The following is a 55,066-nucleotide window of genomic DNA, read 5'->3' on the forward strand; positions in this document are numbered from 1 at the left end:
AAAACGTGAATTTCCTGGTCACTGGGAAGGCGACCTGATCAAGGGCAAGAGCAATGCATCGGCTGTCGGCACCCTCGTCGAACTCAAAAGCGGTTACCTGATTCTGGCGAAGATGAATGATGCGACTGCCACCTCGGCTGTAGAAGGCTTCAGCGCTGCGCTGAACCGAATGCCGCTGGCCGCACGGAAGAGCATGACGTATGACCAGGGACGTGAGATGACGCAGCATGCCCGGATCACCCAAAATACCGGTGTTGCTATCTATTTCTGTGACCCGCATAGCCCGTGGCAGAGAGGTGCCAACGAAAACATTAATGGGCTCATACGGCAGTACTTGCCCAGGGGAACGGATCTATCGGTCTACAGCCAGCAAGAACTGGATGAGATCGCACTTGAACTCAACATGTGCCCGCGGAAGCGCTTCGACATTCAAATGTCCCATTGAAATGATGAGCGAACTGATGGTGCAGTACCATGAGGCTCCGTCATCAACGCATTGACGGTGTTGCATTCAGAAGCTGCATCCGCCCCGTATTCTGTACATAACATGCTAAGCACCAAGGACTCACAATGCAGTCACAAGCCGACCAAAAATACTTCGATATATTTCTTGCCCCCATTTTAACTTGTAAAAACTATAAGCCAAAGCTTGGGGCTGGTGGGGCAGAAGGTGTCAATCTACAAAAATTCCACGAAATATACGGAGAAGATCCTTTCTATTCGTGGATAGGTGTTAATAGTGATTTAATGTATGCAGCTCACAAGGCCGCAGGCGGAATGACTTCTGTTTATAGGCAAATTGGCATTGGGTGTGAACGCTTATTTAGGGAAATTATTTTTGACCAAGCTGAGTATACAGACCGAGCCTTAGCTACTTGGTCTTATACTGCTCAAACAAGGTCAGGGAAGGCTAAAACACTTTCATTAGATGGGCGCTTAGAGCTTAATGAAATTGTTAACCAAGAAGTAAAAAACTCAACTGAAGAATGGTTGCGTAACTATTGTTCTGAGCTTGAAGTTCAATACCCTCAGAATGGTATAGTTTTTGAAGTAAGGCAAGGTTATAAAAGCAAGGATAGCAAACGCCAAAATGGCGACATAGATAATGCTACTGTAGCTTGGTCTAAAGGATATCTGCCTGTTTTTTCGGTATTTTCATCACAGATCGATAATGACATTGTGATGAGGTATCGAAACAATAGCTGTGGTATACTTATGGGCCTGAATAATGAAAACCCGAACATTTCTTTATTTGCTTTTTGTAGACAGGTTCTTGGATACGATATGGCAGCGTTTTTTGAGCGAAATTCCGCTGAATTACGAGAGCAAATAGAGGCCGTTTTAGAGAAATTGCTGAGAGCGGAATAATGCTATCTGTTAAGCAAAGGTCTGATTATACTTTCCGTTTCAACAAAAAAATGGGAAGGCATGGGTGGTTAAGGCTAACGCCTGCATACTCTGTAAAGCTTGTTCAAGAGCTTGTAGAAGAAACTCTAAAGGATGCTAGGATATTAGAACCCTTTTCTGGCACGGCGACTACGGGGCTTTGTGCTACGGAAAGCGGTATGATTTCTGATTCACTTGATATTAACCCTTTTCTAGTTTGGTTTGGTAATGTCAAGTGTGCTCATTTCGAAGAGAATGAGCTTAAAAAATTAGAACAGCGAATTGAAAAAGTTAACGAGCAACTTCCAAGCTTCTTGGAAGCAGACAACTGGGCACCAAAAATACACAACATTGAAAGGTGGTGGTGTGGGCATACATTGCCTTTGTTGTGTGCTTTAAGAGCATCTATTGTCGAAGAATTTGGCGAGCCTAGTGACGACCAATATAGCTCATTAGCATGGGTTGCTTTTTGTCGCTTAATGATTGAAACGTCCTCTGCTGATTTTAATCACGTTTCAATGTCTTTTAAAGAAGATGTGACGCGCTACGAAGTAAATCAAATAAAGTTGCTTTTCAAAGATATTGTTGAGGCTGTCGTTGATAGCACTAAAGAGAATCTTCTTGGAAATGCTGAAATTTTCCTTGGCGACTCAAGAACGCTTGATACTTTGAATGGTAAAAAATATGATCATGTTATAACCTCTCCACCTTATCCAAACCGGATGAGCTATATTCGTGAGCTTCGTCCATATATGTATTGGACTAAGTTTCTGAATGAGAAAAAAGAGGCGGGAGAGCTTGATTGGAAAGCGATAGGCGGAACGTGGGGGACAGCCACCAGTAAGCTTAAAGAGTGGGCTCCTGACGGTGTAGAACTTCCTGAAAGCCTATTAGTTGTGTGTGAGAAAATACTTCATGCAGAAAGCAAAAATGCTGACCTAATGGCTAGGTATGTTCATAAATATTTTTATGATATGCACAGCCATTTTGCAAGCCTTAGAAGTTTGCTTAATGCAGGGGCCAAGATTGATTATATAGTTGGCAACTCGTCTTTCTATGGAAATTTAGTTAATTCAGAAAAAATATTTGAGTCTTCGCTCGTTTCCCTTGGCTATAAGAATGTATCATCAAGAATAGTCAGGAAAAGGAACAGTAAAAAAGAGCTATTTGAGTTCTGTGTTACTGCCAAATGGAATGGATGATAATAAGCCAGCTTCATTGCTGGCTTTTTTGTTTGCCCCGCGAAGCCGGCAAACCCGGACACCTGAAAGAAGGTGTTGTCACCCCGACTGGGGGGAAGACAATCCGACTGGCAAGGGCGTCACTGGCCAACCGGAGCATGTCAACATAGTTGTCACATGAAATGACTTCGGCTCTTTAAAATTCTGCGGCTTGTGGCACCGGGTCCCACTCGGGGTTCAGGTGCACCACATCCGGCAGGCCGAGCTTGCGGATGTCGCCCGACCAGCGCTCCGGGTGATGCTCCTTTGCCGCCTCGAAGACCTCACGACGCTGCGCCAGGATGCCTTTGGCCTCGCCGTTATGGCGCTGGCTCGGTGTGACGTAGTGAAGCGCGCTGTACCGGTACTCGTGGTTGTACCACCGGGTAAATTGCTGAACCCACTCCTGAGCCTCGGCCAGAGTGGCGAAGCTGTCTGCGGGAAAGCCCGGCCGGTACTTCAGCGTCGGTGCAGGACGCCCGGCGTGACGGCGCTCGGCTGGCTAGGGCCGTAAGCGATCCACAAACCCATCTACCTAATCCAGTGAGGGCTGATCACACTGGTGATCTATTTGGTTTTGGAGATTGTCATGACCTGCGAACTCAACCCCACTCGCGCCTTTTGGCTGGGCTATCTTTACTGTGCCTCGACACTCAACATGCCGCTAAGTGATTACGCCGACTCACAGGCGTTACTCCTCACCGACCTGCTGACATGGGAGAAGCGCTTGAACGTGCAGGGCTTGCCGGTACCACCACGCTGCCGACCCTCGGCAAGGATGACGAACTCAATACGCTGCTCCCCTGGTGCTGGAAAGACACTCTACCGGTCGAACTCAGGTCGCAAAAGGTGGGGTTCGTGGACCGCTTACCCTTCGTCTACGAGAAGACGGTTATATGGATTTCGATACCTGGATGCTGGAATCAACCTCCATCAGAGCGACCCGGTCGGCCAGCGGTGCCGGCAAAAAGGGGGGCGATAGAACCATCCGACCACGCGCTCGGCCGCAGTCGGGGCGGGCTGACCACGAAAATACACCTGCTGTGCGATCGCCATGGGTTTCCAATCACCTTCTCTTTATCAGCAGGTCAGCGCGCCGACTCGACGCAATTGACCGGGCTATTGGAAAAGGTTCGATCGCCGGGGCGTTTGGGCTGTCCTCGCAAACGTAGCCGCTATATCGTGGCGGACAAGGGCTACGACAGCGATGCACTGCGACACTACTGCACTCGTTATGGCATGCGTCCGATCATTCCCCGACGCCGCATGTATCGATGCCCACGTCCGGGTCTGCCACATCAGTTTGATCGACCGAAATACCGTCAACGCAATGTGGTGGAACGACTTTTGGGCTGGCTGAAGGAAAAGCGGCGGTTAAATACACGTTACGACAAGCTGGCCAGCAGCTTCAAAGCCATGATGACGCTGGCCTGCATTGAGCGATGCATGAGAGCCGACTTTTCAGACAGAACCTAATAAAGCCGCGCCAGTAGCGCCACTACCGCTGTCTCGACGCGCAGAATGCGCGGGCCGAGATGAACCTGTTCGAAACCCGCCTGCCTGAGCTGTGCTATCTCGTAATCGACGAAACCGCCCTCCGGGCCGATCGCCAGTGTCAGCAGCGTGGCCATATCGAGTCCGCGCGGACATTCGCGCTCGCCGCCGGGGTGCGCGACCAGCGCACGGTGGCCTTCCAACAGTGCCGGTAGCTCGTCCTCGACGAAGGGGCGAAAACGCCGGCGCTGCTGGATAACCGGCAGCCGGGTGTCGCGCGCCTGTTCAAGGCCGAGGCGCAGGTGGGCGTCGATGCGCTCGTCGGCAAGCTCCGGCGACTGCCAGTAGCTCTTCTCGACCCGGGCGGTGTGCAGCAGGGTCAGCCGTTTGACCCCCAGCGCGGCAATGTTCTCCAGCGTGCGCGCCAGCATTCGCGGTCTGGGCAGGGCAAGTATCAGGTGTAGCGGCAGCGGGGGAGGCGGTGTTTCATCGAGCGGCCCCAGGTGAAACTCGGCGTGCTCGCCATCGAGCCGAACGAGGCGTGCGCGGCCGATGCCGCCGTTTTCCATGCCCACCGTCAACTCGTCGCCGGGCGCGGCGCGATGAACATCGACAAGGTGGCGCAGGCGCCGGCTGTCATGAATGCGGGCACGGCCGCTATCGAGCAGATCATGGGGAGTGAGCAGCAACAGGTTCATGGGGCCTCCGTCGGCAGCGGGGTGGCGATGATAGCGCAGCGCGTGCAGGCGGACGACCCGGCGCCTTTCTGACATAATGAGCGGCCCGGACAAGACTGTCCGGTGTGCGCCCGCACGCCGGATGCTGATGACAATCCTGAAACAGGACGGCGCATGAAGGTATTGATAATCGGCGGCGGCGGCCGCGAACATGCCCTGGCGTGGAAACTGATACAGTCGCCGCGCGTGGACGAGGTGCTGGTGGCGCCGGGCAACGCCGGAACGGCGCGCGAGCCGGGAGTGCGCAATCTCGATGTGGCGGTCGGCGATATCGAGGGGCTGGTGGCCGTGGCCCGCAACGAGGCGGTGGGGCTGACCCTGGTCGGTTCCGAGGCGCCGCTGGTTGCCGGCGTGGTGGATCGCTTCCAGCGCGAGGGGCTGGCGATTTTCGGTCCCACGGCGGCAGCAGCGCGGCTGGAGGGGTCGAAATCCTTCAGCAAGGATTTTCTCGCCCGTCACGCGATTCCTACCGCCCGCTATCAGAGCTTTACCGAGGTGGCGCCAGCGCTTGACTATCTCGATCGCTATCTCGAAGAGAGCGGGCTGCCGGTGGTGATCAAGGCCGACGGTCTGGCTTCCGGCAAGGGCGTGATCGTCGCCACCGAGGCCGATCAGGCGCGCGCCGCGGTGCGTGACATGCTGGAAGACAACGCCTTCGGCGATGCCGGGGCGCGAGTGGTGATCGAGGAGTATCTTGACGGCGAGGAGGCCAGCTTCATCGTCATGGCCGACGGCCGTCATGTGGTGGAGATGGCCACCAGCCAGGACCACAAGCGCGTTGGCGACGGCGACAGTGGCCCCAATACCGGCGGCATGGGAGCCTACTCGCCCGCGCCGGTAGTGACCGAGGCGGTGCGTCAGCGGGTCATGAACGACATCATTTATCCCACCATCGCCGGCATGGCGGCCGACGATCATCCTTATGTCGGCTTTCTTTATGCCGGCCTGATGATCGATAAAGAGGGCGCGCCGAAGGTGATCGAGTTCAACTGTCGACTCGGCGACCCCGAAACCCAACCGATTATGCTGCGTCTCGAGTCGGACCTGCTTGAGTTGTGCGAGGCGGCTATCGACGGCCGTCTCGACAGGCAGTCGTGTCGCTGGGACGCGCGCCCCGCGGTGGGCGTGGTGATGGCCGCCGACGGCTATCCCGGCAGCTACCGCAAGGGGGATGCGATCCGTGGTCTGGATAGTGCCGAGCGGCTGGGCTGCCGGGTATTTCACGCCGGTACGGCGGAGAGCGAGCAGGGCAATGTGGTGACCGCCGGCGGCCGTGTACTCTGCGTGACCGCGCCGGGCGAGGACGTGCGCCAGGCGCGCGATCTCGCCTATGCCGGGGTCGAGGCGATACAGTTCGAGGGCGGCTTCTATCGTCGCGATATCGCTGCCCGCGCTATCGACCGCCGTTCATAGCGCGCCGGGTATGGTTCGGTAGATAGAGCCCGGTATTCTCTACCGGACCATGGCCCGCGACGCGGCCGTGGTGTCGATCATTTCAGGCGGAGTGCGAGGAGCGCCATGTCACGCGAATATCCCGTGATTGCCATAACCGGTTCCTCGGGGGCGGGCACCACCACGGTGCGCCGCGCCTTCGAGCGGATGTTTGCGCGCAAGAACGTTCACGCCGCTTTCGTCGACGGCGACGCCTTTCACCGCTACAGCCGCGAGGATCTGGCGCGTATTTTTCGCGACGAGCCGGAGCGCAAGCATGAGCTGTCGCACTTTGCCGTCGAGGCCAATCTTCTCGATCGTCTGGAGCGGCTGTTCGCCGATTACGGCGAAGATGGCAGTGGCACCTGCCGCCACTATATCCACGCCGAGGACAAGCGCATGCTGGAGGCGGGCTACCGGGTCGGCACCTTCACCGAGTGGCAGCCGTTGCCGCGCGGCACCGACCTTTTGTTCTACGAGGGGCTGCACGGCGGGCTGGTCTCCGAGCAGCACGATCTGGCCCGTCACGTCGATCTGCTGATCGGCGTGACGCCCACGGTCAATCTGGAGTGGATTCAGAAGATCGACCGCGACATCAACATGCGCGGCCACTCCCACGAGGCGGTGGTGGACACCATCCTGGGGCGCATGCAGGACTATGTGCGCTACATCGTGCCGCAGTTCTCCCGCACCCATATCAACTTCCAGCGTGTGCCCACCGTCGATACCTCCAACCCCTTCGAGCCGCAGGCGATCCCCTCCGACGCCGAGTCCTTCGTGGTGATCCGCTTTCGCGACCGCGACAGCGCCGATTTCCCCTATCTGTTGACCATGCTGTCGGACGCTTTCATGACGCGCCCCAACACCCTGGTGGTGCCGGGTTCGCGCATGCCGCTGGCGATCGAGCTGATTCTGGAGCCCAAGATCGAGGCGCTGCTGGCACAGCGGCGCTTTCGCTGATTCAATTTCACTGTTGCCGCGCCGGCGTATCAGCCGTCGGCGCGATCCGAGCTACCGGGAGGCGCCATGTCCACGCTGTTTTCGAAAATCATCAATCGCGAGATCAAGGCCGATATCGTCTACGAGGACGACGAGCTGCTGGCCTTCAACGACATCAACCCTCAGGCGCCGGTGCATATCCTGATCATTCCCAAACGCGAGATCGCCACGCTCAACGATCTCGGCGAGGGTGACGCCGAGATCGTCGGCAGGCTGCACCTTGCCGCCGCGAAGCTGGCGAAGGAGAAGGGCATTGCCGAAGAGGGCTATCGGGTAGTGATGAACTGCAACGACATGGGGGGGCAGAGCGTTTACCACATTCACCTGCACCTGATGGGCGGGCGGCAGATGGGCTGGCCGGCGGGTTGAGTGCCGGCCAGCAGTGGCATTCTTCGCCACTATCTTCGCGACTATCCCGCCTCATACGTTTCAGGGCGTGAAGATGGCGTCGTCGAGAAAGCGGTCCGGCAGCATCCCGAGCGGGCCATGCGCCCCCTCGGTGTGCCAGGGCGCGCCGTGCCCACCTTCGCAGCGCCAGTCGGCAATGGGAGCATCAAGGCCCATTGAGTGTGCCGCGCGGCGATAAAGGTCGGGTCGTAGCGTATCCTCGATCTCCGCTTTCACTCTGTCCGGGTCCATTGCCAGATGGCCCCAGCGGCGCATCTGGGCGGCGTACCAGGCGGTCTGCGAACGCCACGGAAAGTTGGCCACGCCGTCAAAGAAGATGATGTCGCCACGCTGGCGATCAAGACTCGCCTCGATATCTTCCGGCGCGACGTTCAGGTAGCCCCCGTCGCTCAACCAGCGCGCTGTCTGCTGGCGATGGTTATTGTCCTCATCGAGCCAGCGGCAGGCGGCCAGCAGCGCGCGCAGCAGGGCGTGATAAGCCTCGCGGTGGGCCTCCTGCCAGTCGCGGCACACGCCGAATACCTTCTCCTGCGCCCCCTCCCAGATCGCCGCACCCTGTGCCACGATCTCGCCGATACCGCGCCGTGCGGCGATATCGTTCCAGGGGGCGCCTACGCAGTAGCCGTCGATACGCCCCTCGGCGAGCTGTTCGACCATCGCCGGTGGCGGTACCACGCGCAGCGACAGGTCGCGATCGGGGTCGAGACCGGCGCTCGCCAGCCAGTAGCGCAGCTGGTAGCGGTGCGATGAGAAAGGATAGACATTGGCCAGCCGCAGCGGCGGCAGGCCATCGGCACGTCGCGCCGCGATCAGCCGGGCAAGTGCTCTGGCGGCATCCAGGGCCTGTTCGCGAGCGCCGGCCCCGGCATCGCAACGGCGATAGTCGGCCATGGCGTCGGCCACCTCGCGGGAGAGCGTAATGGCGTTGCCGTTGCGACTCAGGGTCAGTGCCGAGAGCATGGGTGTGGTGCGGCCATCAAGCCCCAGCGAGCTCGCCAGCGGCATCAGCGGCAACAGCTGGGCGCCCTGAATGGCGCCGACCTGAAGTTTGTCGCGCAGACTGGCCCAGGAGCCCTCTACCTTCAGCCGGACGGCAAGCCCCTCGCGTTCGAAAAAGCCACCGTGCAGTGCCGCCACCAGCGGTGCGGCGTCGATCAGCGGCAGTATGCCCAGCGTCAGCGGCGCGAAGTTACCACCTGTCTTGTCAGCGCTCATGATTTTGTCTCCCGATCCAGCACCGTCAATACCTCGCCGGCCAGTTCGTGCATGCTCAGGCGGCGGTCCATGGCCAGCTTGCGCAGATACTGATAGGCCTCCTGCTCGTTCATGCCGCGTCGCTCCATGATCAGGGTCTTGGCGCGGTCGACGCGACGCCGCTGGTTGATGCTCTCGCGGGTGCGGGTGAGCTCATGGCGCAGGGCGCTGTGCTGCTCGAAACTGGCGATCGCCACGTTGATCATCGAGCGCACCAGCGCCGGCTGTAGCGAGGCGACCGCGTAGGTGGAAACGCCTGCCTCGGCGGCGCTGCGCGTCAGTTCCGGGGCATCCTGGTCGGCGAGCATGATCATCGGGCGCGGATAGCGCCGCCCTACATGGCCCAGGTACTCCAGCGTATCGCGACCCGGCAGCTCGGCATCGATGATGACGGCGTCGGGCTGCAGACGGTCGAGTTGATCGTGCAGATCGTCATCGCGGTGCACCGTCATGATCACCTCGAAGCCGGCCTCGATGAGCGCCTGTTCCAGGTGATGCGAGCGCGCCGGGCGATCATCGACGATCAATACGCGAACGCTCATGGGCGCCTCTCCGATGCTCCCGTCATAGAGGGTACTCCTGCCTTGGTGCTCGATCGAAGAGAGCCATTCTGCCGCTCTCGAAGGGCGCTGACCAGCCGTCTGTGCCAGCGCGCCAGCACTGTGCGACAGCCGTGTGAGTTGCACCGCTTGTGCGCGCCATGTGCCGCTTGCAGCCTCGCCTCTGATAGCTCAAATCGCGATGGCGCAATGATTTACGCCAAAATGGCACGGCCCTTGCTTGACGAAAAGCGACAATTGAGCAGAAGGCCGCAGCGCCTCTGCATCGACGTGGACCAGGCCCTGTGGGTACGAGTGCGTCGCCAGGCGATTCCGGTGCGCGTTCAGCGATACCGGAAGATTCGATAATGCTATGCCAGGGCGACGTCATGGAAATCAAAAACAAGGCTTCACGTATACGGCTTTTCAGCCTCAAAACGCCGCAGATGCGTGCGTTTCACCTCTCGTGGTTTGCTTTTCACGTCTGTTTTTTCGGCTGGTTCGGTATCGCCCCCATGATGGCGGTGGTGCGTGACGATCTGAACCTGACCAAAACCCAGATCGGTAACACCATCATCGCCTCGGTGGCGGTTACCGTGGTGGTGCGCCTGTTTATTGGTCTGCTTTGCGACCGCATCGGGCCGCGACGCACCTATACCTGGCTTTTGTGCCTCGGCGCACTGCCGGTAATGCTGATCGGTCTCGCCGACAGCTTCGAAACCTTTTTGCTCGCGCGGCTGGCGATCGGTGCGATCGGTGCCTCCTTTGTGATCACCCAGTACCACACCTCGGTCATGTTTGCGCCCAACGTGGTGGGTACTGCCAACGCCACTACCGCGGGCTGGGGCAACCTCGGTGGAGGGACCACCCAGATTCTGATGCCGCTGGTGCTCTCCGGGATTCTGATGCTGGGCGTCAGCGAAACCCTGGGCTGGCGGCTGGCCATGGTGGTGCCGGGGGTAGTGCTGTTTCTGACCGGGCTGGCCTATTGGCAATTCACTCAGGACGCCCCCAACGGCAACTTCGATGAGTTGCGTGAAAGCGGTGAGCTGGTGAAGGCCGAAAAGGAGTACGGCGCCGGTGCCAGCTTCGGCGCGGCGATCCGCGACGTACGAGTGTGGGCGCTGTTCGTGGTGTATGCCGCCTGCTTCGGCGTGGAGCTGACGATCAACAATATCGCCGCGCTCTACTATTTCGACAATTTCGAGCTGTCGCTTGAAGCGGCAGGCCTGATCGCCGGTCTGTTCGGCCTGATGAATCTGTTTGCCCGCGCGCTGGGCGGTTTTTTCTCCGACTTTTTCGCCCGTGTCAGCGGTCTCAATGGTCGCGTGCGCTGGCTCTTTCTGGCCCTGCTGCTGGAGGGCATCGCATTGATGCTTTTTTCTCGAATGGCGGTACTGGGCGTGGCGATCGCGTCCATGGTGGTTTTCAGCCTGTTTGTACAGATGGCCGAGGGCGCCACCTATGGCGTGGTGCCCTTCATCAATAAAAAGGCGCTGGGCGCGGTGGCCGGTATTGTCGGTGCCGGCGGCAATGTGGGCGCAGTGGCGGCCGGTTTTCTGTTCCGCTCGGAGTCGCTCAGCTATCAGCAGGGGCTCCTTTTTCTGGGCGTTGCGGTCACTGCGATCTCCTTTCTGGCGCTGACCGTGCGTTTCTCGAAAGAGACGCTGGACGAGGAGAATGCTGTGCTGAACGAGTCGGAGGAGCAAATCGATTCAGCAGTGGCGCTGCGCTGATGTGACAGGCAAGCCGACGAGCTGACCGAGCGCCGCACTCATTGCCGAGTGCGGCGCTTTTGCGTGGTGGCGATGGCGACTATAGTCAAGGCGGATGCCGACTACCCGGAGCGTCGCCATGACCCGCCGATTCACCGCCAGCGATCGCGTCGTCGATCAATTCGATACCCTGCTCAGAACCCTGGTGCCCGGCGCCAGCCGTGCCAGTCGCGCCTGTCCGGGAAGCGCTCGGGAAGATACGCCGATGAGCAGCGATGAGCGTCATCGCAGCGTCGAGGTGCTGCGCTATTACCACCGTGCCCGCATAGTCGGGCAGGGTATTTATCAGGGCCAGCGGCTTGCCAGCGCACCGGTCAGCCACTACCAGCCGATAGATGCACTGTCGGTGCGGGGGGTGGATCAACTGGCATGGTGTGAATTGCGCCTGGCAAGCCTTGATAGCGGGCCACCGCGGCTGGCACCGCTCTACTATCTGGGCGGGCTGGGGGTCGGCTTTGCCAGTGGCCGCCGCGGCGTTGCCAGCGGTCTGGGGCTGGTTCATCACAGCGAGCAGCAACTGGCCGACCTGCTGGCGCGTCAGATCGGCGAGGTGGCGTCGGCCGACCGCTCCAGCGCCGAGCTGTCGCGCCGGATGCTGGAGGACGACACGCGTCATGCACGCTGTGCGCTGGAGGGCGGTGGCAGGCAGTGGCCGCAGCCGCTGGGCTGGGCGCTATCGCTGGCTGGCCGCCTGCATCAGCGCATCAGGCTGCGACAGGGCGGCTCGCCGGTGGGGTGATTCACTCCTTGCCGCTGCGGGTAGTACCGGCCTTGCGCTCGCGCTGCTTGTCGACCTCGATCATTTCGCCCAGGCCGACATCGTCGCGCTCCTGGCAGAACAGGTCCCAGGCGGCGACGAACAGCGCGGCGATCAACGGGCCGATCACGAAGCCGTTAATACCAAAAAGCGCCAGACCGCCCAGCGTCGAGATCAGCACCACATAGTCGGGTAATTTGGTGTCCTTGCCGACCAGAATCGGGCGCAGAAAGTTGTCGGTCAGGCCGATGATCACGATGCCGACAAAGAACAGCACGCCGCTCTCGAAATAATTGCCGGTCACCATGTAGTAGATCGCCACCGGCGCCCAGATCAGCGCCGAGCCGATGGCCGGCAGCAGCGACAGGAAAGCCATGATCACGCCCCACAGGAGCGATGCTTCGATGCCGAGCGCCCAGAAGGTGAGGCCGCCGATGGTGCCCTGGGTGGCGGCGACGATGATATTGCCCTTCACCGTGGCACGAATGACGGCGATGAACTTGTTGAGCAGCTGATACTTGTAGTGCGGGCCCAGCGGTATCGCCTGGCGAATACGCCGCCCCAGCACCACCCCGTCGCGGAACAGAAAGAACAGCAGATAGAGCATGATGCCCAGACTGATGAAAAACTGCAGGGTGTTCTGGCCGATGCTCAGGGCCCGCGAGGCGATCAGCTGACTGCCCTGCATGGCGCCTTCGGAGAGTCGCTCGCGCAGCGCGGAAAGATCCCCCAGGCCGGCGTTTTGCAGCCACTGATCGGCGAAGGGCGGCAGGGCCTGACGTATCTGCTCAACGTAGCCGCCGATATTCAGTTGGCCGCTGCTGATACGTTGGTAGGCAACGCTGCCCTCCTGTACCAGCGAGCCGGCGATCAGCGTGACCGGAATGATGACGATGAAGATACAGATCAGGGTGTTGCACAGCGCAGCGATATTGCGCCGGCCACCGAAAAGCTTCAGTAACCGCCGCTGCAGCGGCATGAACAGCAGAGCCAGAATGACGCCCCAGAAAATGGCGCTGAAAAAGGGCAGCAGCAGCCATACGAAGGCGCACGACACTGCCACAAGCAGCAGCAGAAAGGCCCATTTGTCGATTTGACGTTCCATGATCTCTCCCGGTTGACGGCAGTCCGTCCCGTCACTATTTAAACCCCGGTTGACCGGGCGCTGAGTCGGTCTGCGATCCGCCGACCCGGCATGAACGAACGGCGACAGGCGTCGCTTCAGGCGTCGTCGCCGGCCTCCACGATCTCCCACGAGTGGGTAATCTCGACGCCGCCGGCGGCCAGCATGATGGAGGCGCTGCAGTACTTTTCGGCAGACAGCTCCACGGCGCGCTTGACCTGCGCCTCCTTGAGGGCCACGCCGGTTACCACGAAGTGCAGGTGAATACGGGTGAAAACCGCCGGGGTGGCGTCGGCGCGATCCGCCTCCAGCCGGGCCACGCAGTCGGTGACTCTGGCGCGACTCTTGTCGAGGATATTGAGCACATCATAGGCACTGCAGCCCCCCATGCCCATCAGCAGCATCTCCATCGGCCGCGGGCCGGTGTTGCGGCCGCCGTTGTCCGGGTTGCCGTCAATGATGGTGGCGTGGCCGCTGCCGGATTCAGCGACGAATTGACGGCCGTCGGTCCATTTGATGGTAGCCTGCATCGGAAATCTCTCCTGCAACCGGGGCCGCTCTGGCCCGTGTCAATGATCAATATAGTGCAGCGCCGGGGCGGCAATTGGTCAGCGCTTGCCGTGGCCCGTCTCGGACCGTGCCGCCAGAGCCGCCTCGAGCGCTGCCAGCCGTTCGGGCGTGCCGATATCCGACCACTCGCCGCGGTGGTGATAGCCGCCCAGCCGCTTGTCGGTTATGGCCCTTGAAAGGCAGGGGCTGAGTCTCATCGGCATGTTATCGGGCAGCGCGGCGACCAGTGCCGGGTCGATCAACGCCATGCCGGCATAGACCAGCTTCGGCGCGCCGTCGGCATGAAGACGTCCGGCGGCGTCGAGGTGAAAATCGCCGTCCGGATGGTGATCGGGTGGATCGACCATTACCAATCGCGCCAGATCGCCGTCGAGTTGCCGGCCGAGGCGAGCGGGGCAGAGGTCACACCAGATGTCGGCGTTGACCAGCCAGAAGGGCGCGCTGCCCAGCAGCGCCAGAGCGTGGCGGATGCCGCCGGCGGTCTCCAGCCGCGACGCTTCGCGACTGAAGGTCAAGGGGACGCCATAGCGTCGCTCCCCCAGTGCTGCGACGATCTGCTCGCCCAGATAGCTGACGTTGATCGCTATTTCATCGACGCCGGCATGAGCAAGGCGTTCGATGTGATAGTCGATCAGTGCTCGGCCGCCGACCTCGAGCAGCGGTTTGGGACGCTGCGCGGTCAGTTCCCCCATGCGCGAACCGCGTCCGGCGGCAAGAATCATCGCTTTCACGGTGTCATGGGCTCCTGCCGAGCAAGAGACTCGTGCCACGCCAGCAGCCGGGCGTTGAGCGCCGGCATCAGCTCACTGTCGAACCACTGCATGAAGTCCACGAAAGCCGGGTGGCCCGATAGCCCCTGGCGTACGTGTTCGGCAAAAAGCGGCAGCATGGCGAGATAGCGTGGCTTGTCATCGCGCAGGGCAAGGCGGCAGAACAGCCCCAGCACCTTGAGGCTACGCTGGGCGCCGGCAAGGTCGACCATGCGACGTAGCGCCTCGGACTCGAGCGGCTCACCCGGTTCGAGGCGGTCGATGGTACCGCGCTCGATCGCCAGTAGACGCCACTGCTCGATCCAGCGCTGCTGCTCGTCTTCCGACCAGGGGTGGTTGCGATCACGCAGCAGAGAGGCAAGGTCGTAGCCGAGCGGGCCACGCATGGCGCCCTGAAAATCGATCACCCACAGCTCGCCGTCATGAAGCATCAGATTCTGCGCGTGCAGGTCGCGGTGCACACAGACCTGCGGCTGAGCGGTCAGCGCCTCGATCAGGTGCTCGCGCACCTGCTGCCAGCTCGCGGGGCCTGCCATACCAAGCCAGCGCCCCAGACACCACTGTGGAAACAGATCCAGCTCGCTTCCCAGCCAGTCCCTGTCCATCACCGGTAGCCGGTCGCTGCACTGCCCGGCAATCTCCACCGACAGCGCCAGCGCCTGCGCCATCAGGGGCTCGCGGTCACTGCTGCTGCCCTGCATCAGCCGCTCCCTGAGCATGTCGTTACCCAGGTCCTGCAGCTCGATAAAGCCGGCGTCGAGGTCGCTGTGGTGAAGTTCAGGCACCCGCACACCATTGTCGCGCCAGCGTTGTGCGATCTCTACAAAGGAACGGCTATTTTCCTGCTCGGGGGGCGCATCCATCAGAATACGGGAGTCGCCATTATCAAAACGCAGGCGAAAATAGCGGCGAAAACTGGCATCATCGGCCACCACCTCGAGTTCGGGCAGGGGGTGGTCGGGATGATGGGCCGCAGCCCAGTGGCGCAGGGCCTCCAGCCGTGCTGTCATGGCAACTCCTGGTTGACGGTCCGTTTCCGGCACCGCATGCTGAGCGCTTGCGGGCGGCGCAGGCAAGCGCCGTCGACGCGCTATCCCCGAATGCCGCGTACCATACCGACTTTTATCGATAAGCACATCGCTTTTGCACTTCAGGGAAGCTTTTGCACTGTAGGGAAGTAAGGGAATCATGGGCCAGCGTTTCCTGTTGACGGTCGCTTCGATGACCGGTCTGCTGTCGAGCACCGCCTGGGCGGCGCCGCAACCGCTACCGGCCGATCGGCTCGACTGGCAGGCCTGGGGCAGTAACCGACCCGCCGGTTCGCTCTGTCGTGGGCGCTATGTCGTGCCGAACTACGAGATCGAGGCCGGCGACACGCCCGAGACGATCCGCAGCGAGTCCGATCGCGCGGGTTACGCCGGCGACGGCGTCACTACCCTGGCGGGAGAAGTCGTACTGCGGCGCGGCAACCAGCAGTTGCAGGCGCAGCAGGCAACCCTCAACGAGGCGCGTAGCAACGTTGCCCTCTCCGGCGGTGTTACCTACCGCCAGCCGGGACTGCTGGTGCGTGGCGATGACGGCGACGTATCGCTCGACAGCGATGCCGCCAGCATTGACCAGGCGCACTACGTGGCTCATGAGCAGCGCCTGCGCGGCGACGCTGCGCGGCTGGAGCGGCTGGAGGATGGCCGCTATCGCTTCAGCGACGCGACCTTTACCACCTGCGAGCCGCAGTCGCGTCTGTGGCGGCTGGCCGCCAGTGATATTACGCTGGACCGCGAAAACGGCTACGGCACCGCCACCCATGCGCGCATGGAGATCGAGGAGGTACCGGTCTTTTACTGGCCCTGGCTGCGCTTTCCCATTGATGACCGCCGCCTGTCGGGTTTTCTGTGGCCCTCGGTGAGCCACTCCAGTGACGGCGGCCTCGATTACGCTCAGCCCTACTATCTGAACCTCGCCCCCAACTACGATGCCACCGTCACGCCACGCTTCGTTACCGGTCGCGGCGCGGCACTGGGCGTCCAGACGCGTTATCTGTTCGAGGAGGACGCCGGACAGTTCGAGGGCAACTATCTGCCCGATGACAATGAGGAAGGCGGCGACAAGCGCTGGTTTGTGAACTATGCCCATGACGGTCGTTTCGATGCGCGCACCGACTATAATCTGCGTTACGGCGCGGCCAGCGACGCCGACTATTTCGACGACTTCGGACAGACGTTCGACGAGCAGCAGACCGATAACCTCGAGCGGCTGGCGCGGCTCAACTACAGTGGCACCACCTGGAATCTGCAGGCGCGGGCGCGAGGTTATCAGCGCCTGGACGATAACGACAGCGACAGTGACAAGCCCTTCTACGAGCTGCCGGCGCTGACCGCCAGCGCTCGCTGGGACCAGCCCGGCGGGCTTTATCAGGAGTTCGGCTCCAGCGCCACCTGGTTCTGGCGCGACGTCGATTACGACGATGGCTCGATCATTCCGGAAGAGTCGGTAACCGGGACGCGGCTGCATCTGTCGCCGGCAGCAGGCTATCGCCGCTCGCCGAGCTGGGGCTTTGTCGAGCCGCGCGCCCAACTGCTGGCGACCCAGTATGATCTCGACTGGCGCGGCGACAGCCGCACAGCGGGTTTTGACAGCACCCCCGGGCGCGCGCTGCCGGTACTGTCGGTGGACTCCGGGCTGGTGTTCGAGCGGGATGCCACGATTTTCGGCAGCGACTGGCGCCAGACGCTGGAGCCGCGTCTCTACTACGCCTATGTCCCCTATACCGATCAGTCGGAGTTGCCGCAGTTCGATACCCGCGAGCAGCCTATCTCCTGGTCACAGCTGTGGTCTCCCTATCGCTTCAGCGGCCCTGACCGCGTCGGCGACATCAACAAGGTCTCCTACGGCTTGACCAGCCGTTTTCTCGAGGATGACAGCGGCCGTCAACGGCTGGCGCTGTCGCTGGGGCAGAGCTACTACTTCGAGGATCGTGACGTGGTCGACGCACGCTTTGATGATCGTATCGACGAGCAGAGCAACCTCTACTATTTCCACCATCGCAATCGTTCACCGATCATTGCTCAGGCGGACTGGCAGGTGACCGACCGCTGGTCTGTGAGCCAGTCGCTGTTTTACGACGAGATCCGCAACCGCACCGAGAAGGCATCCAGCTATCTGTCGTATCGCGACGAGGATCAGCTGGTGCTCAATCTTGGTTACCGCTGGCAGGTGGCCGATTTCGACCCCTTTGGCGACGAGGACGAGCGCACCAGCTACAACCGCGAGGAGTTCGACAGCTCTTTCGCCTGGCGCGTCACCCCGGCCGTCTCGCTGCTGGGGCGCTATCTGTATGACCAGACCAACAGCCGTGCGCTGGAAAAGCTTGCCGGTGTCCGATTCAATGACTGCTGCTACGGCGTCCAGCTTGCCTGGCGGGAGTACATCGATGACCGCGACACGGCGCGCATCGGCGACGACGAGACCGAAAGGGGCATCTTTCTGAGTTTCATCTTCAAGGGCCTGGGCAGTGTTGGTTCGGGTGGCAGCAGCGGCTATTTCGCCGATGCCATTCCGGGCGTGCGCGATGAGGACTTCGGCGCCTGGCAGGGCCCGAACTACTGAGCAGTGTGGGGCCGGCCCCGTGCCGGCGCCATCGAACGCTATCGGTAACATCAAGAGAGCAGTCATGAAAGCAGCTACCAGGGAAAACCTGAATAACCCGGCGAGCGAGATGAAGCGCAAGGCGCACGGCGCGCAGCAGGTGAGACATAACATGGGGTCAGGCGAGTCTTCGAACACCGCGCGACGCAGCGATTCGCTCGCGCAGACGGTTATGCGGTGTTTCCCCGGGACTCTGGCCGCCATCGGCCTCGCACTGAGTCTGGCTATCGCCGCGCCGGCGCAGGCCGAGGTGCAGCAGCTCGACCGGGTGATTGCGGTCGTCAACGACGACGCCATCATGGCCGGTGACCTTAACGACCGCGTGCGACAGGTGCGCCAGCAGATCAGTTCGCGCGGTATCGCCGAACCGGATGACGAAGAGCTGCGCGAGCAGGTGCTGTCGCGCATGATCACCGAGCAGATTCAACTGCAGATGGCCGAGCGCGCCAACCTGAGCGTCAGCGACAGCGAGCTCAATCAGGCGATGCGTCAGGTGGCGTCGCGCAACAATATGACCCTCGAGCAGTTCGCCGACCGCCTGGAGCAGGAGCAGCTGAGCTATGCTGACGTGCGCGAGCAGATTCGCCGCGAGATTCTGATCAATCAGATTCAACAGCGCCGGGTGGCCAGCCAGGTCAGCGTCTCCGACCGCGAGGTCGATCAGTACCTGGAAACCGCCGGCAGCAATGCCGGGGTGCAGTACCATCTGGCCCATATTCTGATCTCGGTGCCGCAGGCGCCGACGCCGCAGCAGGCCGAGGCGGCGCGCAGTGAGATCGAACAGCTGCGTCAGTCGATCGTCTCCGGTCAGGTCGACTTCCAGCAGGCCGCCGCGGCCCGTTCCGACGGTCCCCGGGCGCTGGACGGTGGCGATCTGGGATGGCGCACCGGTGCCGAGATGCCGACCATCTTCGCCGATGTGGTGCCCGACCTGAGTGTCGGTGAGGTCAGCGAGCCGATCCGCAGTCCCAGCGGCTATCACCTGGTCAAGCTGCTCGATGAGCGTGGCGGCGGTAATGTCGAACAGCAGCGCGAACAGGTGCGACGCACCCTGTTTCAGCGCAAGGTCGACGAGGCGCTGGAGGCCTGGATTCAGGAAATTCGCGCTTCTGCCTGGATCGACAATCGCCTCGATCAGCCCGGCGTGCAGTAAGCACGGTCCGTGCCGATCCCCTTTCGGGCCGCGAATATACTCGCGGCCCTCTTGTCGCCGATAGCCCGCCTTCGCTATGAGCAGGAATTCCGATGACACGACAACCGGCGCCCATGCGGGCGCGCAAGCGTTTCGGCCAGAATTTCCTGACCGACGACAGCGTCATCGAGCGCATTGCCGGCGCGATTGCTCCCCGTGAGGGCGAGCGACTGATCGAGATCGGTCCGGGTCAGGGGGCGCTTACCGAAGCGCTGCTGGCGGCTCATGGCGCGCTTGATGTGATCGAGCTGGATCGCGATTTGATTCCGGGGCTGCGCGCCCGCTTTTTCAACTATCCGGACCTGCGCATTATCGAGGGCGATGCACTGGCCTTCGACTTTGCCGCTCTGCGCGGTGACGGGCCAGCGCTGCGGGTGGTGGGCAATCTGCCCTACAACATCTCGACGCCGCTGATCTTTCATCTGCTGGCCGCCGGCGACGCTATACGGGACATGCACTTCATGCTGCAAAAGGAGGTGGTGGCGCGGCTGGCGGCCGAGCCCGGCAGTGGCGACTGGGGGCGGCTGTCGGTGATGACGCGCTACTACTGCGACGTGATCTCGCTGTTCGATGTCCCGCCGAGTGCCTTCGTGCCGCAGCCCAAAGTCGACTCTGCGGTGGTCAGGCTGGTGCCACGCCGCGGCGATAGGCTACACGCACACGATGAACAGCGGCTCTCCGATCTGGTGCGTCGCGCTTTCGCCCAGCGCCGCAAGACGCTGCGTAACAATCTGCGCGGCGTAATTGACGCCGCCGAGCTGGAAGCGCTGGGTATCGACCCCGGCCGGCGTCCTGAGACGCTCGGCGTGGCGGCGTACGTTGCCATCGCCAACCACCTCCATGAGGCGGCGTCATGATCGACGCGGCGCAGCTGATCGCTGTCGAGGTGGAGAGTTTCTATTTGCCGGAGGAGTCGGAACCGGCGCAGCGGCGCTTTGTGTTCGGCTATCGGATCGCTATTCGCAACCAGAGCGACTATTCGATTCAACTGTTGGCGCGCTACTGGCGCATCTCCCAGGGCAGCGGCGAAATACGCGAGGTGCGCGGCGAGGGGGTGGTCGGCCGCCGACCGCTGATTGCACCCGGGTTGCCGTTCAATTACGCCAGCCGAGCGGTGCTCGACAGCGAGGTGGGGGTGATGGAGGGCAGCTACACTTTCATGGCGCCGGCAATAGGAGAGACCTTCGATGTCGCCATTGCGCCCTTTCGACTGGCGCGGCCGCTCTATCTGCACTGAGGGTTGCCGCTCGACCGTCTGGAGAAGCTCATGACCACCTGGGCCATCGGCGATCTGCATGGCTGCCTGCGGGAGTTCGAGACCCTGCTCGAACGGATCGACTTCACTCCCGGCCGTGATCGCCTGTGGATCGTCGGCGATATTGCCAATCGCGGCCCCGAGCCGCTCGAAACCCTGCGCCGGGTATACGCGCTGCGCGAGCACGCCGAGGTGGTGTTGGGCAACCACGACCTGCACATGCTGGCGGTGGCCTACGGCCACGGCAAGGCCAAACGCTCCGATACCCTGGCCTCGATTCTGGCTGCCGCGGATCGCGACGAACTGCTCGAATGGCTGCGGCGTCGGCCACTGCTGGTGACCAACGACGACGCCACGGTGGTGATGACCCACGCCGGGCTGCCACCGCAGTGGTCGGTCCGCGAGGCCGGCGGCTACGCCCGGGAAGCCGAGATGGTGCTGGGCGGCGCGGCGTTTTTCGACTTTCTGCCGCAGCTTTATGGCAATACGCCGGCGCGTTTCGAGCCGCAGCTGGAGGGCGATGACCGGCTGCGCGCGATCATCAACGTCTTTACCCGCATGCGCTTTATCAACGCCGACGGCGAGCTCGACTTCGCTGCCAAGGAGGGCCTCGACACTGCGCCCAACGACTTTTACCCCTGGTTCTGCTTTCGGCGCCCCGACAGTGCGCGGCTGGTATTCGGCCACTGGGCGGCGCTGGAGGGGCAGACGCCGGGCGCTCGTGCGGCGGTATACGCTACCGATACCGGCTGCGTCTGGGGCGGGGCGCTGAGCGCCCTGGCTATCGACAGCGGGCGCTGGGTCAGGGTGCCGAGCCGCAAGCCGCGGCGCGAATGAAGACGCCATTATGTTATCCAGCCGATCCGGCGGGAGTGCCACCATGAGCTTCAAACATCTCGATCACGCAACGCTTGAACGCTGGCTCGGGGAGGGCGGCGTCGAGATCGTCGACATCCGCGATCCACTCAGTTTCAGCAGCGGCCATATTCCGGGTAGCCGCCATCTCGACAATGCGTCGCTGGGGCAGTTTATCGATGCGACGCCGAGCGAGCGGCCGGTGGTGGTGGTCTGCTATCACGGCCACTCCAGCCAGCAGGCGGCGGACTGGCTGTGCGGCCAGGGCTATCAGGAAGTCTACAGCCTCGACGGCGGTTTTACGCACTGGCAGTACCATCATCCCGAGCGCTTCGAGCGCGATGATGGGGCCGGTGCGTCGTGATCCGCTTCGCGCACGACGCAGCGGTCGCCGGGCTTGCCTGCTACTGCGTGGGTGGCGCGGTGCGCGATGAGTTGCTGGGTATTCCCCACACCGATCGCGACTGGATCGTGGTGGGGGCTACCGCCGAGGACATGACGCGGCGCGGCTTTCGGCCGGTGGGGCGCGACTTTCCGGTTTTTCTGCATCCGTACAGTCACGAGGAGTACGCCCTGGCGCGCACCGAGCGCAAGTCGGGGCGCGGCTACACCGGGTTTGTCGTCCACGCCGAGCCGACGGTAACGCTGGAGGAGGATCTCGAGCGTCGCGATTTCACCATTAACGCCATGGCGCTGGATGCCGAAGGGCGAATCATCGACCCTTTCGGCGGTCGCGCCGACTGCGAGGCGCGCGTGCTGCGCCACGTGTCGCCGGCCTTCGCCGAGGATCCGCTGCGCATTCTGCGTGCCGCCCGCTTCGTGGCTCGCCTGCGCCCGTGCGGCTTTGCCGTGGCCGAGGCAACGCTGGATCTGATGAAAGCCATGGTCGCCGCCGGTGAGGTCGAGGCGCTGGTCGCCGAGCGGGTGTGGCAGGAGGTCGAGCGCGCCCTGAACGCGCCGGCAGCAGAGGCTTTTTTCGAACTGCTCGATGACTGTGGTGCGCTGACAGTGCTGATCCCCGAGCTGGAGGGGCGTCTCGCGGCAGGGCTTGAGCGCATGACGGCGGGTGCAGACGCCCCGGCACGGCTGGCGCTGCTGCTGGCCGATCTCGGTGTCGATGCGCTGAGTGCGTTGAGCGAGCGGTTGCGCCTGCCCAATACCTTTCGCGAACGGGCGCTGATGGTGGCTGACAGCCGTGCTCTGCTGGACAGCGCCCCCGATGCCGAGCAGGTGCTGCAGTGGTGCCGGGCGATGGACGCCTGGCGGCGTCCGCAGCGACTGGAGGCGCTGCTGGCCACTCTTGACGCGGGCGGTTTCGAGCTGCCGATTGCGCAGCTGGTCCGGGCAGTGGCAGCCGCGCGCGAAGTTTCGCCTCAGGGGCTGATGGGCGCAGGTTATCGGGGCGCCGAACTGGGGTTGATGATCGAGTCCGAGCGCGAGCGTCTTATCGCACAAGCGTTGCTGGCATCGTCGTAAACGCGGTCGGCGTGGCGCTCGAGAGGCGCTGGCCGCGCCACTCGAAGTCGACCGGCCACAGCGCCTGGCGGTCGGCGTCGAAGGCATGCCACATCGCGCGGTAGGGCTGGCCGCCGAGCGGATGGCGGCGCTCGCCGAAGCTCTCCGCCAGCGGCCTCAGCACGAAGGCGTTGAAGTCGATCTCGTCGCGGGGCAGGGTGACGCCGTCGATGGTGCCGGTCAGCGCGTCGACGGTGAGGATATCGATATCCAGTGAGCGGGCACTGAACTTCGGCGCGCTGTGGTCGCGGCCGTTGGCGCGCTCCACCGCCTTGCACCAGGCGCTGGTCTCGGCCACTGTCATATTGCAGTGCGCCCCTGCCACCAGGTTATAGAAGTTGTGCGGGCTGTTAAAGCCCACCGGGCGGCTTTCGAAAATGCGCGACAGCCACAGCGTGCCGAAAGCGTCATTGAGCGCCGTCAGTGCCGCGCCGATGCGCCTTTCGCGGTCGCTGTTGCTGCCCAGGCTGAAGAGCACGAAGGCCATCAGTGGCGCTCGCCGCGCTCGATGCGCACGCCGACGAAGGCGGCATCCGCCACCGCACCGGGTTTTTTCAGCGTCAGCCGCAGCCAGCCAATGGCGAACTCCTCGCGCAGCAGGGCGGCGATGCGTTCGGCGAAGGTCTCTACCAGCTCGAAGCGGTTGTCGGCGCAGAACTGCTTGAGCCGGGCGCTGATGGCGGCGTAGTCGAGGGTGGCATTGAGATCGTCACCTGCGGCGGCGGTGCCAATATCGCAGCCCAGCTCCAGCGTCAGCGACAGGCGCTGATGGATGCGCTTTTCCCACTCATAAACGCCGATCACCGCCTCCAGCCGGAGGTCTTCGATCAGTACGGTATCCAGAAAGCCTCCTGATGAGCGCAAGGCCGATGATTGTACTCTCCATGCCATCGACTGTCCCGGTGTGACCGAGTGCCCGGCGACGAAGAACCTGGTACTCTACTCTGGTCAGCCGTACGTAAAGGTTTTTCGCTAACGCCGCTGGAGGCATCAAATGATCAAGACGATTGAAGCCATCGTGGATGACGCCGGTCAACTTCGTCTGGCCGAGCCGCTCAAGGTGAAGGGTGTTCATCGCGCGTTGGTCACGATACTGGACGAACCGCCTTCGCAGGCGCTTGAAACGGCATTGTTGTCGGAGTCGGGCCTGTCGGACTGGGCGCGTCACGAGGAGGACGAGGCGTGGTCGCACCTGCAGTAGGCGCCGTGGTGCTGGTGCCTTTTCCGTTTTCCGATCTGTCAGCCTCGAAGTTGCGCCCGGCGCTGGTGCTGGCAAGCGCCGGGCGCGGTGACTGGGTCTGCGCGCAGATTACCAGTAACCCCTATGCCGATAGCAGTGCGATCGAACTCGGTAAAGCCGGTTACTCGCAGGGTAGTCTCGAGCGTGTCAGCTATATTCGACCCAACAAGCTGTTTACCGCCAGCGAAAGTCTCTTTCGCCGCAATGTGGCGCAGGTCACCCGCCCCATAATGAACGATACGGTAGAAGCGGTGGTGGGCCTGCTGCGTGGTTCAGTCTGACGTTTGCAAGCGTTATTTTATTGCGGCACCACCAGCTCCGCCAGCGGCCAGCGCGGCGTGGCGCGCAGGCTGGTGTCGTCGCGCTCGCCGGCGGCGAGGCGCTGGGCCCCCACATAGGCGATCATGGCGCCGTTATCGGTGCAGAAACGCCCGCGCGGATAAAAGGCGCGGGCCTCTCTTTTGGCGACCATCGCATCGAGGCGTTCGCGCAGGCGCCGGTTGGCGCTCACACCGCCGGCCACCACCAGCCGCTTGAGCCCGGTCTGATCCAGCGCGCGGCGACACTTGATGACCAGCGTATCGGCCACCGCCTCTTCGAAGGCGCGCGCGATATCGGCGCGTGCCTGCTCGTCCAGCTCGCCCGCAGCCTCGAGCTTGCGCACCGCGGTCAGGGTATGCGTCTTGAGGCCGGAGAAACTGAAGTCGAGTCCCGGTCGATCCGTCATGGGGCGCGGAAAGCGAAAGCGCTGCGGATTGCCGCGCTCGGCCAGACGAGCGATCTGCGGACCGCCGGGGTAGGGCAGCGACAGCATCCGCGCGGCCTTGTCGAAGGCCTCGCCGGCGGCGTCGTCGAGCGATTCGCCAAGCAGGTGGTAATCGCCCAGGGCGCGCACCTCGACCAGCTGGGTATGGCCGCCGGAGACCAGCAGCGCGATGAAGGGAAAGTCGGGATGCGCCTCTTCCAGCATGGGGGCGAGCAGGTGGCCCTCCATGTGGTGTACACCCAGCACCGGCACCTGCCAGGCGCGCGCCAGGCCGTGGGCGGTGGATGCTCCCACCATCAGCGCGCCGACCAGTCCGGGGCCGGCGGTGTAGGCGATACCGTCGACATCGCCGCGTTCGATACCGGCGTCGTGAAAGATCTGTTCGATCAGCGGTATCAGCCGCCTCACGTGATCGCGCGAGGCCAGTTCCGGTACCACGCCGCCGTGTTCGATATGCATCTCGATCTGGCTATAGAGCGCGTCGGCCAGCAGACCGCGTTCGCTGTCGTAGAGGGCGACGCCGGTTTCGTCGCAGGAGGTTTCAATCCCCAGTACGCGCATGCAGGTTCAGGTTCTCAGGTGGAGCGTGGCCGGCAGGGCATTGTTGCCACTGCGTAGCGTTTTCGACGGCCAGTCTACCCTGTCACGGCGAGCGCGTCAGCGAATCTTGCAAAACCGGTGGCCGAGCAGTAAAATTCCGGTCCCTGTAATAACGGGCTGTGCTTCTGGCCGTGAAAGCGGCAAACGCCGGGCATTCACGATGTCGTGCAATGATCGGCTGGTGCCGTTGCAACGGCATTGAGCACATTCAAACCTCATTGATCTCCTTAAGGTGGTGATTGCTTAATGCCTTCCGTCAAAGTACGTGACAACGAACCGTTCGACGTGGCGCTGCGTCGTTTCAAGCGCTCCTGTGAAAAGGCCGGCGTGCTCTCCGAAGTGCGTCGTCGTGAGCACTATGAAAAGCCCACTGCCGAGCGCAAGCGCAAGGCGGCTGCGGCGGTCAAGCGCCATGCCAAGAAGCTGCAGCGTGAGCGCAAGCGTTTCGAACGGATGTATTGATCACTGTACTCGAGCGTTTGCCCAGCGCTCGAGCGGGATGCCAAACGGCCGCCTCTGGCGGCCGTTTGTTTTTGCACCATTATGCTGTCGGTTCGATGCTCGCCAGCGGCGTCGATATGGCGGTTGCTCGAAAGCTATCGCGTCGGTACTGCACTTCGAGAGGTAGGCAGCCCACATGGCCGGTCTGATCCCCCAGCACTTCATCGATGATCTGCTGGCGCGCACCGACATCGTCGAGCTGGTCGGTTCGCGCATCCAGCTGAAAAAGGCCGGGCGCAATCATTCGGCGCTCTGCCCCTTCCATCAGGAGAAGACGCCCTCCTTTTCGGTCAACGCCGACCGGCAGTTCTATCACTGCTTCGGCTGCGGCGCGAGTGGCAACGCGCTTCGCTTCGTGATGGAGTTCGACCGCCTCACCTTTCCCGAGGCGGTAGAGACGCTGGCCGGCCGACTGGGCATGGAAGTGCCGCGCGAAAACGAAACGCCGGCGCAGCGTGAGCGTTCGCGAGAGCAGTCGCAGCGCCGTGAGGAGGCGGTCAACCTGCTGGAGCTGGGGGTACGTTTCTACCGCTCGCAGCTTGCCACGCCGGCCGCACAGTCCGCTCGCGACTATCTGCAGCGCCGTGGCCTCAGCGATGACATCTGTGAGCGCTTTGCCATCGGCTTCGCCCCCGACAGCTGGGATGCGCTCAAACGTCATCTTGGTGAGCACGGCGTCGACGAAAGTGTCCAGGTCGAGTACGGCATGCTGGTCGAAAAAGAGGAGAGCGGCCGGCGCTGGGATCGCTTTCGCAATCGGGTGGTCTTCCCGATTCGCGACTGGAAGGGGCGCGCTATCGGCTTCGGCGGCCGCGTACTGGGTGACGACAAGCCCAAATATCTCAACTCTCCCGAATCGCCGGTGTTTCACAAGGGTCGCGAGCTCTATGGCCTTTACGAAGCGCGTCAGTTCGGCAGCCGCCCGGAGCGGTTGCTGATTGTCGAAGGTTACATGGACGTGGTGGCGCTGGCCCAGTTCGGCGTCGACTATGCGGTCGCAACGCTCGGTACCGCCACCACCGAAGATCATCTCGGCCGGCTGTTTCGGCTGGTGGATGAGGTGGTGTTCTGTTTCGACGGTGATAATGCCGGGCGCCAGGCAGCGCGGCGGGCGCTGGAGACGACACTGCCACAGATGATCGACGGCCGCCGGGCGCGTTTTCTGTTTCTGCCCGAGGGCGAGGATCCGGATACGCTGGTGCGTCACGAGGGTCGTGAGGGGTTCGAGCAGCGCATCACCCGCGCCCGCTCGCTCTCGGAATATCTCTTCGATCAGGCGGGTGAGGGGCGGGACCTGCGCCGAATCGAGGATCGCGAACGTTTTGCCAGTGCAGTAGTGACCGCTATCCGGCGTCTGCCGGAAGGCATGCTCAAGTCGCTTTTGATGCGCGAACTGCAGGAGCGCACCGGGCTCGAGCACGCTACTCTGGAAGAGTTGGTCGTCGGCAACGGCACTGCCGTGGTGGCAGCGAAGGAGGTGCTGCCGGGCGCCGAGACGCGTCATGCTTCTGCAACGACGTCACGGCCACGCGCATCGAGTGCTGCGCTGACGCCGAACATGAGCGGCCGCATACTGCATTTGATCGTACACTCGCCGGGGCTGGTCGAGGCTCTGCCGGCGTCGGAGCAGTGGTGCCCGGAAGATGACGATGGCTGGCTGCTGGCCGAGGTGGTCAAGCTGATTCGCGCCGGTGGCTACCGTTCGCCGCAGGTGCTGCTGGCGCATTTTCACGGCAGCAGCGAAGGCAATCGCCTGCGGGCGCTGGTGCAGCGTCAGCCGCTGATGCCGGCCGAGGCGCGTCGTCGCGAGGTGGAAGCGCTGGTGGCGCATCTACAGCAGCAACAAGAGCGTCAAAGCCCGGGGCGTGAACTGGAGGCGCTACAGGCACGCGAGCGCAGCGGGGAAAGGCTGAGCCGCGAAGAGGCGACCAGGCTCTGGCAGCTGATCTGTGAGCTACGCCCTGAACGATAAGGGCTGAAGTGGGGTTGAAACCCCTTTGCTGGCCCCCATTTTGGAGGGACAGGTACGAATCGATCCGTTGATACAGGCTGCTGGCACACTGAGTCAGCGGGCTAAACAGCCGGGTGATGGCTTTTTCCGGTTGGTCTATAATGCATTTATTGCCTGATATGTGGGAGGAATCTGCAAACGGGTTGCGCATCTGTAGTGGCACAACGGTGTTGGTTGTCAGTTTTGACCGATGCCCGTCATGCGTTTTTTTACACTTTGATGTCAGCGACTCGTTCAGGGATTTCCAATAGCGCACTCAGGCGCTTCACTCTTCTTCGAGATAGGTTTCTATGGCTGGAAATACACCGCAGTCACGTCTGAAGGAGTTGATCGCGCGCGGCAAGGAACAGGGTTTCCTGACCTACGCCGAGGTCAATGATCACCTTCCGGAAGATATCGCCGATCCGGATCAGGTGGAAGACATCATCGGCATGATCAATGACATGGGAATCAATGTCGTTGAAGAGGCGCCCGATGAAGACACCCTGATGATGTCCGACCAGTCGGCCGACGAATCTGCTGCCGAAGAGGCTGTCGCGGCGCTGGCGGCGGTCGAGAGCGATGTCGGACGCACCACCGACCCGGTGCGCATGTACATGCGTGAAATGGGGACCGTGGAGCTGCTCACCCGTGAAGGCGAGATCGAGATCGCCAAGCGTATCGAGGAGGGCACCCGTGAGGTAATGTCGGCGCTGGCCCATCTGCCGGGCGCTGTGGACTCCATTCTGGAAGCCTACGACGGTACCCGTGACGAGGAGGCGCCCGGCCGTCTGTCCGATCTCTTCTCCGGTTTTATCGATCCTGACGAGGGCGTGCCCGGCGTCGCCGAAGTCGAGGAGCCCGAGCCCGAGCCTGTCGCGTCCGATAGCGACGATGAAGAGAGTGACGACGAGGACGATGACGACAGCGAGGACGACAACGCCAGCGAGGGCGGTCCCGATCCGGAGCTGGCGCGCGTGCGCTTTGAGCAGATCCGCGAGCAGAACGATCATGTCAAGGCGGTGATCGAGCAGCACGGCCTGCAGTCCGAAATGGCCCGCGCCGAGCAGAAGCGTCTTGCCGAGCTGTTCTCGCCGATCAAGCTCGTACCGCGCCACTTCGAGCGGCTTGTCGGTCAACTGCGCCTCAGCGTGGGTCAGGTCAGGGAGCAGGAAAAGAGCATCATGCAGCTGTGCGTCAAGCGCGGCAAGGTGCCCCGCAAGACGTTCATCGCCTCCTTCCCGGGCCGCGAGTCGGACACCACCTGGGTCGACGACTTCATGGCCAAAAATGCCAAACACGCCGGTAACATCGAGCCGCTGCGCGGCGATATCGAGCGTGCCCAGCGCAAGATCGCCTTCGAGGAGGAGCTGGCCATGCTGCCGGTGGCCGAGCTCAAGGAGATCAACCGCCGACTTTCCATCGGTGAGGCCAAGGCACGGCGCGCCAAGAAGGAGATGGTCGAGGCCAACCTGCGTCTCGTGATCTCGATTGCCAAGAAGTACACCAATCGCGGCCTGCAGTTTCTCGACCTGATTCAGGAGGGCAACATCGGCCTGATGAAGGCGGTCGACAAGTTCGAATATCGCCGCGGCTACAAGTTCTCGACCTACGCCACCTGGTGGATTCGTCAGGCGATTACCCGTTCGATCGCCGACCAGGCGCGCACCATCCGTATTCCGGTACACATGATCGAGACGATCAACAAGCTCAACCGCGTCTCCCGCCAGATGCTGCAGGAGATGGGTCGCGAGCCGACGCCGGAAGAGCTGGGTGAGCGCCTCGAAATGCCCGAGGACAAGGTACGCAAGGTGCTCAAGATCGCCAAGGAGCCGATCTCGATGGAGACGCCCATCGGCGATGATGACGACTCCCATCTGGGCGATTTTATCGAGGACTCGACCATGGTGTCGCCGATCGACTCCGCCACCGGCGAGGGGCTGATCGAGGCGACCCGCAACGTGCTGGGCGGGCTTACTGCGCGCGAGGCCAAGGTACTGCGCATGCGTTTCGGCATCGACATGAATACCGATCACACTCTCGAGGAGGTCGGTAAACAGTTCGACGTTACCCGTGAACGTATTCGCCAGATCGAGGCCAAGGCGCTGCGCAAACTGCGCCACCCGTCACGTTCGGAGTCGCTGCGCTCGTTTATCGATGAGTGATGTCGATTGCGGCGCCTGATGCGCCGCACCCTTTGCGCCTCATGAAAACGCCCGTTTCGAACGGGCGTTTTTTATTTCGGTGCCATAGCGCGCCGAGATTTATAGAAAAGCCCGAGGCTTCTCAACTGACAACCGGCAGGATGTGGAGGCGGTAACCGTGCGTTAGATGGCGTTGGCGAATCGGGTCGGTCAGCGTCATGTCAAAACGCTCGCTGAAGCGTATTGCCCCCGATACCGGGAGCGTGCCGCAAAATAGCGCCGTGCCGGGGCGCAGATGCTGCCCGGATTCATCGACAAGTTCCCCCGGTAGCTTCGAGATCAATGTATCGACATCGAGCAGGGCAGACAGTTGGCCATGCTGATAGACCACGCCGTCGTCGATCCGACTTTCGAGTATCAGACTGTCCCAGTGCTCGATAACCTCATCGAGCGCCCATATCTCGCGACCCAGCGGTTTGACGCAGAGCTGCTTGGAATGGGCAACGCTCCAGGCCTCGAGTTCCCGATCCGTGTAGTCCGAAGCGACGGTCAGCCACAGGCGTGAGGTTTCGTCGCTGATCAGGCATATCTCGATCTCGCCGGAGCCCTGTCGACCGAACACTTGCGTATGTTCGTCCTGCGTGAGCAGACCGACACTGCAGCGATAGAAAAGGGGTGTTTGCGAGGGTGGCGCCACTCCGATCGCGGCCAATTCCTCAATATGGTGCTGTACCGCCTCGCTGTCGCGTCCGGCCCAGCCGGCGATCGCCAGACGCGCTATGTCGATCGCTACCTCTTGATCACAATGCGTAAAGTTCATATCGAAACTCCACTTTAGAAACGGGTTCCGGGGTTAAAAAATGCAGGCATTAGAGAACACCGGGCAGCCAGAGCGCGATTGAAGGAAACAGAATCAGCAGCAGCGCCATGATCAGCATGATTGCGATATAGGGCAGGGCGCCGACGATGACATGAGAAAAGGGGCGGTCAGGGCGACTTGACTGAACGATGTAGAGATTGAGGCCGACGGGTGGCGTAATCAGCGCCAGCTCGACGAACAGTATCATCATGACGCCAAACCAGACCGGATCGAAGCCGGCCGTGAATAGCAACGGGGCGACGACCGGGATGGTAATGACCATCAGTGAGAGGGTCTCGATGAAAAAACCCAGCACAATCAGGATGGCCAGAACCATGAGCAGCAGGGTGATGGGGCTCGGGTTGTAAGCCTGCAGGAGCTCATCGATTCTGGTGGAAAGGCCCGCCGACGAGAGCGCAAAGTTAAGAAAAGAGGCGGCCAGGATGATAAAAACGATCATGCTGGAGGTGCGTACGGTATTGTCCAGCGCTGACAGCAGCATCTTTAATCCAAGCCGTCGATTGAATGCTGCCAGTACCAGCGATGAGGCCACGCCTATGGCGGCGGCTTCGGTCGGCGTGGCCCAGCCAAGATAGATCGAGGCCACAATGACCACAAAGAGTACCAGCAGCGGCAGCAGGAAAATAAGATGGCGCCATCTCTCACCCCAGCTGGCACGGTTGGATGGGCCGCCAAGCGATGGCCGCCATTGACAGATCAGCATGGATACCAGCATGAAAAGCATCGCCAGCAACAGTCCCGGAATCAGTCCGGCCATGAACAGCCTCGGGATAGAGGTTTCGGTCAGAAAGCCGTAGACGATCAGGTTTATCGAAGGCGGGATCAAAATGCCCAGCGTGCCGCCGGCAGCAATGGTGCCGCAGAAAAGGCGCGGGTCGTAACCCAGTTTTTCACCCTGTGGAATGGCCACCGTGGATACGGTAGCGGCCGTCGCCACCGATGAGCCTGAGGTGGCAGAAAATAGTGTCGAGGTCATGATGTTGGCGTGAAGCAGGCCGCCCGGTAGCCAGCACAGCCAGAGCTCCATGGCGCGATAGGCGCGCTCGGCGATGCCCGAGCGAACGATAATTTCCCCCATCAGAATGAAAAGTGGAATAGCGATCAGCAAAAAGGAGTTGCCTGCCGACCACAGGTTCTGTCCGAGTGCTCGTAGCAGCGGGAAAAAAGCGAAAAACTGATCGACACCAAATGCCAGCAGGAAGAGCGCTATCGCGATGGGAATGCCGGTCAGCAACAGCGCCAGCAGGCCTATGCCAAGAAAGGCGAGCATCAGTGCCTCCCTCGCTCATGAGCAGAGGTCGGGGCTATTGTTGTGGCTTCGGCGTTTTTGTCGCTATCCATACCGATGAGCGCCGAAAGCGTTGCCGAGTCGCCGGCCATGGCAGCGGCCAATGAACGCAGTGCCAGTATCGAAGCGGTAAAAGCGAACCAGCCATAGCCTGCCAGCCAGATCAGCTGTGGTATCCATAGCGGAGTTGAGAGCGGGGTATTGGCCAGGGAACCATTGTGTAGTGAGGTGGCCAATACCGGCCAGGCCTTGAGCAGAATGAGCCAGCCGACCAGGTTAACGGCTGCTATCGATATCAGATCGAGGGCGCACTGCAAACGCCGGGGCAGGCGGGAATAGCCTAGATCGATACGAATGTGGGCACGTTCGATCAGGGTCTGTGAAAGCCCCCATGAGGATAGAATGGCCAGCACGTAGCCGGCGTATTCGTGAACGCCCGGAAGCGTCCCCAGGCCGGCTTTACGGATCAGGATCTCAACCAGCAGAAAGGCCACTACCGCCAGCAGCATCAAACCGACAAGGCGGTTGGCGAGCGTCGAGACGAAGCGTGTGAACGTCATCAGACGCTCCACAGCAGGATTCATCGCCAGCATGCGAAAACTCCATCGATCGCTTTGGATTGTGCGAACTCTGCCAACAGTACAGGGCCGGGGCTAGCGTTCGACGGGCAGCCCGACCAGAGGTGCGACGTTTTCGTTCCAGAGTTCGATGGTTTCGTCATCCACTCGTGACGCCCAGGCAGGCAGTACCGTCTCCTCGAGAATCTGGTGAGCACGTTCGAGATCGCTTTCCGAGGTGGCGACCAGCTCGAGGTCTGCCGGTTCCCCCTGGCTGCATTCGCCATTGCCGGTCAGACAGGCGATACCCTCTTCGGCATCGGCGCCGATATGGCGCCAGACACCGGCGGCAAAGACCTCCTGTGTCTGCTGCTCGATAAGCTGTTTGTCGTCACTGGAAAGGCTGTCCCAGAAGTCGCCATTGGCAGCGGTAATGCTCGGGTCCCAGCCGCCGATCGGCAGTGGCATGACATAGGAAGCCACATCGCCCCAGCCGGCGTTATACGCTGACATCGAGCCGGTGACGGCACAGTCGATAACGCTGCGCTCCATGGCGCCCGGCACTTCGCTGAACGCCATGACAGTGCTGTTGGCGCCCAGGGCATTCAGAAATTCGGCGGTAGAGCGTCCGCTGGCCCGAATGGTCTTGCCGGCAAGATCCCCCATGCTGCTGATGGGGGTATTACAGAACACCACCTGAGGCGTGTTGGGGGCAACCGCCAATGCGTGGGCATTATAGCGCCGCTGCATGGCGCGCTGAATGATCGGGAAGTAGGCCTGGCTGACCTGCTCGGCCAGAGCCGGGTCGACGGCCAGCATGGGGAGGTCCAGCCCTTCCAGCTCTGGTGCATCGCTGACGACATAGTCCGACAATGTGATGCCGATATCGAACAGGCCATTGGACAGGTAGCGGAATACATCGCCGCTGGCGACGCCCATCTGATCGAAGGTTGTCATTTCGACGTTGATTTCACCGCCACTGGCTTGTGGCAGCGTCTGTGTCCAGAAAGGAGCTTCATAATCCTTGTGAAGTGATACCGAACTCCATGTGCCGACGACGTTGATATTGACGGCAGCATGCGCGATGGGCATCGAAAGTGTCAGGGCGGTTGCGGTTGTAACGGCGGCGATCAGGGTGTCTTTTGCGTTTTTCATGGTTGACCTCTTTGTTTTTGAAGTGAGGTATTGCCTGGAATGGGTCGTCGATACGCTATCGATATTTGAGCTTATGGTTGGGTATGTCGGTAATCAGCATATAACCCGGGGCGTGAGTGAGAGCAAAGGGAATTCTGGCCGACATCAGCGCCGCCTGTGGGGTCACGCCGCAGCCCCAGAAGACTGCTATGTCATTTTCTTCCATGGTCGGTGGGTCGCCAAAATCCGGCTGCATCAGATCGTCGATGCCGATCAGATCCGGTCTGGCGATATGCAGGGGAGCGCCATGAACGCTGGGCATGTCGCTGGTGATCTGTATGGCGCGAATAGCCGCTGCTGGCGGCATCGGGCGCATGGAAACGACCGCGCTGCCGCCGAATGGGCCTGATGCCACCAGTGGTATAGTGCTGCGATACATGGGAACCACGCTGCCCTGCTCAACGTGACGCAGCGGAACGCCATCGGCCAGTAGTGCCTCCTCGAAGGAGAAGGAGCAGCCGATGGAAAAACTGACCAGGTCGTCACGCCAGAAAGCGCTGACATCGGTGACTTCTTCGCTCATGAGACCGTCGATGTACACACGATAACGTGGCAGGTCAGTGCGTAGATCGATCCCCTTGCCGAGCGAGTGAGGTATGGGATCGCCCGGCTGAGTCACATCGAGTATCGGGCAGCAGGCGCGATTGGCCATACAAAACCGCAGAAAGTCATCTGCAAAGGCGGCGGGAATGGCCACCAGGTTGGTCTGCGCGAAACCATTGGCGAGCCCTGCGGTGGTGACAGACCAGTCGCCACTGCGGATATGCCGGCGCGCTTGTGCCGGCGACAGTGCACTCAACGGCCCTGGTTCTGAAAGGCGCACCGTAGCGTCAGGTTGCGCATATTGGCGGGTCATATGTGGCTACCATGGTGTTGTCATTGTTAACGCCCGGACGTGCCGGACTGACTTGTTGTCTTGACAACCAAAGCTATGGCGTTACATATGATCGGTCAAATCGTTTATTTTGATTCTTTTCTATCGGAAAAACCTTTCATCCGGGAAGTGACGTTTCGCCATGCAGCAGTGCCGTAGAGAGCGCCACCGACATCAGCTGATGCGCAAGGTCATCATCGGCGCGGTTCAGTCGGCAGGCGATAAAGTCGATACCCGGCAGTTCGAAGGGCAGGGCGACCACTTCTCCGGCAGCGATTGCCTGCTGCGCCATGTCCTGCGGTAGCGCTCCTATGCCGAGGCCTTGCCGAACCAGATGGATAATCATGCTCAGGGAGCTTGAGCCGTGTAGCGGGGCGCTATCCAGATCGTGTTCGACCATGAAATTTCTGACTGTGCGGTAGATCAGACTGTGGCGTGACGGGGCGATAAAATCGATGCCGGCAAGGTCGCTGGCGCTGCAGTTTGTGGGGTCTGCAATGATGCGGCTGGAGACAACCAGGCGGGTCGGATAGTGACACAGCGGCCGGCTGATGAGGTTGTCATTGCTGACCGGACCGACCATGAAGGCGAGATCGATATCGTGATTGAGCAGGCGCTCGAAGACCCGCGGTGTAATATCCAGTTCGAACTCGATAGTCAGCTCCGGGTAGTGTGTGGCGCATGTGCTGATAAAAGCCGGTAGCCAGCTCAGTGCCAGGCTTTCCACAATGCCCAGCCGCAGCCTGCCGCGATAGAGATCCGGCGATTGCATGGCGCCGAGCGCCAGTTGACGCGCCGCCAGCATCCTTTCGGCGTGATCAAGAAATTCCTGGCCGCGGCGGGTAGGGCGCATGGGACGACGGTGACGCTCGAGCAGCGTATGCCCGACGCTGCTTTCGAGCCTGCTGATACGATCGGAGATCGAGGGCTGAGTGAGATTGAGATGGCTGGCCGCCAGCCGAAAGGAGCCCAGCCGTACAATCCATACGAAAGCTTCCAGCTCCTTGAAATCGAACATGCCGTTCTCCTGTCGGATCGGGTCATAGCCGGGCGCGATATGCGGACACTATGACAGGATTATCACCACCACTCCGAAAACCGCGACGCCCGCTACCACCGGCCAGCCCAGGCTGCGCAGCCGCCACCACAAAGCCAGCGTTATCGCACTGCCTGCCAGGGTCGCCAGCCAGCCGGTGACGCTCTGCTCGGACGGCACCAGCGACACCCCCAGCACGGCAGCGATCATCATCGGTCCCAGCGCCGCCAGCCACTGCGGCAGTGCGCCGGTACGGTGGGGCGAGCGGCGCAGACGGCGCTGCATCCACAAAAGCGGCAGCGCACGCAGCAGCCAGGTGCCCAGGGCAGCGGCGATAACGCCCAGCCATAGCGCGCTGCTCATGAGTACCTCCCGCTGACGGCAGGCAGCAGATAGAAACAGAGCATGCCGCAGGCCGCTGCCAGCACGATGGCGAAATCGGCCGGGCCGGTCAGGGTCAGGACAAGGCCGGCGACGGTGCTTACCGTCAGCGCTGCGCTCCAGCGTAATGAGGTGAAGCGCGGCGCTACCAGTACCAGAAAGAGTGCCGGCAGCGCGAAGGGCATTACCCTGTCCAGCAGCGGCCAGCGCGCCGTCAGCCACTCGCCGGCCAGCGCGCCGAGCAGGGAGCCGCCAATCCAGACCAGCCACGCCAGTAGTGAGGCGGCGGCGAACCAACCGAGGCGCCGTTCGCTCTCAAGCTGCGGCAGGCGGGCGTGGGCGAGGGCGAAGACCTGATCGGTGAGGCCGTGCATCAGCCACGGCCAGCTGCGGCTGCGCGGCAACCACTCGGCGAGGTTGGGCGCGTAGGCAAGGTGGCGCAGGTTGATCACCAGCGTCATCACCACGGTGAGCCACAGCGGCGCGCCGGCGGCGGCCATGCCGACGAACAGGAACTGTGAGGCGCCGGCGTAGATGAGGGCCGAGATCAGTCCCACCTCCAGCGGCGAGAAGCCCGCCCGCGAGGCGATCACACCGAAGGAGATGGCGACCGGCAGATAGCCGCCCAGCAGCGGCAGGGTGTCGCGCAGGCCGCTGCGCCAGCCCGCTGGCGCCGTCGCGGTGGTCGTCATAAGGGCCTCTGCGGATAGACAATGGTGAGCAGAAAGGTGGCGCCCTCGTCGTCGCCGCGATAGAGGTGCCTCCGGTCGGCGGCGAAGTCGCAGTGCTCTCCCGGCCCCAGCTGACGCTCTTCTCCTTCGCTGCCCACGAGCAGACGGCCACTGATCACGCTGGCGTGCTCGCGTATCCCGGCACCGTGAGCCTCGGCGCGGCGGCAGGCGTGGGGCCGGCACTGCATCCACCAGGCTTCGACCACCGGTGTGCCGCGGCCACGCTCGATCAGGCGGGCGGTGACACCCCCTTCGTCGAGCGGTGCCGGATCGTCGATGATCAGCTCGGCGAAAGGCACTTCAAGCTGGATCGCCAGCCGCCACAGGGTGTCCAGAGTGGGGTTGGCATTCCCCTGTTCAAGGCGCGACAGACTGGATTTGGCCAGGCCGGCGCGTTCAGCGAGATGAGACAGCGACCAGTGGCGCTGGCGTCGCAGCTGGCCGATGCGCTGACCGAGCTGCTGCAGGGCTTCAGGGGTCATGAGATCCTTACCGTAGCGGTGTTCCTTTTATGGAACGCCTCGCGTTCTTTATATCGAACGATGCGATGAACGGCAACCCCTTGCGCCGAGCAGGCCATGGCCGAACTGATCATTGATTGTAATGATCACGACATCCTGGTGTAGGATCGTGACAATCGTCTCGACTGGTGGGGAGTTACGTGCTATGCGCCAACCCATGGTGTTACGCCTTCATGCTTCGGGGATTCCGATCGATTGGCTAACCCTCGAGGAGGCGGCGGTGTTGATGTCACGACCGTCCGAAGGCGGCGTGGTGTGGTCGGACGGCGATCGGGCCTTTCGTCTGCATGGCGGCACCAGCTCGCGCACCGGCCGACAGTCCTATATCGATATTCCCGAAGTGATCGGGGTTGCCCCACCGGCCAGCGCCATGCTGGCCTTCGAACATACCGGCTTCAACCGGGTGATCTGCAAGTACCGCGAGGGGCTGTGCTGCGCCTACTGCGGCAATACCGTGACCCGCCAGGCGCTGACCATCGACCATATTCTGCCGCGCTCGCGCGGTGGCCAGCTGTCGATGCTCAATGCGGTGGCCTGCTGTCAGCACTGTAATAGTCTGAAGGGGAGCCGCACGCCGGAAGAGGCGGGCATGGCGCTGCTGCTCAAGCCCTTTGTGCCGACCATGGCGGAGGTGCTTTATATGATGCGGCCCAAAACAATGAGCGACCGTCAGCTGTGGTATCTCAAGGCGCAGTTCAAAAACGCCTCGCTGCGCGATTATCTCAGTCGGGCACTGGCGGCCTGAAACAGGCGGTTTCTTCCCGTCTTCAAATAAAAGCTTCGGAGAGTACCTTGACTGAGCCCGCACGCTGCCGCTGGGCCGTGGGCAACGCCCTGCTGGCCGACTATCACGATCATGAATGGGGCGTGCCGGAGTACGATAGCCGTGCACTGTGGGAGAAGCTGATGCTGGATGGCTTTCAGGCCGGGCTGTCGTGGCTGACCATCCTCAAAAAGCGTGACGCCTTTCGTGAGGCCTTCGTCGGCTTCGAGCCGCAGCGGGTGGCGAATTTCGACAGCCGGGATGTCGACCGCCTGCTGGATAACGCCGCTATTGTGCGTTCGCGTGCCAAGATCGAGGCGACCATCGGCAACGCCCGCGCCTATTTGAATATGGAGGCGCAGGACGAGCCATTCGGCCCCTTCTGCTGGCAGATGGTGGGGGGCCGGCCGATTCAGGGCGCGCCGCCGGTGCCGACGCAGACGCCGCTGTCGGTCGAACTGTCGAAAGCATTGAAAAAGCGAGGTTTTCGCTTTGCCGGGCCGGTGATTGTCTACGCCTGGATGCAGGCCACCGGTATGGTCAACGACCACGCGCCCGACTGCTGGTGCCGCCGCACCGTGGCGGCGATGGGCTGAGGCGGGCAGGTTGCCCTGATGCAATACCGTCGTCGTCTCATCGGCAAAAACTGTCGCTGGTGCAACCGCGCCGGAACGTATTTTACGTTATGTTGTGAGGGCCTTGTGGACTTCAGGAGAGCTGACGTTGGCCATGACGTGACGTTGGCGGCATCCTTTTGAGTCCAGTCATAAATGTTTGTGAGGGAGAGAGTTGATGAAATCACGTGCCGCCATTGCCTGGGAGGCGGGCCAGCCGCTGGAGATCGACGAGATCGACGTGGAAGGACCGAAGGCCGGTGAGGTGCTGGTTCGCGTGGTCGCCACCGGCCTGTGCCATACCGACGCCTATACCCTGTCCGGCAAGGATCCGGAAGGCAATTTCCCGGCGATTCTGGGCCATGAAGGGGGCGCTGTGGTCGAGGAAGTGGGTGCCGGGGTGACCTCGCTGGTTCCCGGCGATCACGTCATTCCGCTCTATACCGCCGAATGCGGCAAGTGCAAGTTCTGCCTGTCGGGCAAAACCAACCTGTGCAGTTCGGTGCGCGCCACCCAGGGCAAGGGCGTGATGCCTGATGGCACTTCGCGTTTTTCCAAAAACGGCAAAATGTTGCACCACTACATGGGTACCTCGACCTTCTCCGAGTACACCGTAGTGCCCGAGGTATCGCTAGCGAAGGTAAGTCGTGATGCGCCGCTGGACAAGGTCTGCCTGCTGGGCTGCGGCATTACCACCGGTATCGGCGCGGTGCGTAACACGGCAAAGGTCGAGCCGGGCTCGACGGTAGCCGTATTCGGCATGGGCGCCATCGGGCTGTCGGTGGTGCAGGGTGCGCAGCTGGCACAGGCGAGCCGCATCATCGCTGTCGACATCAACCCCGACAAGTTCGAGTTCGCGCGTCAGCTGGGCGCTACCGACTGCATCAATCCCAACGACTACGATCGTCCCTTTCAGGAAGTGCTGGTCGACATGACCGACGGCGGCGTCGACTACTCCTTCGAGTGCATCGGCAACGTCAACGTCATGCGCACCGCGCTGGAGTGCTGCCACAAGGGCTGGGGTGAGTCGATCATCATCGGCGTCGCCGGTGCCGGCGAGGAGATTGCCACGCGGCCCTTTCAACTGGTCACCGGGCGTGTCTGGAAAGGCTCCGCCTTCGGCGGCGTCAAGGGGCGCACCGAGCTGCCGGGCTATGTCGAGAGCTACATGCGTGGCGAGATCAATATCGACGATTTCGTGACGCATACCATGAAAATCGACGAGATCAACCACGCCCTCGAACTGATGCACGAAGGCAAGAGCATCCGCTCGGTGCTGACCTTCTGATTCGCGCGGCGCCGGGATGCTCACTGTCCCGGCGCTGCGGATTGCATCCATATCACGCCATGCCATGAACAGTGCGGCGCGGGAGTCCGAAGCCCGCACCGCAGAGAGAGTGCGATCATGACCGACAAGCTCGAACAGAAAAGCGCCAACCGCTGCCATGGCGGCTGGGTGAAGCGTTTCAGCCACTACTCGAACACGCTCGACTGCGAGATGGTGTTCGGCATTTTTCTGCCGCCGCAGGTCGAGCAGGGTCCGGTACCGGTGCTGTGGTGGCTGTCGGGGCTGACCTGCAACGACGAGAATTTCATGCAGAAGGCCGGCGCGCAGAAAATGGCCGCGGAGCTGGGCATTGCCATCGTCTGTCCCGACACCAGCCCGCGCGGTACCGACCTGCCGGGCGAGCACGACAGCTTCGACTTCGGCTCCGGCGCCGGTTTTTATCTCAATGCCCGCCGCGCGCCCTGGTCGCAGCACTATAAAATGTACGACTACGTCACCGAGGAGCTGCCGGCGCTGGTGCGTGAACATTTCCCTGTCAGCGAGCGAGAGGCGATCAGCGGCCATTCGATGGGCGGTCACGGTGCGCTGGTCTGTGCGCTGCGCCAGCCCGGGCGCTACGCCAGCGTTTCAGCCTTTGCGCCGGTCACCAATCCGGTCGACTGCCCCTGGGGCGAGAAGGCGTTTTCGAACTACCTGGGCGACGATCGTAGCGAATGGGCCGAGTGGGACGCCTGTGAGCTGATTCTGGCTGGCAAATCGAAGCAGGGACTACTGGTCGACCAGGGCGAGGCGGACAACTTCCTCGACGAGCAGTTGAAGCCCGGCCATCTCGAAAAGGCGTGCCATCTGCAGGGCGTGCCGCTCGAGCTTCGTCGCCAGCCCGGCTATGATCACAGCTACTTCTTTATCGCGACCTTTATCGACGATCATCTGAAATATCACGCCGAGCATCTGTTCGCCTCCTGAGCGGCGAGACGGTCAGTCGGCGGACTGCCGCCGAGCATAGCGGGTGGGCAGCCACGGGCAGGGGAGAGCAATGAGAGAGTGGATCGGCTGGCTGGGCTATTGGGCGCTGCGCATTCTGCTGGGTGCCATGCTGGTCTCGATACTGCTGGTCGCGCTGTTTCGTTTCGTGCCGCTGCCCGGCTCGATGGTGATGCTGGAGCGCTGGGCCGGCGCCCGGCTGGCGGGTGAGCCCTTTGCGCTGCACTACCGCTGGACGCCCTGGCAGTCGCTTTCCGACGAAGCCAGGCTGGCGGTGATTGCCGCCGAGGATCAGAATTTCCCCAATCACTTCGGCTTCGACTTCGGTCAGATTCGCGATGCGATTCAGGCCTGGCGTGAAGGCAGAACGCTACGCGGTGCCAGCACCATCAGTCAGCAGACGGCCAAGAACGTTTTTCTGTGGAGCGATCGTAGCGTCCTGCGCAAGGGACTCGAGGTCTGGTTCACCTTCCTGATCGAGTTGATCTGGCCCAAGCAGCGTATTCTCGAGGTGTATCTCAATGTGGCGGAGTGGGATCGTGGCGTCTTCGGGCTGGATGCCGCTGCCGAGCACTACTTTGGCATCAGGGCGAGCCAGGTTAGTGCCGACCGGGCTGCCAGACTTGCCGCCGTATTACCCAACCCCCTTGAATGGAGTCCGCTGCATCCCAATGCTTATGTTCAGGGGCGCATCGCATGGATTCGCCAACAGATGCGTCAGCTGGGCGGTGTCGGCTATCTGCAGCGTCTGTGACCGGCGCCGGCTTGAAATACACCGACACTGCATTTACATATTGTAACAAGGTCGTCTGAACTTCATTGCCGTTCGGGCGTCATACCGAGTGGCACATACGCAACTGCAATAGAAGGTACTCACAGAATGTCGATGAAACGTTTCGCCGCCGTTGTATCCGCTTCGATGCTCGCGACCGGTTTTGCCGCAGCACCCGTGCTGGCTGCCGATCAATCGTCTTCCCAGAGCGGCCAGGCACAGCAGCAGGCGCAGAACTTCAGCGATGAGCAGCTGCAGAACTTCGCCGCCGCTTCGCAGGAAATTGCCGGCATTTCCCAGAACTATACCCAGCAGCTGCAGAACGCCGAAGGCTCTGAAGCCCAGCAGAGCATCCGCGAGGAAGCCAACCAGCAGATGGTGCAGGCCGTGCAGGATAACAACCTTGATGTCGAGGAGTTCAACCGCATCGGTCAGGCCGTGCAGAACAACCCGCAGATGATGCAGCGGGTCCAGCAGATGGCGCAGCAACAGTAAGCGCGACTGACTGATGCTCGGGTCGTCATCGGGCGGCCCTTGTCGTTGTTGTTAAGGGCCGCCACGATTGGCGGCCCTTCCTCGTTTGTGGGATGGGTCGTTCAGACCACCCAGATCAGCATGATGGGCAGGTAGATAAAGGAGAGCAGCGTGGAGGAGAGCACCAGGCTTGCGACGAATTCCGGCGAGCGCCCCGCCTTCTGGGCGAACAGGTAGTTATACACCGCTACCGGCATGCACAGCATGATGGTGAGGATATTACGTGTCTGATCGTCGAGGCTCAGCAGCAGCCCCACCCCCTGGGCGATGAACCCGGCCAGCACCACCCGGCCGACAGCGAAGCCCAGCGCCTTCGACAGACTGCGCGCGCGAATACTGGCCAGCGAAACGCCCAGTGTGATCAGCATGATGGGAATGGTCATGCCGGCCAGCAGTTCGATGCTGTTGGCCAACCAGGCGGGCAGTGTAATGCCGGAGGCCATCAGCACGATGGCGATCAGGCTGGCGTGAATGGTGGGGTTGGTCAGCATGCTGCGCAGCGGCCGCGAGCTGCTGGTGATGCTGCCGACCACGAACTGGCCGATCGACATGATGGTGAATACTGCGATCGCCAGCGAGAAGCCACTGCCCTGAAAGGCGTACATCGCCAGCGGTAGACCCATATTGCCGGTGTTGGGAAAGAGTACCGGCGGCACGATAACGCGCCAATCAATACGTGTCAGCCGCGACAGCAGCACGCCGGCGGCCAGCAGCAGCATCAGGCAGAGCAGGGTGGCGCCGGCCATGGTCGAAAAGGCTGACAGGGTGATCTGTGCCCCGGCCAGTGAATTGATGATCAGACAGGGGGTGCCGACATTGAATACCAGTTTGGTAACGAAACCGGTCGGGTAGGGCTGGCGGAAGCGCACCCAGAAATAGCCGACGCCTGCACCGGCGATGATGGGCGCCATGACGGCGAAAATTTGAGCAAACATGGCGGCGCCCTGCTGAAGAGTCGTCGGGTTGGCAGTTGCTGCTGGCCCGCTATTGTAGCATGGCTACATCGAATAGACTTTGGTCCTGTCTGCTTCTGTTTCGGCCTCTCGCCAGACTACTCGTCGCGCCTCGGTGCGGCAATGACACGCCCGTGCCTGCCCGCCAGGCGTCTGTCCTGCCCCGAACGACGCCCGCCGCGTCTGGCCTGACCGGCCAGCTCGGCAATCAGCGACTGCTCCGGCAGGTGCTGCCAGAAGCGTGCCGGCATGCTGCGCCGCATGCACTTCTCGTTGACCCGTGAGGGGTTGAAGGTGCTGGCGTAGTAGGCCAGCCATAGCGCTTCGCCCTCGTCCTCCAGGGTCAGCAGAGCGCGGTAATCGTCGTGACAGAATTGCCGCGCCGGCCGCTCGATGTGCCATGCCCGGCCGTCGCAGCTGATCGCCCCTCGGGGCGTCATGATCAGCCAGCTGTGCCGGCCCATACGCTGAATGAAGTGTTCGGCGGCGTCGGCCAGCACCTCATGACGCGGCTCGAACCAGGCGATGAACGCCGGGCCGCTGTCGGCATCCTCCTCTCGGTAGCGCCGCTGAAAGCGCAAAAAGGCGTGCATGTGATGGGCCTCGTGGTCGACCGCTCGCGCTCGCCGTGCCAGTTCGGCGCCGTCCGTGTCGCCGGCCAGCAGGGCTTCGCCTTCTCCCAGTGCCAGTCGCCAGACGACGCGATAAAGCAGCGACCAGCCACACTCCCGCTGTGGCTCGATACAGTAGCGCGAGGCGCGCTCCAGCTGCGCCAGCGCGCGGTGTGTCAGCCGCGGCTTGAGCGCGGCGCCAGAGGGATCGGGCAGGGGCGTGTCGGCATCGGCAAAGAGGTCGCGCTCACCAATGCCGTTTTCAAACAGCACCGCCTCCGGCGGCAGACGCCGTGCCAGCAACTGGCGTGCATGTTCGCGCCAGCAGTCGAAATGGGGGTGCTCGAGGCGCACGGTATACAGGGTCACGGCGGCTCCGTAGTTTTACTACAGGATTTTGTCGGTTACAGCAGCGGCATCTGCGCCGGCGGCGGTGCCAGCCTTGCGCGCAGGGCATGGTTGTCAAGGCCGGCGTCGCGTGGGCGGTAGTCGCCGGTGGTGATGAAGGGGGCGAGCTTTTTCATCGAGCAGCCCAGCCGAACCAGGTCGTCATAACGGATATGACGCTCGCGGCGCAGCGCCACGATGCGCTGGGCGCTGCGCAGGCCGATACCCGGCACCCGGGCGATCATGCGGGTCTCGGCGCGGTCGAGATCGACCGGGAAGTGCTCCCGGTGGCGCAGTGCCCAGCCGAGCTTGGGATCGATCTCCAGCGACAGATTGCCGGGGCCGTCGAGCAGCTCATCGGCGCGAAAGCCGTAGCTGCGCATCAGAAAATCGGCCTGATAGAGACGGTGCTCGCGCAGCAGTGGCGGGGCGCTGTGCGGCACCGTGCCCGGGCTTTCGGGGATCGGCGAGAAGGCAGAGTAGTAGACCCGTTTGAGGCGGTAGTCGCGGTAGAGACGCTGGACGTTGCCGAGAATGGTGTGGTCGTCGACCGTATCGGCGCCGACAATCATCTGGGTGCTCTGGCCGCTGGGCGAGAAACGCGGCGCGCGCGGCTCGGCATCGGCCTCGCCGAGGCCGTCGCGGATGGTGCCCATGGCGCCGTGGATGCGCGCCTCACTCTTCTCCGGGGCGAGCTTTTCAAGGCTCTGCACCGTGGGCAGCTCGACATTGACGCTCAGTCGGTCGGCGTAGAGGCCCGCCTGGCGGATCAGCTCCGGCGAGGCTTCGGCAATCGTCTTGAGGTGGATATAGCCGCGGAAGTTGTGTTCAAGGCGCAGGGTTTTCGCCACTCGTACCAGCGCCTCCATGGTGTAGTCGCTGGAGCGGATGATGCCGGAGCTCAAAAAGAGGCCGCTGATGGTGTTGCGGCGATAGAAGTCCAGCGTCAGCCGTATGATCTCGTCAACGCTGAAGCGCGCCCGCGGCACGTTGCTGGAGCGCCGGTTGATGCAGTACTGGCAGTCGTAAAGGCAGAAGTTGGTCATCAGAATCTTCAGCAGCGACACGCAGCGGCCATCCGGCGTGAAGCTGTGGCAGATGCCGGTGCCGTTGGTAGCACCGAGCCCTTCACGCCCCTTCGATGAGCGCCGCGGCGCGCCACTGCTGGCGCAGGAGGCGTCGTACTTGGCTGCATCGGCAAGGATGATCAGCTTGTCGGCAAGCTCCATGAACGGCTCCATTCGTAACTGTATTTATATACAGTAAATGGCGCGCAAGCTTTCGGCAATTGAAAGCTTTTCATTTCTGCGCTGGAGTTGCGGCGACCATTACTGCCGTCAGCGCCTGCTGACGGGCGTCGCAAAAATCTCCTGCGACTTCGCTGCCCGCCGGCCAGTCGGCATTCAGCGCGCTGCACAGCGCCAGCCGGCAGCGTCCCGGCAGGGCGAGCGGGTCGAGGTCGATAACGCGCGCATCATGGAAGTAAAAGCGTACCCCGGTCAGCGGGTAGAGCGCCTTGTAGAGGCTCTCCTTGAGTGAGAAGACGAGCGTGACGGCGCGGGCGAAGGCGTCCGGTGATAGACCGGTCAGCGCTTCCAGCTCCTCCCGGTGCAGAATCGAAGGGGCGAGATAGCGCGCCCGTTCGGCGCCCAGCCACTGCTCGGCGTCCAGCCCGAGGGCGCAGTACTCCGAACCCGGTGCGACCAGCGCACCGGCGAGGCTTCTGGAGTGGGTAATGGCGCCGCAGTAGCCCGGCGGCCAGTCGACGCGGCGGTCGGGCAGGCTTTCCAGCGCGCCGGGGGCAGCATCCAGCGCTGCCAGCGCCGCCCGGGCGCAGAGCCGGCCGGCGAGATATTCGGCGCGTCTTTTGGCCACCGCCCGCGCCAGCGCAGCGGGTAGCGATACGCCGTGGCGGCCGAAGGCGGCGTCGTCGAAAAGGCTGCTGTCGAAGGGCGCCAGCGCCAGCTGCGTGGCGCTTTGAGGAGTGTCGAACGGCCAGCAGCACTCGGCTGGTGCGATGAAATCCGTCATCGGTGGTTGCTCACAGCGTCAGCAGCCACATCACAATGCCGCCGAAGATCAGCCACTTGATAATGTAGTAAAGCGTTTTGTTCTTCTTCTTCAATCGCTTGCCCAGCTCGCGCACCTTATAGATGTACTTGAAGGCGCGATTGATGCCGCCGGTGTGGTCGCTTTCGTCGTTGGGCGAGGCCGCGGCAGCCATCACGTTGCGACTGAACCAGCGGTTGACCGCCCCGGCCCAGCGATACTTCATGGGGCGCTCGATATCGCAGAACAGAATCAGGCGGTCCTGCTCGCTGTCGTTCCGGGCATAGTGAATGAAGGTTTCATCGAACAGCACCGCCTCGCCGTCGCGCCAGCTGTAGTCGACCCCGTCGACATTGATGCGGCAGCGGTCGTCGTTGGGCGTGCGCAGACCAAGGTGATAGCGGATCGAGCCGGCATAGGGGTCGCGGTGCTTCATCAGCGTGCTGCCGGCGGGCAGCTCGGCAAACATTGCCGCCTTGACGCTCGGAATGCCGGCGAGAATCTCGGTGGTCCGCGGGCAGAGCTGACGGGCCGACTCATGGCTGTCGCTGTACCACTTGAGATAAAAACGCTTCCAGCCGCGGCGGAAGAAGGAGTTGAAGCCGGCATCATCCTTGCTGCTGGATCCCTTGATATGGCTCTCCAGCGCCAGCGCCTCGTCGCGAATCTCCTCCCAGTGCGCGGTGATCCCGGCGATGTCGGGGAAGTCCTCTTCGCGATGGTAGGGGCGGTCGGGCACCTTCGAGAAGAGATACATGAAGCCGTTGATCGGCGCCATGAAAGTGGAGTGATCCGACAGTTGGCGAAACGGCCTGTGGCGCACCCGGCCACGAAAATGCACATAGAGAATGCTGGCCACCACCAGTGCCACGATGGTCCATTTGATCATGCTGATTCGACTTCCGGCTGGCGACATCGCCCGCGGCGATGCCATGGCGTGTAATAGAGAACCGGCGGCGCGCAAGGGGGTGCGCGCCGCATTGGGCATGATGCCTGCTGCGGATGCCGCTGTCGATGTCATTTGCCCGCTAATGACCTTGCAGAGCGGCGCTTTCATGACCACGCTAAAGAATGAGTCTACACAGAGTGCGTCTGCGTATTTCGACGCCAAAGGAGGTTTTATGATTCCCGCTATTGGCCTGGGAACGTTTCGCCTGAAGGGGCAGGAGGTGATCGATTCGGTCACCAACGCGCTCGAACTGGGTTATCGCCATATCGATACCGCTCAGGTATACGACAATGAAAGCGAAGTCGGCCAGGCGATTGCCGACAGCGATGTGCCCCGCGAAGATATTTTTCTGACCACCAAGGTCTGGACCGACCGCTTCCGTCATACCGAACTGGTCGAGAGCGTGCGCGAAAGTCTCGACCGACTGGGTACCGACTATGTCGACCTGTTGCTGCTGCACTGGCCCTCGCCGGACGGTGTGCCCATCGAGGAGACCATCGGCGCACTGGCCGAAGCCAAACAGCTGGGGCTGACCCGTCAGATCGGCGTTTCCAACTTCACCATCGCTCAGCTCGACGAGGTGCTCTCGGTAGGCGGCGGTGACCAGATCGTGACCAACCAGATCGAGGTGCACCCCTTCCTTGCCAATCGCAAGCTGGCGGACCACTGTGCCGCCAGGGGCGTGAAAGTGACCGGTTATATGCCGCTGGCGGTCGGCAAGGTAATGGAGGACGACACCCTGAAAGCGATCGGCGAGGCGCACGGTGTGACCGCTGCCCAGATCGCGCTGGCCTGGGTGGCCCAGCGGGATATCATCGTGATTCCGTCGTCGACCAAACGCGAGCATCAGCAGGCCAATCTGGCGGCCATGAAGCTCTCGCTCAGCGACGAGGAGATGACGCGCATCGACGCCCTCGACCGCGGTGAGCGTATCGCCAACCCCTCCTTCGCCCCTGAATGGGACGAGTAACGCCAGGGGCATTGGGATAGCTGTCCGCGCGGCCCCCGGCTGACACAAAACGCCCCGCCGATCGGCGGGGCGTTTTGCGTGGGGCTTCGCCTCAGCGTTCGATCAGCCGCGCGTTGAAGTTGATCGGAATGGTATCGGCAAGGCTTCGATAGCCCAGCAGTGACAGAATGGTTTGAGCGTTATCCAGCTGCATCATCTGGCGGGTATCGATACTGATCGGCTCGGCCAGCGAAACCTGCCATGCCTGCTGGTTCAGGCGTTCGACCCGCATCGGCACCCGCTCGCTGCGCTCGAAGTGATTGCCGCGCGCGGTCAGCGTCAGGGTGCGGGTAAGGCTGTCGCCCACCGCCAGATTGTTAAGCCAGGCGGGCTCGATCTGCGTCGACAGCGTGACCATCGCCGAGTCCGACGAGAGCCCCGACAGCAGGGCGCCCATGCCGCCATCGCCCAGCAGATTGGTCTGCTCAAGGCGCAGCGGCATCTCGAAATAGCCGTTATCGCTGATGGTACCGTTAAGATTATCGACGCGGTAAGTGCGCTCGAGCGGGCCGTTCTGCCCCTGGCCTGCCACCTCGGCGGTAATCCGGCTATCGGCGGGCACCATCCGCCACGCGGCCTGCGCCTGGGCAGAAAGTGTAACGGCAAGGCCCGCAACCGCGAGCGCGCTGATAAAAGAGTGACGCATCCCTGTAACTCCCGTTGGCCGGCCCGCTGGTCGCGGGCCCATACGCTGATGTATCATACGCAACCGCACCGCAAGGGCCCATAGCTCAGTTGGTTAGAGCAGGGGACTCATAATCCCTTGGTCGCAGGTTCGAGTCCTGCTGGGCCCACCAATCTTTCGATTTCCCCTTCCTTGCAGTGTGAGACATCCGTTTCGGCGACGGGTTGCGTTTTTGCGTGCGGTGTCAGCTTTGCATCACTAACCGCTTTCAATCGATATGCCATGCCTGCTTCAGGCGCGCGACCGTGTGCTCCCATTTCGACGCGGTGGGTTTGCATACCGTGTTCTGGTTGCCGAATAGCCCCACCTCACTGAAGGCCTGTGGGGCAGGCACGGAAGCCATCCAGCGGACCGGTACGAGATATTCCGCTGCCTCCTCGTCGTCTTCATCGATCACACCATGGATCTGCGGATACTCGGTGGCCGTCGTGAGATCCTGGAGTCGCTGACTTCCTTGATCGGTCTGCACCGTGAAATGGTCGCCTCGGCAACGCTCCCCGGTCACCTCGGCCACGCCTACATAGCCGGTCTTGGGGATGTTGACCCAGACCCGGTGCCCCTCCGAGAGCATGGCGAGGGTCTTCGAGTACCAGGCCGCACCGCCACCGGCAATGAATCCGTAGCGGCGGGCCAACTCCCAGGGGCGGTCATCACCAAAAGAGGCGTAAAACTCGCCATTCCAGGGCCCCTTGTGTGTCTTGCGGGCGGCCGGCTGAGTTGGCTCGTCCGGGTCGATCATCCAGGCGCGGCTCAGGTAATGGTTGCCCTGGTCCTTGAAGGCGGCGAAGAACATGGCGTTGATCGAGAGCTGGGCATGCTCGTTGAGGTAATTGATGATCCGCTCGCTGCTGGCGTCGAGCTGGGTGGCCACGACGACCAACTGGTGATTCTCGTTGAGGGTGACACTGTCCAGCGTGATGCCGAACTTGGCCTCGAAGGCGTCCTCGAGAGACGCGTGAGGGCGCTGATAGCGTTCGGCGAAGGCCTGGTAGATCTCGATCAGCTGGTAGTCGGCCAGGGTGACGACCCAAGAGGCATAGTCGATGGCCTGAGCGACCACGTCGCGGGGCGTCTTGTCGCGCTTGAGTTCGATGACGATGACCGTGCCGTTGGCGTCGATAGCCAGCAGGTCGATCAGCTTGTCGAAGCCGGTGCGTACCTGCCGGCCGATCAGCAGCCAGTCCCGATTGAGGATCGAGACATCCTGCATGATCTGATCCTCAAGCTGTCCCTCGTCGGCCAGCCCCATGGGCCGCAGCTTCTGCGGCAGCTCGCCCGTAGTACCTGCCAGCTTCCAGATTCCTTGCTCGATGGCCATCCAGGTGCCTCCTTGCGGTTTGGTTGAGAAAAGCGTTGTCTGGCTCAGGGCGGTGTTCTACCGTAGGTGCCAACACGGCCCCCGCCTCTTGGCTCTCACGAGCTTACGCTGGGGTTCTTATTTGTGTTCTCGACGCCTTACTCGGCCCTCTAGCGCTCGCAGCCTGGCGGTTCGCCCATGCCCTCTAGCGATAGCCTTCTTCCGGTATATGGCACTGAAAACGTTCCAGAAGTGCCTGTAAGCGCCGACGCCATTGCGAATGAGGTAGAGAGCCGGCTGCTCCAGGTAATATGAACTTTCTTGATCATCGTTTCACCTCAGGAGACAGTAGGCTGTAGGGCCAAAGCAGCTAGAGAGGGAACAGGGATGGCCACAGAGCGCATCACGGACTACCACGCCAAGTACTTCGCTTACGAGCTGACGCGTCAGAGGCGGGGCGGAAACGTGGACCGGCTGGCAGCTTCGCTGTTCGACGCCTCGGTAGATCTCAACCCCCATCAGATCGATGCTGCTTTGTTCGCCTTGCAGAACCCGCTGGCCAAAGGGGTGTTGCTGGCCGACGAGGTGGGGCTGGGCAAGACGATCGAAGCAGCGCTGGTCATCTGCCAGTACTGGGCAGAGCGTCGGCGTCGGTTGGTAGTGATTGCCCCAGCAGCCCTGCGTAAGCAGTGGGCGAGCGAGCTGGCCGAGAAATTCCACCTGCCCACACAGGTGCTGGACGCTCGCGCCTACAAACAGCAGCGTGAGCAGGGAATCTACGATCCGCTGGACCAGGATGTCATCAGCGTGATGTCCTACCACTTCGCGGCTAGGCTGGAACCTCAGCTGCGCACCATCCCCTGGGACCTGGTGGTGGTCGACGAAGCCCACAAGCTGCGCAACGCCCATCGTGAGAGCCACCGCACCGGTCAGGCCATCAAGCGCGCCTTCGCCGGTAGTCGCAAGCTGCTGCTCACCGCTACACCACTGCAGAACTCGCTGCTCGAGCTCTACGGCCTCTCGACGGTGATCGATGGCCAGCTGTTTGGCGATGCCATCAGCTTCCGCCGCCAGTTCATGCGTGGTGGGAATGACATCGAGGGGCTGCGACGCCGGCTCGATGAATTCGCCAAACGCACCCTTCGCCGCCAGGTGCTGGAGTATGTGCAGTACACCGAGCGCAAGGCGCTGACGATCCCCTTCACCCCATCCCGGGATGAGCAGCGGCTCTACCACCTGGTCTCCGGCTATCTGGAGCGCGAAGATAGCTATGGCGTGCCCACCCGCCAACGGCATCTGGTGTCACTGGTCATACGCAAGCTGCTGGCATCGTCTACCACCGCCATCATCCAGACGCTGGAGACGCTCAAGCAGCGGCTGGAGTCGCTGCATGACCGGCATCAGGTCGAGCAGGACTGGTTGGAGCGGCTATTGGCCGATGAATCGCTTGATGAGGAGCTGCTGGAAGCCGCGGAAGCCGATGAAGTGGAGGAGGCCGACGCCCAGTCCCTGGCCGACCAGGAGATCAACCCGACTCGGCTGCAGGGCGAGATCGCCGAAACCGAGCAGTACCTGGGCCTTGCTCGGAGCATCCATGAAGATGCCAAGTCCCATGCGCTGGTCACCGCGCTGGAAACCGGCTTTGCCCGCATGGATGAGATGAGGGCTCCTCGCAAGGCGGTGGTGTTCACCGAGTCACGGCGCACCCTGGAGTACCTCAGCCGCTTTCTGGAGCGACACGGTTTTGCCGATCAGGTCGCCACCTTCAGCGGCACCAACAACAGCCCGAGTGTGACGGGCATCTACCAGCGCTGGCTTGCGGATCATGCCGGTAGTGACCGGGTTACCGGCAGCCCCGCCATCGATCGACGCACCGCCATCATCGACCACTTCCGAGACAAGGCGCAGATCCTGGTGGCTACCGAGGCGGCTGCCGAAGGTGTCAATTTGCAGTTTTGTAATCTGGTGGTGAACTACGATCTGCCCTGGAATCCTCAGCGCGTGGAGCAGCGCATCGGTCGCTGCCACCGCTACGGCCAGCAGTTCGATGTGGTGGTGGTCAACTTCCTTAACCAGCGCAACGAGGCCGACAAGCGCGTGCTCGAGCTGCTGAGCGAGAAGTTCCAGCTGTTCGATGGCCTGTTCGGCGCTTCCGATGAAATTCTCGGCCGGCTGGAGTCTGGCGTGGATGTCGAGAAGCGTATCGCCGATATCTACGCCACTTGCCGCACACCGGACGCCATCGAGGCGGCCTTCGCCGAGCTGCGCGAGCAGTTGGAGGCCGATATCGATGCTCGCATGCGTGAGACCGAGAGCAAGCTGCTGGAACACTTCGACGAGCAGATTCATGAGTTGCTGCGCATCCAGCGAGACAAGGCCGAGGCCCAGCTCGACCGCACCGGCAAGCTGTTCTGGAAGCTGACCCGGCACTGCCTGTCGGGACAGGCCAAATTCAACGATGGCAGTCTGACCTTTCACCTGGAAGCGCCTCCCGTCGATAACGTGACCACCGGTGACTACTGGCTGATTCGCAAGGGGAAGGGCATCAAGCCGCCCGAGCACGCTCACGTCTACCGGCTGACGCATCCGCTGGGCGAATACGTGCTCGACAGCGGTCGCCGCCAGGAGACCCCAGCCGCCACGCTGCGCTTCCAGCTATCGGATCATCCGCTGCGAATCTCGGTACTCGAACAGCTCACCGTTCGCCGTGGTTGGATGGAACTGAATCTGCTGGAGCTGGACAGCTTCCAGCACGAGGAGCACCTGGTCTTCACCGCCCTGGCTGATGATGGCACTCACCTCGACCAGGAGGCCTGTGAGCGGCTCTTCAATGTGACGGCTGAGATAGTACCGGATAGTGCCACTGAACCCTCTCAGGAGCTCTCTGCGCTCGCCAAGCGACAGCTGGATGCCACCCTGAGCCGCGTGCTGGAGGAGAACCACAGCTACTTCCAGCGCGAACGCGACAAGCTGGAGGCTTGGTCCGATGACCAGATTGCCTCTAGCGAGGCCCAGTTGGAGGATACCCGCGCCAAGATCAAGGACGCCAAGCGTCGCTCACGCACCGCCGAGACCCTGGAGGAGCAGAAGGCCGCGCAGGAAGCGCTCAAGACGCTCGAGCGGCAGCAGCGCCGCGACCGCCAAGCGATTTTCGACGTTCAGGACGAGATCGAGAAGAAGCGCGACGCGCTTATCGATGCCCTGGAGCGCCAGATGCATAAAAAGAGCCAGACTCATCGGCTGTTCAGGATCCGCTGGGAGCTGTTGTGAAGGGCATGATGGCCTATGGTCATCGTGGTCGGTTGACCTTGGAGGGTCAACTGCCTAAACTTGCCTCCGACAACACCCCCCACGCTTCCCGTCAGATCAGCGCACCATGGGGGGTTACTTTTTTGTGTGATCAATGAGATACGAGAAACCTGCCCTCAGCTATGCCGATCAGCTCGCTCGCCTTCGCGAGCGGGGTATGCAGGTCCGGGATGAAGCCCGAGCCGAGCACTATCTGGCCCACCTGAACTACTATCGACTCGCCGCCTACTGGCTCCCCTACGAGGCAGACCACGGGAGCCATACCTTCCACCCGGGCACCCAGTTCGAGACGGTGCTGGATCATTATCTGTTTGATCGTGAGCTGCGCTTGCTGATGCTCGATGCCATCGAGCGGATCGAGGTGTCGCTGCGCGGCCACTTTGCCTATCAGCTGGGCCACCGCCATGGACCGCATGCGCTGAGCAGGCCTCGCTGTTTACAGACTCCAACCGGTGGAACTATCGGAACGGGTTGGCCGGCCTTCTCAAGGATGTGCAGAGTAACCGTGAGGTGTTCATCCAGCACTTCCGCACACATTACGATGAGCCCCTGCCGCCCGTGTGGGCGGTGGTGGAGATCATGAGCTTCGGCCAGCTTTCGAAGTGGCTCAAGCATCTTGCTCATAGCGATGACCGCAACGCTATCGCCAGGCTCTATTGCCTGGATGAGCGGATCCTGACCTCCTTCTGCCACCATCTGAACGTAGTCCGCAACCACTGTGCTCATCATGCCCGGGTCTGGAACCGTGAGCTGACGGTAAAGTTCACGCTGCCGCGCAACCCCCAGCCGTTGGGGGAGAGCCTGGTAAAGGCCAGAGACGAATCGGCGCAGCGCAAGCTTTACAACACCTTGACGATGCTCGCCTATCTGCTTGATGTGATCAGCCGCCATCACCACTTTCGAAAGCGGCTGGCGGAGCTGATCGAGCGCTATGCCATCAACCCCGCCAGCATGGGCTTCCCCGACGATTGGCTGCAGCGACCCACGTGGCTCGGGCGTCTTTCCTAGAGAATGTCGTCATGAGATGTGGTTAAATGACTACTTTCGAGGCGGAACCTGGGATCACAATGACTAAAGCTCATCGGCGTCACGACCTCTCAGATAAGGATTGGGCCTTGCTGGAGCCCCACTTGCCGGGGCGAGCAGGTCAGTGGGGAGGCGTGGCCAGGGATAACCGACGCTTCATCAATGCGGTGTTCTGGATTTTGCGCACGGGCGCGCCATGGCGTGACCT

General features: G+C 61.9%; 56 protein-coding genes, 1 tRNA gene and 3 pseudogenes. 33 read left to right on the plus strand and 27 right to left on the minus strand.

Annotated features, from left to right (window positions below; translation table 11 throughout):
• The 3 genes and pseudogenes from H146_RS20030 to H146_RS20835 all read left to right on the plus strand — a co-directional run.
• Positions 1–500: pseudogene (locus H146_RS20030) on the plus strand (IS30 family transposase); the annotation flags it as partial.
• 70 nt (positions 501–570) lie between these two features.
• Positions 571–1,368: a hypothetical protein gene (locus H146_RS20830; protein ID WP_083920888.1), complete on the plus strand. Its 798-nt coding sequence runs from the start codon at positions 571–573 to the stop codon at positions 1,366–1,368.
• Positions 1,368–2,588, plus strand: coding sequence for a TRM11 family methyltransferase (locus tag H146_RS20835; protein ID WP_083920889.1), 1,221 nt, complete (start codon positions 1,368–1,370; stop codon positions 2,586–2,588). Before H146_RS20830 ends, H146_RS20835 begins: the two co-directional genes overlap by 1 nt.
• 175 nt (positions 2,589–2,763) lie before the next feature.
• Here the strand turns inward: H146_RS20835 and H146_RS22595 are convergent.
• A pseudogene (locus H146_RS22595) lies at positions 2,764–3,078 on the minus strand (IS3 family transposase); the annotation flags it as partial.
• A gap of 394 nt (positions 3,079–3,472) precedes the next feature.
• Here H146_RS22595 and H146_RS21485 point away from each other — a divergent pair.
• Positions 3,473–4,082, plus strand: a pseudogene (locus H146_RS21485) (IS5 family transposase); the annotation flags it as partial.
• On the opposite strand, the gene H146_RS0114390 reads toward H146_RS21485, so the two are convergent.
• Positions 4,079–4,798 (minus strand): 16S rRNA (uracil(1498)-N(3))-methyltransferase, encoded by a 720-nt coding sequence (locus tag H146_RS0114390; protein WP_019952587.1) that lies wholly within the window; start codon positions 4,796–4,798, stop codon positions 4,079–4,081. The pseudogene H146_RS21485 and the gene H146_RS0114390 sit on opposite strands and share 4 nt — an antisense overlap.
• A gap of 153 nt (positions 4,799–4,951) precedes the next feature.
• On the opposite strand from H146_RS0114390, the gene purD reads away from it, so the two are divergent.
• The 3 genes from purD (at position 4,952) to H146_RS0114405 (ending at position 7,636) form a co-directional block, all read left to right on the plus strand.
• A complete protein-coding gene (gene purD / locus H146_RS0114395) occupies positions 4,952–6,250 on the plus strand; it encodes a phosphoribosylamine--glycine ligase (RefSeq protein ID WP_019952588.1) in 1,299 nt (432 codons plus the stop codon).
• Between the two features lie 105 nt (positions 6,251–6,355).
• Complete coding sequence (locus H146_RS0114400) at positions 6,356–7,228, plus strand: phosphoribulokinase (protein ID WP_019952589.1); 873 nt, start codon at positions 6,356–6,358, stop codon at positions 7,226–7,228.
• A 66-nt stretch (positions 7,229–7,294) separates the two neighbouring features.
• Positions 7,295–7,636, plus strand: a complete 342-nt coding sequence (locus tag H146_RS0114405) for a histidine triad nucleotide-binding protein (RefSeq protein ID WP_019952590.1) — start codon at positions 7,295–7,297, stop codon at positions 7,634–7,636.
• A 60-nt stretch (positions 7,637–7,696) separates the two neighbouring features.
• Here H146_RS0114405 and H146_RS0114410 read toward each other — a convergent pair whose 3' ends face one another.
• Together H146_RS0114410 and H146_RS0114415 are read right to left on the minus strand one after the other, a co-directional pair.
• Positions 7,697–8,890, minus strand: coding sequence for a CmpA/NrtA family ABC transporter substrate-binding protein (locus H146_RS0114410; protein WP_019952591.1), 1,194 nt, complete (start codon positions 8,888–8,890; stop codon positions 7,697–7,699).
• Positions 8,887–9,471 (minus strand): ANTAR domain-containing response regulator, encoded by a 585-nt coding sequence (locus tag H146_RS0114415; protein ID WP_019952592.1) that lies wholly within the window; start codon positions 9,469–9,471, stop codon positions 8,887–8,889. The genes H146_RS0114410 and H146_RS0114415 overlap by 4 nt, the downstream gene beginning before the upstream one ends.
• 386 nt (positions 9,472–9,857) lie before the next feature.
• On the opposite strand from H146_RS0114415, the gene H146_RS0114420 reads away from it, so the two are divergent.
• Together H146_RS0114420 and H146_RS0114425 are read left to right on the plus strand one after the other, a co-directional pair.
• Entirely contained in the window at positions 9,858–11,204 is a 1,347-nt protein-coding gene (locus tag H146_RS0114420; RefSeq protein ID WP_026352005.1) for an MFS transporter, read from the plus strand.
• A 118-nt stretch (positions 11,205–11,322) separates the two neighbouring features.
• On the plus strand, positions 11,323–11,982 hold the full coding sequence (locus H146_RS0114425) for a 3-demethoxyubiquinol 3-hydroxylase (RefSeq protein WP_019952594.1): 660 nt from the start codon (positions 11,323–11,325) through the stop codon (positions 11,980–11,982).
• Between the two features lies 1 nt (position 11,983).
• On the opposite strand, the gene H146_RS19500 is transcribed toward H146_RS0114425, so the two are convergent.
• From H146_RS19500 to H146_RS19505, 4 genes are all read right to left on the minus strand, one after another.
• A complete protein-coding gene (locus tag H146_RS19500) occupies positions 11,984–13,105 on the minus strand; it encodes an AI-2E family transporter (protein WP_019952595.1) in 1,122 nt (373 codons plus the stop codon).
• Positions 13,106–13,221: 116 nt separating this feature from the next.
• Positions 13,222–13,653, minus strand: coding sequence for an OsmC family protein (locus H146_RS0114435; RefSeq protein ID WP_019952596.1), 432 nt, complete (start codon positions 13,651–13,653; stop codon positions 13,222–13,224).
• A gap of 78 nt (positions 13,654–13,731) precedes the next feature.
• Entirely contained in the window at positions 13,732–14,415 is a 684-nt protein-coding gene (locus tag H146_RS0114440) for a sugar phosphate nucleotidyltransferase (RefSeq protein ID WP_019952597.1), read from the minus strand.
• 5 nt (positions 14,416–14,420) lie between these two features.
• The gene (locus H146_RS19505; RefSeq protein ID WP_019952598.1) at positions 14,421–15,473 is read right to left on the minus strand and encodes an aminoglycoside phosphotransferase family protein; all 1,053 of its coding nucleotides are present in this window, start codon (positions 15,471–15,473) and stop codon (positions 14,421–14,423) included.
• Positions 15,474–15,651: 178 nt separating this feature from the next.
• Between H146_RS19505 and H146_RS0114450 the strand changes: the two genes are divergently transcribed.
• The 7 genes from H146_RS0114450 to H146_RS0114480 all read left to right on the plus strand — a co-directional run bounded on the left by H146_RS0114450 (position 15,652) and on the right by H146_RS0114480 (position 22,886).
• Entirely contained in the window at positions 15,652–18,069 is a 2,418-nt protein-coding gene (locus H146_RS0114450) for an LPS-assembly protein LptD (protein ID WP_019952599.1), read from the plus strand.
• 64 nt (positions 18,070–18,133) lie between these two features.
• Positions 18,134–19,261, plus strand: coding sequence for a peptidylprolyl isomerase (locus H146_RS0114455; RefSeq protein ID WP_019952600.1), 1,128 nt, complete (start codon positions 18,134–18,136; stop codon positions 19,259–19,261).
• 92 nt (positions 19,262–19,353) lie between these two features.
• Positions 19,354–20,157 (plus strand): 16S rRNA (adenine(1518)-N(6)/adenine(1519)-N(6))-dimethyltransferase RsmA, encoded by an 804-nt coding sequence (rsmA, locus tag H146_RS0114460; protein ID WP_026352006.1) that lies wholly within the window; start codon positions 19,354–19,356, stop codon positions 20,155–20,157.
• Positions 20,154–20,537, plus strand: a complete 384-nt coding sequence (gene apaG / locus H146_RS0114465; RefSeq protein ID WP_019952602.1) for a Co2+/Mg2+ efflux protein ApaG — start codon at positions 20,154–20,156, stop codon at positions 20,535–20,537. The genes rsmA and apaG overlap by 4 nt, the downstream gene beginning before the upstream one ends.
• A gap of 30 nt (positions 20,538–20,567) precedes the next feature.
• Complete coding sequence (locus H146_RS0114470; RefSeq protein WP_019952603.1) at positions 20,568–21,392, plus strand: symmetrical bis(5'-nucleosyl)-tetraphosphatase; 825 nt, start codon at positions 20,568–20,570, stop codon at positions 21,390–21,392.
• A 43-nt stretch (positions 21,393–21,435) separates the two neighbouring features.
• Positions 21,436–21,774: a thiosulfate sulfurtransferase GlpE gene (glpE, locus tag H146_RS0114475; protein ID WP_019952604.1), complete on the plus strand. Its 339-nt coding sequence runs from the start codon at positions 21,436–21,438 to the stop codon at positions 21,772–21,774.
• On the plus strand, positions 21,771–22,886 hold the full coding sequence (locus H146_RS0114480; RefSeq protein WP_019952605.1) for a tRNA nucleotidyltransferase/poly(A) polymerase-related protein: 1,116 nt from the start codon (positions 21,771–21,773) through the stop codon (positions 22,884–22,886). The genes glpE and H146_RS0114480 overlap by 4 nt, the downstream gene beginning before the upstream one ends.
• Here H146_RS0114480 and folK read toward each other — a convergent pair.
• Both folK and folB read right to left on the minus strand, forming a co-directional pair.
• Positions 22,855–23,412, minus strand: coding sequence for a 2-amino-4-hydroxy-6-hydroxymethyldihydropteridine diphosphokinase (gene folK / locus H146_RS0114485; RefSeq protein ID WP_019952606.1), 558 nt, complete (start codon positions 23,410–23,412; stop codon positions 22,855–22,857). The genes H146_RS0114480 and folK overlap by 32 nt on opposite strands.
• Positions 23,412–23,789 carry a dihydroneopterin aldolase gene (gene folB, locus H146_RS0114490; protein WP_019952607.1) on the minus strand — a complete coding sequence of 126 codons (378 nt, stop codon included), beginning with the start codon at positions 23,787–23,789 and terminating at the stop codon, positions 23,412–23,414. The genes folK and folB overlap by 1 nt, the downstream gene beginning before the upstream one ends.
• Positions 23,790–23,919: 130 nt before the next feature.
• On the opposite strand from folB, the gene H146_RS0114495 reads away from it, so the two are divergent.
• Together H146_RS0114495 and H146_RS0114500 are read left to right on the plus strand one after the other, a co-directional pair.
• Entirely contained in the window at positions 23,920–24,126 is a 207-nt protein-coding gene (locus H146_RS0114495; RefSeq protein WP_019952608.1) for a hypothetical protein, read from the plus strand.
• Positions 24,108–24,446, plus strand: a complete 339-nt coding sequence (locus H146_RS0114500; protein WP_026352009.1) for a type II toxin-antitoxin system PemK/MazF family toxin — start codon at positions 24,108–24,110, stop codon at positions 24,444–24,446. Before H146_RS0114495 ends, H146_RS0114500 begins: the two co-directional genes overlap by 19 nt.
• 17 nt (positions 24,447–24,463) lie before the next feature.
• On the opposite strand, the gene tsaD is transcribed toward H146_RS0114500, so the two are convergent.
• Positions 24,464–25,492: a tRNA (adenosine(37)-N6)-threonylcarbamoyltransferase complex transferase subunit TsaD gene (gene tsaD / locus H146_RS0114505; protein ID WP_019952610.1), complete on the minus strand. Its 1,029-nt coding sequence runs from the start codon at positions 25,490–25,492 to the stop codon at positions 24,464–24,466.
• A 285-nt stretch (positions 25,493–25,777) separates the two neighbouring features.
• Here tsaD and rpsU point away from each other — a divergent pair, with 285 nt between their 5' ends.
• The 3 genes from rpsU to rpoD all read left to right on the plus strand — a co-directional run bounded on the left by rpsU (position 25,778) and on the right by rpoD (position 30,187).
• Entirely contained in the window at positions 25,778–25,993 is a 216-nt protein-coding gene (gene rpsU / locus H146_RS0114510; RefSeq protein ID WP_019952611.1) for a 30S ribosomal protein S21, read from the plus strand.
• Between the two features lie 175 nt (positions 25,994–26,168).
• Positions 26,169–28,004, plus strand: coding sequence for a DNA primase (dnaG, locus tag H146_RS0114515; RefSeq protein ID WP_019952612.1), 1,836 nt, complete (start codon positions 26,169–26,171; stop codon positions 28,002–28,004).
• A gap of 329 nt (positions 28,005–28,333) precedes the next feature.
• Positions 28,334–30,187: an RNA polymerase sigma factor RpoD gene (rpoD, locus tag H146_RS0114520; RefSeq protein ID WP_026352010.1), complete on the plus strand. Its 1,854-nt coding sequence runs from the start codon at positions 28,334–28,336 to the stop codon at positions 30,185–30,187.
• Between the two features lie 121 nt (positions 30,188–30,308).
• On the opposite strand, the gene H146_RS0114525 is transcribed toward rpoD, so the two are convergent.
• From H146_RS0114525 to H146_RS0114565, 9 genes are all read right to left on the minus strand, one after another.
• Positions 30,309–30,986: a DUF2848 family protein gene (locus H146_RS0114525; RefSeq protein WP_019952614.1), complete on the minus strand. Its 678-nt coding sequence runs from the start codon at positions 30,984–30,986 to the stop codon at positions 30,309–30,311.
• Between the two features lie 49 nt (positions 30,987–31,035).
• Positions 31,036–32,316 carry a TRAP transporter large permease gene (locus H146_RS0114530; protein WP_019952615.1) on the minus strand — a complete coding sequence of 427 codons (1,281 nt, stop codon included), beginning with the start codon at positions 32,314–32,316 and terminating at the stop codon, positions 31,036–31,038.
• On the minus strand, positions 32,316–32,894 hold the full coding sequence (locus tag H146_RS0114535; RefSeq protein WP_245558753.1) for a TRAP transporter small permease subunit: 579 nt from the start codon (positions 32,892–32,894) through the stop codon (positions 32,316–32,318). Before H146_RS0114535 ends, H146_RS0114530 begins: the two co-directional genes overlap by 1 nt.
• A 93-nt stretch (positions 32,895–32,987) precedes the next feature.
• Positions 32,988–34,046: a TRAP transporter substrate-binding protein gene (locus H146_RS0114540; RefSeq protein ID WP_019952617.1), complete on the minus strand. Its 1,059-nt coding sequence runs from the start codon at positions 34,044–34,046 to the stop codon at positions 32,988–32,990.
• 55 nt (positions 34,047–34,101) lie between these two features.
• On the minus strand, positions 34,102–34,884 hold the full coding sequence (locus tag H146_RS0114545; RefSeq protein ID WP_019952618.1) for a putative hydro-lyase: 783 nt from the start codon (positions 34,882–34,884) through the stop codon (positions 34,102–34,104).
• A 193-nt stretch (positions 34,885–35,077) separates the two neighbouring features.
• Positions 35,078–35,977 (minus strand): LysR family transcriptional regulator, encoded by a 900-nt coding sequence (locus H146_RS0114550; RefSeq protein ID WP_019952619.1) that lies wholly within the window; start codon positions 35,975–35,977, stop codon positions 35,078–35,080.
• A 48-nt stretch (positions 35,978–36,025) separates the two neighbouring features.
• Positions 36,026–36,358 carry an AzlD domain-containing protein gene (locus tag H146_RS0114555; protein WP_019952620.1) on the minus strand — a complete coding sequence of 111 codons (333 nt, stop codon included), beginning with the start codon at positions 36,356–36,358 and terminating at the stop codon, positions 36,026–36,028.
• Positions 36,355–37,068, minus strand: coding sequence for an AzlC family ABC transporter permease (locus tag H146_RS0114560; RefSeq protein ID WP_019952621.1), 714 nt, complete (start codon positions 37,066–37,068; stop codon positions 36,355–36,357). Before H146_RS0114560 ends, H146_RS0114555 begins: the two co-directional genes overlap by 4 nt.
• Positions 37,065–37,589 carry a helix-turn-helix domain-containing protein gene (locus H146_RS0114565; protein WP_019952622.1) on the minus strand — a complete coding sequence of 175 codons (525 nt, stop codon included), beginning with the start codon at positions 37,587–37,589 and terminating at the stop codon, positions 37,065–37,067. Before H146_RS0114565 ends, H146_RS0114560 begins: the two co-directional genes overlap by 4 nt.
• A 265-nt stretch (positions 37,590–37,854) precedes the next feature.
• Here H146_RS0114565 and H146_RS0114570 point away from each other — a divergent pair, with 265 nt between their 5' ends.
• From H146_RS0114570 to H146_RS0114595, 6 genes are all read left to right on the plus strand, one after another.
• The gene (locus tag H146_RS0114570) at positions 37,855–38,373 is read left to right on the plus strand and encodes an HNH endonuclease (protein WP_019952623.1); all 519 of its coding nucleotides are present in this window, start codon (positions 37,855–37,857) and stop codon (positions 38,371–38,373) included.
• Between the two features lie 47 nt (positions 38,374–38,420).
• A complete protein-coding gene (locus H146_RS0114575; RefSeq protein WP_019952624.1) occupies positions 38,421–38,987 on the plus strand; it encodes a DNA-3-methyladenine glycosylase I in 567 nt (188 codons plus the stop codon).
• Between the two features lie 196 nt (positions 38,988–39,183).
• The gene (locus H146_RS0114580) at positions 39,184–40,293 is read left to right on the plus strand and encodes an S-(hydroxymethyl)glutathione dehydrogenase/class III alcohol dehydrogenase (RefSeq protein WP_019952625.1); all 1,110 of its coding nucleotides are present in this window, start codon (positions 39,184–39,186) and stop codon (positions 40,291–40,293) included.
• A gap of 117 nt (positions 40,294–40,410) precedes the next feature.
• The gene (gene fghA / locus H146_RS0114585; RefSeq protein WP_019952626.1) at positions 40,411–41,259 is read left to right on the plus strand and encodes an S-formylglutathione hydrolase; all 849 of its coding nucleotides are present in this window, start codon (positions 40,411–40,413) and stop codon (positions 41,257–41,259) included.
• Positions 41,260–41,329: 70 nt separating this feature from the next.
• Positions 41,330–42,031, plus strand: a complete 702-nt coding sequence (gene mtgA / locus H146_RS0114590; protein ID WP_019952627.1) for a monofunctional biosynthetic peptidoglycan transglycosylase — start codon at positions 41,330–41,332, stop codon at positions 42,029–42,031.
• Between the two features lie 132 nt (positions 42,032–42,163).
• Positions 42,164–42,544, plus strand: a complete 381-nt coding sequence (locus H146_RS0114595) for a DUF4168 domain-containing protein (RefSeq protein ID WP_019952628.1) — start codon at positions 42,164–42,166, stop codon at positions 42,542–42,544.
• A gap of 101 nt (positions 42,545–42,645) precedes the next feature.
• Here the strand turns inward: H146_RS0114595 and H146_RS0114600 are convergent, their stop codons facing one another.
• From H146_RS0114600 to lpxO, 5 genes are all read right to left on the minus strand, one after another.
• Positions 42,646–43,518 (minus strand): AEC family transporter, encoded by an 873-nt coding sequence (locus tag H146_RS0114600; RefSeq protein ID WP_019952629.1) that lies wholly within the window; start codon positions 43,516–43,518, stop codon positions 42,646–42,648.
• 116 nt (positions 43,519–43,634) lie between these two features.
• On the minus strand, positions 43,635–44,516 hold the full coding sequence (locus H146_RS0114605) for a TIGR03915 family putative DNA repair protein (protein WP_019952630.1): 882 nt from the start codon (positions 44,514–44,516) through the stop codon (positions 43,635–43,637).
• A gap of 35 nt (positions 44,517–44,551) precedes the next feature.
• Complete coding sequence (locus H146_RS0114610; protein ID WP_019952631.1) at positions 44,552–45,763, minus strand: putative DNA modification/repair radical SAM protein; 1,212 nt, start codon at positions 45,761–45,763, stop codon at positions 44,552–44,554.
• A 70-nt stretch (positions 45,764–45,833) separates the two neighbouring features.
• Complete coding sequence (locus H146_RS0114615) at positions 45,834–46,565, minus strand: 4'-phosphopantetheinyl transferase family protein (protein ID WP_019952632.1); 732 nt, start codon at positions 46,563–46,565, stop codon at positions 45,834–45,836.
• Positions 46,566–46,575: 10 nt separating this feature from the next.
• A complete protein-coding gene (gene lpxO / locus H146_RS0114620; RefSeq protein WP_019952633.1) occupies positions 46,576–47,472 on the minus strand; it encodes a lipid A hydroxylase LpxO in 897 nt (298 codons plus the stop codon).
• A 232-nt stretch (positions 47,473–47,704) separates the two neighbouring features.
• Here lpxO and dkgB point away from each other — a divergent pair, with 232 nt between their 5' ends.
• Positions 47,705–48,502 (plus strand): 2,5-didehydrogluconate reductase DkgB, encoded by a 798-nt coding sequence (gene dkgB / locus H146_RS0114625; protein WP_019952634.1) that lies wholly within the window; start codon positions 47,705–47,707, stop codon positions 48,500–48,502.
• Between the two features lie 91 nt (positions 48,503–48,593).
• On the opposite strand, the gene H146_RS0114630 is transcribed toward dkgB, so the two are convergent.
• Positions 48,594–49,187 (minus strand): hypothetical protein, encoded by a 594-nt coding sequence (locus H146_RS0114630; protein WP_019952635.1) that lies wholly within the window; start codon positions 49,185–49,187, stop codon positions 48,594–48,596.
• Positions 49,188–49,261: 74 nt separating this feature from the next.
• Between H146_RS0114630 and H146_RS0114635 the strand changes: the two genes are divergently transcribed.
• Positions 49,262–49,338 (plus strand) — tRNA-Ile (locus H146_RS0114635).
• Positions 49,339–49,434: 96 nt separating this feature from the next.
• On the opposite strand, the gene H146_RS0114640 is transcribed toward H146_RS0114635, so the two are convergent.
• Entirely contained in the window at positions 49,435–50,544 is a 1,110-nt protein-coding gene (locus H146_RS0114640; protein ID WP_019952636.1) for a PDDEXK family nuclease, read from the minus strand.
• A 366-nt stretch (positions 50,545–50,910) separates the two neighbouring features.
• Between H146_RS0114640 and H146_RS0114645 the strand changes: the two genes are divergently transcribed.
• The 4 genes from H146_RS0114645 to H146_RS20850 all read left to right on the plus strand — a co-directional run.
• Positions 50,911–53,793: an SNF2-related protein gene (locus tag H146_RS0114645; protein WP_019952637.1), complete on the plus strand. Its 2,883-nt coding sequence runs from the start codon at positions 50,911–50,913 to the stop codon at positions 53,791–53,793.
• Between the two features lie 196 nt (positions 53,794–53,989).
• Positions 53,990–54,415: an Abi family protein gene (locus H146_RS22505; RefSeq protein ID WP_211213343.1), complete on the plus strand. Its 426-nt coding sequence runs from the start codon at positions 53,990–53,992 to the stop codon at positions 54,413–54,415.
• A complete protein-coding gene (locus H146_RS22510) occupies positions 54,304–54,840 on the plus strand; it encodes an Abi family protein (protein ID WP_019952639.1) in 537 nt (178 codons plus the stop codon). Before H146_RS22505 ends, H146_RS22510 begins: the two co-directional genes overlap by 112 nt.
• 59 nt (positions 54,841–54,899) lie before the next feature.
• Positions 54,900–55,066 (plus strand): transposase (locus tag H146_RS20850; protein ID WP_156826829.1); only part of this gene is annotated, 167 nt, incomplete at its 3' end.

It is taken from the genome of Kushneria aurantia DSM 21353 (genome assembly GCF_000382245.1).
Taxonomy (GTDB): Bacteria; Pseudomonadota; Gammaproteobacteria; order Pseudomonadales; family Halomonadaceae; genus Kushneria; species Kushneria aurantia.

Excerpts from the sequence above, each read along its gene's own strand:
- H146_RS20830 (WP_083920888.1), top strand. The coding sequence starts at position 571 with ATGCAGTCACAAGCCGACCAAAAATACTTCGATATATTTCTTGCCCCC.
- H146_RS20835 (WP_083920889.1), top strand. The coding sequence starts at position 1,368 with ATGCTATCTGTTAAGCAAAGGTCTGATTATACTTTCCGTTTCAACAAA.
- H146_RS0114390 (WP_019952587.1), bottom strand. The coding sequence starts at position 4,798 with ATGAACCTGTTGCTGCTCACTCCCCATGATCTGCTCGATAGCGGCCGT.
- purD (WP_019952588.1), top strand. The coding sequence starts at position 4,952 with ATGAAGGTATTGATAATCGGCGGCGGCGGCCGCGAACATGCCCTGGCG.
- H146_RS0114400 (WP_019952589.1), top strand. The coding sequence starts at position 6,356 with ATGTCACGCGAATATCCCGTGATTGCCATAACCGGTTCCTCGGGGGCG.
- H146_RS0114405 (WP_019952590.1), top strand. The coding sequence starts at position 7,295 with ATGTCCACGCTGTTTTCGAAAATCATCAATCGCGAGATCAAGGCCGAT.
- H146_RS0114410 (WP_019952591.1), bottom strand. The coding sequence starts at position 8,890 with ATGAGCGCTGACAAGACAGGTGGTAACTTCGCGCCGCTGACGCTGGGC.
- H146_RS0114415 (WP_019952592.1), bottom strand. The coding sequence starts at position 9,471 with ATGAGCGTTCGCGTATTGATCGTCGATGATCGCCCGGCGCGCTCGCAT.
- H146_RS0114420 (WP_026352005.1), top strand. The coding sequence starts at position 9,858 with ATGGAAATCAAAAACAAGGCTTCACGTATACGGCTTTTCAGCCTCAAA.
- H146_RS0114425 (WP_019952594.1), top strand. The coding sequence starts at position 11,323 with ATGACCCGCCGATTCACCGCCAGCGATCGCGTCGTCGATCAATTCGAT.
- H146_RS19500 (WP_019952595.1), bottom strand. The coding sequence starts at position 13,105 with ATGGAACGTCAAATCGACAAATGGGCCTTTCTGCTGCTGCTTGTGGCA.
- H146_RS0114435 (WP_019952596.1), bottom strand. The coding sequence starts at position 13,653 with ATGCAGGCTACCATCAAATGGACCGACGGCCGTCAATTCGTCGCTGAA.
- H146_RS0114440 (WP_019952597.1), bottom strand. The coding sequence starts at position 14,415 with ATGATTCTTGCCGCCGGACGCGGTTCGCGCATGGGGGAACTGACCGCG.
- H146_RS19505 (WP_019952598.1), bottom strand. The coding sequence starts at position 15,473 with ATGACAGCACGGCTGGAGGCCCTGCGCCACTGGGCTGCGGCCCATCAT.
- H146_RS0114450 (WP_019952599.1), top strand. The coding sequence starts at position 15,652 with ATGGGCCAGCGTTTCCTGTTGACGGTCGCTTCGATGACCGGTCTGCTG.
- H146_RS0114455 (WP_019952600.1), top strand. The coding sequence starts at position 18,134 with ATGAAAGCAGCTACCAGGGAAAACCTGAATAACCCGGCGAGCGAGATG.
- rsmA (WP_026352006.1), top strand. The coding sequence starts at position 19,354 with ATGACACGACAACCGGCGCCCATGCGGGCGCGCAAGCGTTTCGGCCAG.
- apaG (WP_019952602.1), top strand. The coding sequence starts at position 20,154 with ATGATCGACGCGGCGCAGCTGATCGCTGTCGAGGTGGAGAGTTTCTAT.
- H146_RS0114470 (WP_019952603.1), top strand. The coding sequence starts at position 20,568 with ATGACCACCTGGGCCATCGGCGATCTGCATGGCTGCCTGCGGGAGTTC.
- glpE (WP_019952604.1), top strand. The coding sequence starts at position 21,436 with ATGAGCTTCAAACATCTCGATCACGCAACGCTTGAACGCTGGCTCGGG.
- folK (WP_019952606.1), bottom strand. The coding sequence starts at position 23,412 with ATGGCCTTCGTGCTCTTCAGCCTGGGCAGCAACAGCGACCGCGAAAGG.
- H146_RS0114495 (WP_019952608.1), top strand. The coding sequence starts at position 23,920 with ATGATCAAGACGATTGAAGCCATCGTGGATGACGCCGGTCAACTTCGT.
- tsaD (WP_019952610.1), bottom strand. The coding sequence starts at position 25,492 with ATGCGCGTACTGGGGATTGAAACCTCCTGCGACGAAACCGGCGTCGCC.
- rpsU (WP_019952611.1), top strand. The coding sequence starts at position 25,778 with ATGCCTTCCGTCAAAGTACGTGACAACGAACCGTTCGACGTGGCGCTG.
- dnaG (WP_019952612.1), top strand. The coding sequence starts at position 26,169 with ATGGCCGGTCTGATCCCCCAGCACTTCATCGATGATCTGCTGGCGCGC.
- rpoD (WP_026352010.1), top strand. The coding sequence starts at position 28,334 with ATGGCTGGAAATACACCGCAGTCACGTCTGAAGGAGTTGATCGCGCGC.
- H146_RS0114525 (WP_019952614.1), bottom strand. The coding sequence starts at position 30,986 with ATGAACTTTACGCATTGTGATCAAGAGGTAGCGATCGACATAGCGCGT.
- H146_RS0114530 (WP_019952615.1), bottom strand. The coding sequence starts at position 32,316 with ATGCTCGCCTTTCTTGGCATAGGCCTGCTGGCGCTGTTGCTGACCGGC.
- H146_RS0114535 (WP_245558753.1), bottom strand. The coding sequence starts at position 32,894 with ATGACGTTCACACGCTTCGTCTCGACGCTCGCCAACCGCCTTGTCGGT.
- H146_RS0114540 (WP_019952617.1), bottom strand. The coding sequence starts at position 34,046 with ATGAAAAACGCAAAAGACACCCTGATCGCCGCCGTTACAACCGCAACC.
- H146_RS0114550 (WP_019952619.1), bottom strand. The coding sequence starts at position 35,977 with ATGTTCGATTTCAAGGAGCTGGAAGCTTTCGTATGGATTGTACGGCTG.
- H146_RS0114555 (WP_019952620.1), bottom strand. The coding sequence starts at position 36,358 with ATGAGCAGCGCGCTATGGCTGGGCGTTATCGCCGCTGCCCTGGGCACC.
- H146_RS0114560 (WP_019952621.1), bottom strand. The coding sequence starts at position 37,068 with ATGACGACCACCGCGACGGCGCCAGCGGGCTGGCGCAGCGGCCTGCGC.
- H146_RS0114565 (WP_019952622.1), bottom strand. The coding sequence starts at position 37,589 with ATGACCCCTGAAGCCCTGCAGCAGCTCGGTCAGCGCATCGGCCAGCTG.
- H146_RS0114570 (WP_019952623.1), top strand. The coding sequence starts at position 37,855 with ATGTCACGACCGTCCGAAGGCGGCGTGGTGTGGTCGGACGGCGATCGG.
- H146_RS0114580 (WP_019952625.1), top strand. The coding sequence starts at position 39,184 with ATGAAATCACGTGCCGCCATTGCCTGGGAGGCGGGCCAGCCGCTGGAG.
- fghA (WP_019952626.1), top strand. The coding sequence starts at position 40,411 with ATGACCGACAAGCTCGAACAGAAAAGCGCCAACCGCTGCCATGGCGGC.
- mtgA (WP_019952627.1), top strand. The coding sequence starts at position 41,330 with ATGAGAGAGTGGATCGGCTGGCTGGGCTATTGGGCGCTGCGCATTCTG.
- H146_RS0114595 (WP_019952628.1), top strand. The coding sequence starts at position 42,164 with ATGAAACGTTTCGCCGCCGTTGTATCCGCTTCGATGCTCGCGACCGGT.
- H146_RS0114600 (WP_019952629.1), bottom strand. The coding sequence starts at position 43,518 with ATGTTTGCTCAAATTTTCGCCGTCATGGCGCCCATCATCGCCGGTGCA.
- H146_RS0114610 (WP_019952631.1), bottom strand. The coding sequence starts at position 45,763 with ATGGAGCTTGCCGACAAGCTGATCATCCTTGCCGATGCAGCCAAGTAC.
- H146_RS0114615 (WP_019952632.1), bottom strand. The coding sequence starts at position 46,565 with ATGACGGATTTCATCGCACCAGCCGAGTGCTGCTGGCCGTTCGACACT.
- lpxO (WP_019952633.1), bottom strand. The coding sequence starts at position 47,472 with ATGATCAAATGGACCATCGTGGCACTGGTGGTGGCCAGCATTCTCTAT.
- dkgB (WP_019952634.1), top strand. The coding sequence starts at position 47,705 with ATGATTCCCGCTATTGGCCTGGGAACGTTTCGCCTGAAGGGGCAGGAG.
- H146_RS0114630 (WP_019952635.1), bottom strand. The coding sequence starts at position 49,187 with ATGCGTCACTCTTTTATCAGCGCGCTCGCGGTTGCGGGCCTTGCCGTT.
- H146_RS0114640 (WP_019952636.1), bottom strand. The coding sequence starts at position 50,544 with ATGGCCATCGAGCAAGGAATCTGGAAGCTGGCAGGTACTACGGGCGAG.
- H146_RS0114645 (WP_019952637.1), top strand. The coding sequence starts at position 50,911 with ATGGCCACAGAGCGCATCACGGACTACCACGCCAAGTACTTCGCTTAC.
- H146_RS22505 (WP_211213343.1), top strand. The coding sequence starts at position 53,990 with ATGCAGGTCCGGGATGAAGCCCGAGCCGAGCACTATCTGGCCCACCTG.